The sequence below is a fragment of the Priestia sp. FSL W8-0001 genome, from assembly GCF_038050335.1.
Taxonomy (GTDB): domain Bacteria; phylum Bacillota; class Bacilli; order Bacillales; family Bacillaceae_H; genus Priestia; species Priestia flexa.
This window is the reverse complement of the sequence record NZ_JBBPAL010000001.1, coordinates 2,259,970-2,317,640: the sequence shown is the minus strand read 5'-3', so window position 1 is coordinate 2,317,640 and position 57,671 is coordinate 2,259,970. Positions and strand designations below refer to the sequence as shown.

The window sequence follows — 57,671 nt, the reverse complement described above, 5'->3', positions numbered from 1 at the left end:
CCTGTTTCCAACATTGTTTGCACAATCAACAAAAAACCTGAACGATTGAAAGTGAGGAGCTCTCAACCGTTCAGGTTTAACATTGGCTGAATTACTGATGTCCCAGCCTCTTTTAGATTTACCAACTATCCATAATAGATTTAAATAATTTAGCAGGGTCTTCGCCACCACCGCTTGTTAATTTCTTTCTTTTCTCATCAGTTTTCTGTTTTTCAAACCCTGTATGAATAGAGATGACAGCTTCGTCCGTATAGCCAACAAACCAAGCGTCTCCATAATCTTGGGTTGTACCAGTTTTACCAGCGGCATCCTTAGAAGAACGAGCGTTAGCTCCTGTACCATAGCTTTTTTCAATAACATCTTCAAGCATGGACGTCATTGTATCCGCGTTTTGTGGACTCATGACTTCTTCTGTTTCAATCTCTGGTTCTTGTTCTTCGCCACCGCGCATTTGAATCTTTTTAATCGCATAAGGCTTCGTCATTTTCCCTTCGTTTGCAAAGACTGAGTAGCCTTGCGCTAATTGAAGAGGAGAGAAAGTCGTTGTGGTTCCTCCTAAAGCTAGCGATAAGTTTCGATCTTTATCAGTTAAAGGAAGTCCAGCTTTTTCCATAAAGCCGAACGAATCTCTAAAGCCAATGTCGTTTAAAAGCGATACGGCTGTTGTATTGACTGAACGAGCAATGGCTTCTCGCATCGGTATTTCTCCAAGATAGCGACCGCTTGCGTTTTGAGGCTTATAGCCATTAAAGTCTACCGGCTCATCCACAAGAGTAGTTGTTGGGCTGTAGTCGCCAGTTTCAAGCGCAGGTCCATAAACAGCAAGTGGCTTAATAGCTGATCCAGGCTGGTAACCGATTGTAGCTCGGTTTAGTCCGTTTGTTTGATAATTTCGCCCACCGTAAATAGCTGATATACCGCCTGTTTTTGGATTGATAGCGGCGATTCCAACTTCTACTTTGTGTGATGCCGTATCGTCTGCAAACACGTGATTAGTTACGGAGCGATTAATGGATTCCTGTAGAAGTGGGTCGAAATCAGTATAAATTTCGTAGCCGCCTTTGTATAAATCTTCTGCCGTAACACCATACGTTTTCTCAGCTTCACGAACAACATAGTCTACGAAAGCTTGATGACTATTTCGTTGCTTAAACGTTACGTCAGGCTTGACAATTCGTTCATTGATAGCTTGATTATACTCATCTTGCGTAATGACTTCTTGGTCTAGCATAAGCTGGAGAACGACGTTTCGACGCTTGGTTGCTTCTTCTGTGCTACTAGCAGGTGAGTATGTGCTTGGCGCTTTTGGAAGTCCAGCTAGCAGTGCCGCTTCACCAACACTTAATTGGGATACGTCTTTGTTAAAGTAAAGCTGAGATGCGGCTCCAATACCATATACGCCGCTACCAAAATATATTTGATTCATATATAGTTCTAAAATTTGATCTTTTGAAAACTGCTTTTCAAGTCCGATTGATAAAAACATTTCGTCAAACTTGCGCTTAAACGTTTTATCGTTAGATAGATATAAGTTTCGTGCAAGTTGTTGGGTGATAGTACTTGCACCCTCAGCTTTGCTCATCGTGATGACATTTTTAAACACAGCACGCGCAATTCCCTGCATGTCAATTCCAAAATGGTCATAAAAGCGACGGTCTTCTGTTGCAACAAATGCCATTTTGACATGATCAGGCACTTCGTCAATGGACACATTTTGTCTTGGAACCGTCTTATATAATTCATCAAGTGGTCGATTATTTTTGTCGTAAATGACAGTGCTTTGTACAGCCTGCAGCTTGCTGTATGATAAGCTAGCTGTTTGTTCAAATTGCTTTAACACATAAGTGACACCAAGAAGGATCACTAGAATAACGGTTAAAACAGCGAGAATAAATTTTCTCATGGTTTCTCACTCCACACTAATTAATAATTCCGTGTTCAATAAGATAGAGCTTTAACTTCTATCCTTATGGTAAGTTAGCACATAGAGTGTAAGCATGAAGAGAAAGGGTTTTTGATAACCTTAATCATGGCATGTCCTTTATGTAGCTTATTGACAACGGTGGTTGTTTGTTTCACTAGAGATGGTTTAACTAGTTACTCTTTTTAATTGTTAAGGTTGGTTTACACTTGTACGCATACTTATTGAAGAGGTTGCCTATACTTATCGGCATAATCTTATTCAATAGTACAGTCTTCTACAACAAAAGAAGTTAAATTTTTCTTGTTTACAACAAACTTAAACAAGACGGATACATCTTGCATTTAGTGTACCCATAAATTTCGGTTTGTCAAATAAAGCAATATCTAACACGCTAGGTAATGCTTCTTCATGCGTTATTTTAAATAGTAAAAGTAATTGTTCAACACTAGGTCATTTACTACTATCGGTACAATATAGAAAATATTAACAAGAGAAAGGGGGTTTATTACAAAAAGCTGTGAAATGTTGAGCAACAGTAAAATTAAAAGATAAGAGAAAACCTTGTAATGAATAATTAGTCATGCGATGTATGGACTATTCAATGCGTAATTGATAAGAATTTGCCGTTTTAAGTGCTTGTTAGTATGTTCAATTTATTTAAGGTTATGTATTGAGCAACACCTTTACATTTATAAGAAGAGTTCGTATAATAATAAATATCTTTAATTCGAGATATTTATATGCAGAGGAGTGAAGAGAGAGATGAAACATATCTTTAAACAAGGAATAAATAGTAAAAAGCCAGTTTTGCTAATGCTTCACGGAACGGGTGGAACAGAAGAGGATTTGTTGCCAATTGCAGAAATGATTGACCCTGAAGCGTCTGTGTTATCGGTTAGAGGGAGCGTATTAGAACAAGGGATGCCGAGATTTTTTAAGCGTTTAAGAGAGGGTGTTTTTGATATAGAAGATTTAGCAGTTCGAACAAAAGAGCTAAATAATTTCTTAGACGAAGCAGCTGAAGAATATGCCTTTGATAGGAAGAATATTATAGCAATCGGTTATTCAAACGGTGCTAATATTGCGGGGAGCTTACTGTTTCACTATGAACAGTCATTAAAAGGTGCAGTGCTTTTCCACCCGATGGTACCAAGAAGAGATATTAAAGTACCTAATGCACAAGGTATTCCGATTTTTATTGGTGCAGGAGTAAACGACCCAATTTGTCCAGCGGACGAAACGAAAGAATTAACAACACTTCTTCAAGGTGCAGGAGCTACTGTCGACGTTCACTGGGAGTCTTTTGGTCATCAGCTTACGCGAACAGAAGTAGAAGCGGCAAAAGCATGGTATAGACGCACTTATGAAAGTAAATAAAAAGAAGCTGAGACGTAACTATTTCAGTTAATGATAAATCCGAACTAGTAAGAGTTAGCTCTTTTATGGTTCGGATTTTTTGTTGATTCGTCTTTAAGAAGAGCTCATTTAGTTATATCCCATCCTTTTTTTTGAGTTGCACAGTACTATCAAGCTTGTTAGGATGAAAATGTTAAAAAAATGAAACAAAAGACTTAGAAAAACGTTATAATGAAAGAATATTAAGGATGAGGTAATTTGGAATGATTGTAATAAAATGGTTTTTGGTTGTTTCATTAGTAATTGGATTTTGTTGGCTTTTGTATGCAGTATTCCCAACCTATTTATACCGGTGGTTTCACCCAAACGTATATATAAATGTAAAGAGAGCTCAATCATTTGCTTTAACATTTGATGATGGGCCTCACAGAGAATATACGGTTCAGATTTTAAATTTGCTAAAAGAACATGAAATGAAAGCAACTTTTTTTGTAGTAGGGTCAATTGCAGAAGAACAACCCGATCTACTTAAACGAATGGTCATGGAAGGGCATGAAATTGGTATCCATCATTATAATCATGTAAGTGCCTGGTTTTTAACACCAGGTCGATTAAAGAAAGAAATTCAAATGTGTAAAGATGTTATTATAGAAGCAGCTGGAGTAGAGCCCATATTTTATCGTCCGCCATGGGGGCACTTGAATTTATTTAGCATTTGGTGTGCAAGACCTTACCGTACAATTATTTGGTCTAATATATTTGGAGATTGGTCGCTTAAGAAAACAAAAAGAGCATTAGAAGCTGAGATGAAGAGTAAATTAAAACGTGGCGCAGTCTATGTGTTGCATGATAATGGAGAAACAAAAGGAGCAGATGAAAAAGCACCAGAGCATACAATTGGTGCTTTGAGAGAATTCATTCCATATGCCAAGCAGCACAAGATGAATAGTAAGACGCTCTCTGAATTACAAAAGGAAGGAACAAGCACGTGGAATTAACAATGGTGTCGCATTATATTAATGCATTTGGTTATACCACAATATTTTTAATTTTATTTTGCGGGATTGTTGGTATTCCAGCTCCTGAAGAGTCATTCTTAATTATTCTTGGAATGTTTATTGCAAAAGGCCAGCTGTTGTTGTATTCATCAACAATCTATGCCTGCCTAGGTGTTATCGTTGGTATGCTGGTAGCTTATGCGCTGGGTAGATATGCAGGAGTCCCATTCTTTAGTAAGTATGGAAAGTATGTTGGACTAACTGAACCAAAATTAAAAGCTGCTCGTGAGAAGTTTCATAAGCATGGAAAGTGGACAATTTTATTTGGCTTATTTGTTCCTGGTCTTCGGCAAATTAGCCCGTACCTTGCAGGAATTAGTCATTATCCTTTTTTATTATATGTTTGTTTTTCCGTAATAGGTGGAATTGTATGGGTACTATCTTTTTTATTACTAGGCTATTTTGTTGGAGATCAAGTTCATATTTCAATTATTGTCGGGGGAGCCATTTTATTTTTTGTTGTTTACGTTATACTACAGCTGCGAAAAAAGCGAAGCACCCGCTTTAAAGGGAGTGATCATTCATGAAAAAGATTTTATTTTTGCCCTTGTTTAAGATGGCATCTGGACATCATCAGGTAGCGGATGCTGTAATGGAAATAATCGTGGCAAATTATAAGCAAATTTCTGTGAAAAAGATTGATTGCCTAAGTTACTGGAGCAAACCTCTTGAACAGTTAATTTCATCTTTATATATGAAATGGATTTCTATGTTTCCAAAGCAGTTTGAGAAATTTTATCACGAACACGTCTATAAAGTGGAGAATCATACATGTGATGATTTTGTTGTTAAGAGCTGGCCGATTATTGAATACAATATGAAGCGGTTAGTTGAGTCTGAGAAGCCAGACGTTATTGTTTGCACTCACAGCTTTCCTTCGCGTGTCATTAGCGGATTGAAAGAAAAAGGAATCATTGATACACCCCTTGTTAATATCTATACTGACTTTTTAGTAAGCGATGTGTGGGGGAAAAATGGTGTAGATATTCATTGTGTACCTGATAAGGAAACAAAAAACTTTTTACAAAGTATTCACGATGTGCCTGCTCGTAACATTTATGTGACTGGAATTCCAGTTCATGCTGCTTTTACGAATAAACGAATAGACTTAAAATCTGAAAAGATGATTCTAATAGCTGGAGGGAATGCGGGGCTTGGTAATGTAAAACAAATGCTTAGCTCTGTTCCCTACGATAGTATTTATCAATATGTGGTACTATGCGGAAACAACAAAAAGCTATTTCAAGAGCTCGTAAAGTTAAATCATCCAAGCATTACACCCCTTCCGTATATTGCTTGCAGAAAAAGAATGAATTGCTTATATGAACAAGCTAGTGCAGTTGTGACAAAAGCGGGTGGTGTTACCATTAGTGAAGCTTTACGTAAACGCCTACCGATTTTTATTCATTCTTCACTTCCAGGACAAGAACAAGTTAATATTCAAACGTTAAAAAGAAAGGGTTTATTGATGCCTCTTAACAAAGCACAGCTGCTTGAAGATCAGTTGGTGGAAGTGCTTGAAAATGATGTGCAGCGCAACCGGCTACTACGAAGAATGGATGAATACATTGAAAGCATTGAGTACTCGGTTTCTGACGTATTGGCGAACCAGTTTCATCTATATGAATACGAAACAACAAAGAGTCGGTTATAAAGCAGAAAAATATTGAAAAAAGAAAATGTTCGTTATACTAAGAAGCGAATGAATTAAAATGAAAAAGGAGTTCTGAAAAATGAACGAAGTTATTGAAACAATTTTAAGTCATCGCTCTGTTAGAAAATACCAGGATAAACCTTTAACGAATGAGCAAATTCATAAGATCGTAGAAAGTGCTCAAGCAGCGTCCACATCAAGCTATATACAGGCATATTCAATTATTGGAGTTAAAAATCAACAAACCAAGAATCGCTTAGCTGAATTAGCGGGTAATCAACCGTATGTTGCTCAAAATGGTCACTTGCTTATTTTTTGTGCAGACCTGCATAGGCATGATGTTATTGCTCAAATAGAAGGTAAAGATTTATCTGAGTCCCTTGAAAGTGCCGAAAAATTCATGGTTGCTTTAATAGACGCAGCTTTAGCAGCTCAAAATGCTTCGGTTGCTGCGGAGTCAATGGGCCTTGGAATTTGTTATATTGGCGGCCTTCGAAATCAACTTCAAGACGTTCAAGAATTATTAAAGCTACCTGGTCGCGTACTGCCTCTATTCGGTTTAACGATTGGATATCCGGCTGCTGATACGGATAAAAAGCCTCGTTTACCTCAAGCTAATGTGTATCATGAAGAAGTATACGAGCAAGATCAAAATAAGTTTATTGAAGAATTAAAAGCCTATGATGAACAAATTTCTTCTTATTATAATGAGCGTACGAATGGAAAAAGAAACGATACGTGGACTGGTCAAATGGCCCATATGCTATCGAACCCAACGCGTATGTATATGAAAGAGTACGTAGAGAAGCAAGGCTTTAATAAAAAATAAATAACCAGTTATATGCAATTGATGAAGTGCACCCTAGTTGTTAGAGATTTCTAGCAATTAGGGTGCATTTTTTATGAATAAAAAGGAATAGGAGGGTTTGTTTGTAAAAAACAACAAATAAATAGAAATTGTTGAAGCATATGGACAAATTATCAGAAATATTACAGTTTCATGTTAAAAAAGCGTTATTTTTGTAATGGAAGTTGAATGTTCCTGTAATGGCTGTGCAATCTCTAGGTGATATCATTCAATCATTGAGTAAATAAGGAGGTATTCGTAAATGAAGAAATTTATATTTACTCTAGGAACAACAGCAATCCTTTCAGCAGGATTTGCAGGTGGAGCATCTGCAAGTGGAAACGACACGTATCAAGTCCAAAAAGGTGATACGTTATGGAGCATCGCTCAAAACCACGATGTGAGCGTTGACGAATTAAAAGATGCAAATAACTTAACATCAACGATTATTCATCCAGAACAAAATTTAAATGTATCAATCATAAAAGAAATTACACATAAAGTTGAGCGCGGCGATACATTATGGTCAATCAGCCAAAAGTATGGCGTAACAGTAGAGCAAATTAAAGCTTGGAACGGATTAGGAAATGATCTTATCATTCCAGGTCAGGTCTTTGCTATTGAAACAAGTGGAGGTTCACAAGCTGTAGCACAACCAGCTCCAGCACCAAAAGCTGAACCAGTGCAAGAAGCTGCGCCGGCGCCTAAAGAAGAACCAGCCGAACAACCGGCACCAGAAGCTGAACAAAAACAAGAGCCAGCTCAGGAAGCTGCTGCACCAGCCCCACAACCTGAGCCAGCTAAAGAAGAACAACCTGCTGAACAATCACAACAGAGCGGTAAGCAGTTAACAGTTGAAGCAACTGCGTATACAGCTAGCTGTGAAGGATGTAGCGGTGTAACTGCTACGGGAGTAGATTTGAAAGCAAATCCAAACCAAAAAGTAATTGCTGTAGATCCTAGCGTAATCCCATTAGGTTCAAAAGTATATGTTGAAGGCTATGGAGAAGCAATCGCTGCTGATACTGGCGGAGCGATTAAAGGTAATAAAATCGACGTATTTGTTCCTGCACAAGCTGATGCAGAGCAATGGGGTCGTAAAACAGTTAACATTACAGTATTAGATTAATAGTGTATAAGAAAAAAGAGATGTCTGATTTCAGGCATCTCTTTTTTTATGATTACATACAAAAAACGAATAATCTACAAAAAAACACCTTTAATGTTAGCGCTTTCTGGGAAAGGTTTCAAAAAATACCTTGATTTTGTCAGAAAATTTATTATAATTAGAAATATCATCGGATGTGAGGAAAAATAACATGATGATGTGAAGGGAGGTTTATACATAAAAAGCTTCTCATGGCGGTGAGAAGCTTGAATTGGGCATAACAAATTGGGGTATGTATGCCTAATTCTAATTATAACACAAATAATTAGAATGTGATAAGGAGTGGCACAATTGAAACCAATCAGTTGGAAAACAGTTTTATCAGCTATAGCAGTCTCAACGCTTGTTCTTGCAGGTTGCGGGAAAACAACTAGTACAGAAGGGCAAAAAGCGATGATAGATACATCTGGGGACACTGTGAAAGTGGGGGTTTTACATTCACTAAGTGGAACCATGTCTATTAGTGAAGTTTCATTGCGCGATGCAGAATTGATGGCCATTGATGAAATAAATGCATCAGGAGGAGTGCTTGGTAAAAAAATTGAGCCTGTAATTGAAGATGGAGCTTCTGATTGGCCTACGTTTGCTGAAAAGGCAAAAAAACTTTTGCAAAAAGATCAAGTAGCAACAATCTTTGGAGGATGGACGTCAGCGAGTCGTAAAGCGATGCTGCCTGTAGTTGAACAAAATAACGGCTTGTTATGGTACCCAGTCCAATATGAAGGAATGGAGTCATCACCTAACATATTCTATACGGGCGCCACAACTAACCAGCAAATTGTACCTGCTGTCACATGGTTGCTTGAAAATAAAGGAAAAAAAGTTTTTCTAATAGGTTCAGACTATGTGTTTCCACGAACAGCTAACAAAGTCATTAAATCTCAGTTGAAAGCAGAAGGAGGCGCGTTAGCTGGGGAAGAATATACACCTCTTGGGCACACAGATTATAGCACGCTAATTAGTAAAATTAAAGACGCGAAGCCTGATGTAATATTCAATACATTAAACGGTGACAGTAATGTTGCTTTCTTTAAACAATTAAAAGATGTTGGTATTACTTCTGCTGATATTCCGGTACTATCTGTAAGCGTAGCAGAAGAAGAGATAAGAGGAATTGGTGCCTCTGTATTAGAGGGGCATTATGCATCTTGGAATTACTATCAAACAACAGACACTCCCGAAAATGAAGAATTTGTAGCAAACTATAAAAAGAAATACGGAGATGACCGCGTAACTGGTGACCCAATAGAAGCTGCCTATACAGCAGTATATTTATGGGCCAAAGCGGTGGAGAAAGCAGGAAGCTTTGAGATTGATAAAGTGAAGAAAGCAGCTGATGGAATTGAATTTAATGCGCCGAGTGGAGTAGTGAAAATAGAAGGAGCTAATCAGCATATCTGGAAAACAGCTCGAATCGGTCAAGTGCAAGCTGACGGTCAGTTTAAAGAAGTATGGAAATCCGGTGAATCGATTAAGCCTGATCCATACCTTGAAAGCTATGAATGGGGAGCTTCACTCAGCAATAAAAAATAGTGATTACTAAGCTTTCAAAAGATAAGATGTGCTAAGTATACATCTTATCTTTTGAAGATGGAGAGGAGTCATTTTATTGTCCATTTTTATTACACAGCTCTTTAATGGATTAAGTTTAGGGTCAATCATGCTTCTTATTGCGTTAGGACTTGCGATTACGTTTGGACTAATGAATGTAATTAATATGGCGCATGGCGAATTAATTATGGTGGGTGCCTACACTACTTATGTGGTACAACAAATTGTTTCTTCATATTTACCTCAGCAAATGCTTGCTTATTATTTTATTCTAGCAATTCCTTTAGCATTTTTAATCAGCGCAGTATTAGGAATAATCATTGAAAAGACCGTCATTCGTTTTTTGTATGATCGTCCGTTAGATAGTTTGCTAGCCACGTGGGGAGTGAGTTTAATTTTACAACAAGCGGCTCGTTCTATATTTGGAGCGCCGAATGTAGCAGTTAAGACACCCGATTGGCTAGACGGTGGATTTAGTATTCTTGGGGCAACTCTTCCGTATAAAAGGCTTTTTATTTTAGCATTAGCTGTTTTTAGCATAGTTGGCCTTTCTTATTTCCTTTATAAAACAGCAATTGGTCGAAAAATGAAAGCCGTTATGCTTAATCGAGAAATGGCTTCTTGCTTAGGGGTTTCAACCAAGAAGGTAGATAGCTATGCCTTTGCGTTAGGTTCAGGTTTTGCGGGCCTTGCAGGTTGCGCACTCACAGTTATTGGACCAATTGGACCTTCAATTGGTACCAACTATATTATTGATGCGTTTATGATTGTAATATTAGGTGGGATTGGCAAGCTGACAGGAACAGTGATTGGCGCCTTAGGAATTGGGATTTTAAGTACAACGATTGAATATACAACGAGCGCCACCATTGCAAAAGTAATTGTGTTTGCACTAATTATTGCATTTTTACAATGGAAGCCGTCTGGCCTTGTAAGTATGCGAACACGCTCATTGGATTAAAGGAGGATTATCCATGAAATTTAATCGCACATATGCTATATATATCGTTGTACTTATTGGCTTTCTAGTAGCACCACTTTTCCTGCAAGAGTTTCGTTTGGGTTTATTAGCGAAGTTTTTATGCTATGCCATTGTGGCAATAGGAATTTCTTTAATATGGGGCTATACAGGTATTTTAAGCTTAGGGCATGGCGTGTTTTTTGGACTAGGAGCTTATTGCATGGGCATGTATCTAAAGCTAGAAGGTTCGACTACTGGTCTTCCAGATTTTATGGAGTGGAGTGGCGTTACGACTCTTCCTGCTTTTTGGAAGCCGTTTACGAACCCCGTATTTGCAATTGGTGCAGGGATCATAGTACCAATGCTGTTAGCAACAGTTCTTGGTTACTTTACGTTTAAAAATCGCATCCGTGGGGTTTATTTTTCGTTAATTTCTCAAGCAGTTGTTGTCGTTGTAGTCACTTTATTTATTGGAAAACAAGATTTAACAGGAGGAACAAATGGTCTTACCAGCTTTTATACATTTTTGGGGATGTCATTAGCGGATTCTTTTGTTCAACAAATTCTTTACTTTGTCACAGTAGGTGTATTGGCAATTGTTTTTGCACTTTCCATCTGGCTAACTAAAAGTAGAGCTGGGAAAGTATTAATGGCTATACGAGATGGTGAAAACCGCGTTCGTTTTCTAGGTTTTAATCCAACTTCTTATAAAGTGTTTGTATATTCTTTATCAGCTGCTTTTGCTGGTGTAGCAGGTATGTTGTTTGTTCTTCAGGTAGGGATTATTTCACCTGCAATGATGGGCATAACGCCATCTATCGAAATGGTTTTATGGGTAGCGATTGGAGGGCGACATTCTCTTCTTGGTGCTGTGTTTGGTGCTATCTTTACAAATGGTGCGAAAAGTTTATTTAGCGAGACATACCCAGATATTTGGCTAATCCTTTTAGGTTTATTGTTTATTGTAGTCGTGTTGTTCTTACCGAATGGTATGGCTGGACTTGTTCAATCAATACAGAACAAATTTAAAAAGCTTAAATCTAGAAAGGAGAAATCTCATGAGCCAGATACTATGGTGCGATAATGTTATGGTTGATTTTGATGGATTCAAAGCCTTGCAGGGTGTGGACTTAATGATTGAACCGAATGAAGTGAGGTTTTTAATTGGTCCTAACGGGGCTGGGAAGACAACAATTTTAGATGTCATCTGTGGGAAAACAAAAGCAACATCTGGAAGAGTTTTGTTTGAAGAGGTGGTTAACCTTGGAAGCCTTCAAGAACATAAAATTGTTCAAAAGGGAATTGCAAGAAAGTTTCAAAACCCTTCTATCTTCTCACAGTTAAGTGTGTTTGAAAATTTGGAACTATCAATCAGGCAAAAAAGAAATCTCACCTCTGTTTTATTTGCCAGAATGACTGGAGAGACAAAAAATCATATTGAAAAAGTACTTGAGCAAATTGGTTTGCAAGACTTCGTATACAAGCAAGCTGGAGAGTTATCACATGGGCAAAAGCAATGGCTAGAGATTGGAATGCAGCTTATGCAAAACCCAAGCTTGTTACTTCTAGATGAGCCCATTGCTGGAATGACTGGGAAAGAACGAGAAAAAACCGGTGAATTAATGCATGAGATCTCCGCGTCATGTTCTGTACTTGTAGTGGAGCACGATATGGATTTTGTCAGAAAGTATTCTAAGCAAGTTACGGTCATGCATGAAGGGAAAATACTTTGCGAAGGTAATATGACAGATGTTCAAGAAAATGAGCACGTTCAAGAAGTATACCTTGGGAGGAGGAAGCAAACATGCTAAATGTAGCAAATCTACAAGCGGGGTATGATGAAACCACGATCTTACGTGATGTTTCAATTAAAGTTGAAAAAGGAAAAATTATTGCAGTTCTTGGGCGTAATGGAGTTGGAAAAACAACGTTAATGAAAACACTAATGGGTTTACTGAAGCCGAGTGCAGGAGATGTTGTTTGGAGAAATCACTCCGTAAAAGGTCTTAGACCAGAGCAGCGAGCAAAAAAGGGATAGGTTATGTTCCTCAAGGAAGGGATATCTTTTCAACATTAACAGTAGAGGAAAATTTATTGTTAGGTCTTGAAGCGCTTCAAAAAAAACCAAAAAAAGACGTTATTCCATCACATGTGTTTGAGCTGTTTCCCGTTCTTCATGAAATGTTACAGAGGAAAGGAGGTGATTTAAGCGGTGGTCAACAGCAGCAGCTTGCGATTGCCCGTGCTTTAGTAGGAAATCCTGAACTTTTGTTGCTGGATGAACCAATGGAAGGAATACAACCCTCTATTGTTCAGCTTATTGAAAGGGTCATTATTAAAATTGCTAGAGAACAAGGTGTTGGCATCGTTTTAGTAGAGCATAACGTAGATTTAGCACTAGCTTGTTCGGACTTTTTTTACATTTTAGATCATGGTCGAATTGTTGCACAAGGAGATTCAAAAAATGTGAACTTAGAAGCTATTCAAAAGCATTTAGTAGTATAGAAAGGGAGGTTTAAATGAAACTCACACAACGAGAGCAAGAAAAACTTATGGTGGTTGTCGCTGCAGACCTTGCGAGGCGTAGGCAAAAGCGGGGGCTAAAACTGAACTATCCAGAAGCAGTTGCCGTTATTACATATGAAATAACAGAAGGCGCCAGAGATGGTCGAACTGTTGCCGAATTAATGCAGCTCGGAACACAAATCTTGTCACGAGATGATGTAATGGAAGGTATTCCTGAAATGATTCATGATATTCAAGTAGAAGCAACGTTTCCAGATGGAACAAAACTTGTGACGATACATGATCCAATTCGATAGGGGGGAGAAGAAGTGATTCCCGGAGAATACAAGTTACGTAAAGATGAAATTGTTTGTAACAAAGATAAGGGTATAGTCGAGATGTTAGTAACCAACCGAGGTGATCGTCCTATTCAAGTGGGATCTCATTTTCATTTCTATGAAGTTAATTACGGATTAGAGTTTAACCGCAAAGAAGCGTTTGGCTATCACTTGAATATTCCTGCTGGTACGGCCGTTCGCTTTGAACCAGGTGATCCTAAAAATGTACAGCTTGTACCCTTTTCAGGATCACAGCATGTATATGGATTAAATAATAAAACAAATGGACCCACGGGCCAGCTAAAAGAGGAGTAGGTCGAACATGAGCTTTAAAATGTCAAGAAAACAGTATGCAGATATGTTTGGGCCGACGGTTGGAGATGCTGTAAGGCTAGCGGATACCGACCTTTTTATTGAAATTGAACAGGACTTTACAACCTATGGTGATGAAGTGAAGTTTGGGGGAGGAAAAGTCATCCGTGATGGGATGGGACAGCATCCTCTTGCGACAAGAAGTGAAGCAGCAGATCTTGTTTTTACGAATGCCATCATCATGGATTATACGGGGATATACAAAGCAGATATTGGTGTAAAAGATGGCATGATTCAAACCATTGGAAAAGCGGGAAATCCATTATTAATGGATGATGTTGATCTTGTTATTGGGGCTAGTACAGAAATTATTGCTGCGGAAGGAAAAATTGTGACGGCTGGAGGAATTGATGCGCACATTCACTTTATCTGTCCACAACAAATTGAAACCGCCTTATCGTCTGGAGTAACAACAATGATTGGAGGAGGGACAGGTCCTGCAACGGGAACAAACGCGACGACGTGTACACCTGGAGCGTGGTATATCGAGCGGATGCTAGAAGCAGCTGAGGCTTTTTCCATGAATTTAGGCTTTTTAGGTAAAGGGAATGCATCAGCAAAAACGCCTCTTATCGAACAAATTGAGGCTGGAGCGATTGGCCTTAAGCTTCATGAAGATTGGGGTACCACCGCATCAGCAATCGATACAAGTCTGCAAGTTGCGGATGAATATGATGTACAGATTGCGATTCACACAGATACGCTAAATGAAGGTGGGTTTGTCGAAGATACGATGAGAGCAATTGGAAATCGTGTTATTCATACGTATCATACGGAAGGAGCAGGTGGTGGACATGCACCTGACATTATGAAGATGGCAAGCTTTAAGAACATTCTGCCGTCATCAACGAATCCAACTAGACCGTATACGATTAACACTCTAGAAGAACATTTAGATATGCTGATGGTTTGTCATCACCTAGATCCTTCTGTACCAGAAGATATTGCATTTGCAGATTCCCGTATTCGTAAAGAAACGATTGCAGCTGAAGATATTCTGCATGACCTTGGAGTTTTTAGCATGATCTCTTCTGATTCGCAAGCAATGGGTCGTGTTGGTGAAGTGATTACGAGAACGTGGCAAACAGCAGATAAGATGAAAAAGCAAAGAGGAAAACTAAAAGGTGATAACGGTATTGGTGATAATGAACGGATTAAGCGATATATCGCAAAATATACAATTAATCCAGCTATCACCCACGGCATTTCAGAATACGTAGGTTCAGTAGAAGTTGGTAAGCTTGCAGACTTAGTCGTTTGGGATCCAGCGTTTTTTGGTGTAAAGCCAGAGTTGATTATTAAAGGCGGAATGATTGCTCACAGTCAAATGGGTGATCCTAATGCCTCTATACCTACTCCTCAGCCGGTTCTATATCGCCCGATGTTTGCTTCTTTCGGGAAAGCACGCAGTAAAACGTCGATAACATTTATCTCGCAAGCTGCATATAACCGAGGAGTACATCGAACCTTGGGATTGGAGAAACGGATTAAGCCTGTAAAAGGGATTCGTTCACTAAGTAAAACGGACATGAAGCTAAATGGTGAAATGCCTAAAATTGATGTGGATCCACAAACGTACGAAGTGCGAGTGGATGATGAATTAATTACGTGTGAGCCAGCAGAAGTATTGCCTATGGCACAACGATACTTTTTATTTTGAGGTGAAAACAAACAATGTTAATCGAGCAAATTGTTGGAAATGTCGCTACGCTAGAAAAGAAAGCGCCACATATTGAAAAAGTGTATTTAGAAAGTGATCATCTATTAAAGCGCGTGCAGCGAGTTGTGACCGATCACGGTAAAGAACTAGGAATTCGTTTGAAAGACAATCGTGAGCTTGTAGATGGTGATGTGCTTTATATGGATGAGAAGAATATGATTGTTATTCAAGTAATAGCAGATGACTTATTAACGATTCAACCCACAAGTATTAAGCAGATGGGGGAGATTGCTCATCAGCTTGGAAACCGGCATCTGCCAGCTCAATTTGAAGAAAACGAAATGCTTGTTCAATATGATTATTTAGTCGAAGAGCTTCTTAACGAGCTAAGCATTCCGTATAAGCGTGAAAAAAGAACGGTTCAAAAAGCATTTAGACATATTGGACATAGTCATGACTAATCAACTGTTAGCGCTTGTACAGCTGTGTGATTCAAACTTTCCATCCGGCGCTTTTTCACATTCATTTGGCATGGAAACCTATATTCAAAAAGAGCGAATTATAAATGCTGTTACGTTTTCAGAAGCTCTTAGTACGTATGTTGAAACACAGCTTACTTATACAGATGGGTTAGCTTGCCGACTGGCATATGAATTTGCTTCAGAAGGGCACCTTCAGAAAATAAAGGAATTAGATCAAGAGCTGTATGCACTGGCGCTAGCAAAAGAAACAAGAGAAGGGACAAGGAGAATTGGTCAGAGAATGGTCAAGCTTTGCGTCGATCTGTTTGGTGGGAAGCTTTTAGAATGCTACGAACAAGAGATTCAGCGGAAGGAGTGTTTTGGTCATCCATCAATTGTTTTTGCCATTATAGCTGAGCAATTACAGGTGTGTAAACAAACAGCTGTTTCTACGCATTTGTACGCCACTGTGTCATCGCTTATTCAAAATGCAGTTCGTGGTATCCCAATTGGACAAACAGATGGTCAACGAATTTCGCTTGCTTTTCATGAGAAAATTGACCAGGCAGTAATGAATATTCTTCAAGCGGATTCAAGTGAGCTTGGTGCAATGATGCCCGGTCTTGAAATCGCTCAAATGCAGCATGAACGTCTGCACGTTCGCTTATTTATGTCTTAATACAAAACGATATAAGGGAGGGAAGCCTTTGTGGCGAAGGCGAAAAAATGAATGCAATGAGAATTGGTATTGGAGGTCCTGTAGGGGCGGGGAAAACGATGCTTGTAGAAAGACTAACGAGAGCACTGCAAAGTGAGCTAAGCATGGCCGTTATTACAAATGATATCTATACAAAAGAAGATGCTCAGTTTTTAGTGAAAAATAGCGTATTACCTCAAGAACGCATCATTGGTGTGGAAACAGGAGGTTGTCCGCATACCGCTATTCGAGAAGATGCTTCTATGAACTTTGCGGCAATCGACGAGTTGGTTGAAAGACATCCTGACGTTGAGCTGATCTTTGTGGAAAGCGGTGGAGATAATTTAGCAGCAACGTTTAGTCCAGAACTTGTCGATTTTTCTATTTATATTATTGACGTCGCTCAGGGTGAAAAGATTCCGCGTAAAGGTGGACAAGGAATGATTAAATCAGACTTGTTTATTATTAATAAGACGGATTTAGCTCCGTATGTTGGTGCAAGCTTAGATGTAATGAAAGAAGATACAATTGCAGCCCGAGGTAAGAAGCCTTTTGTATTTACAAATTTGAAAAAGGATCAAGGACTGGATGAAGTAATTCAGTGGATCAAAAAAGAAGTATTGCTTATCGGCATTAAATCATGAGCTATACAGGCTATTTAAAGCTTGAGTCGCACAAGGTGAAAGGTAAGACGGTTGTTTATAACACATATCATGACGGAGCTTTTAAGGTGGCTCGCCCAATTTACATGGAAGAGCATACCCCAACAATCTACCTTCTACATGTAGGAGGTGGATATGTTGGTGGAGACCGTTATAAAGCGTGTATTACGGCTGAAGAGGGTGCACATTTATGCTTGACGACACAGGCTGCAACAAAAGTATACCGAACGCCAAACGCACCTGTAGTTCAGGAAACAGAGCTGCTCTTAAAAAAAGGAGCAGTGATTGAATACCTTCCAGATCCGCTTATTTTATACGAAGATGCGCAGTTTATACAAGAAACAACTGTACATATGGAAGAGAAAGCAACGTTTTTTATCTCTGACGTTATTACGCCAGGCTGGTCACCTAATGGAGAGATATTTAAGTATGATTCACTGCGTTCGAAGCTCAAAGTTTATCAAAACAATCAGTTAATGGTGTTTGACCATTTGTTTTTATCGCCTCATGAAGACATCCATGCGATTATGAAAATGGAGGGCTACACACATTTCGGTTCTTTTTTAGCAGTGGCTGAAGGAATTATCGATTCGGTCATTGATGAATTGTATGATGAAGTATTAAGTGAAGAGCGGCATGGATATATAGGGATTTCAAAATTAGCGATTAATGGATGTGCCATTAGAATTTTGGGAAATGATACAAAAACGCTTGAAAGTATTATTAATAGATGTTTTCAGTTCCTGAGAAAGCGCCTGTTAGGCTTAGAGGTGGTTCATCTTCGTAAATATTAAGAGCTGCCTTTGAGTAATGGTGCTAAGTGAACTTACATAAAATTACATTTCGGGGTATAAATTTTTCTCCTTTACTAAAACTATTGGTAAATCAATGCGAGGTAGATAAGGATGAAAAAACAATTACCATGCCAAGTGCCCCCTGTATATATTCTAAATTGTGAGAACCAATTTTTTGACTAGGCTAGAAGCGATCTTGTGGAATATTGCCCTACCAGGGTTTAGTCAATTATTAAACAAGCAGTACGTAAAAGGGATTGTGTTTATAGTATTAGAATTTTTAATCAATATGGGCGCACATTTTAACTCTGCAATACAATTAAGTTTTTTAGGTGAAACTGAACAGGCGTTAGCAACTGTAGACATGCAGTGGATTATGTTTTACCCATGCTTGTATTTTTTTGCAATGTGGGATGGTTTTAAAGATGCAGAAGCAGATCCCCCTCCTCTTTACTCGTTTATACCGTTTGCATGCTGTGCTTACTTTGTAACAGTAGGCATCATGTATGCTTCAGTTGTGAAAATTAACGGAGTACTGCTTGGGCCGATTTGGCTACCGATGCTGTCTGTGTAATCAACGATTGTAAAATACCCAATAACAACGGTTTTAAATTCCCCAAAAATAACAGATAATCGTTTCGAAACAAACATCAAAGATGGAGTGAAGAAACGGTGCTGAAGATTGGGGAGTTTTTTATGATTAGAGAGTTATTTCAGAAAGGGTGGACGAAAACAGCCATTGCAGAAGCAACAGGCTTCGATCGTAAAACGATCAGCAAATATCTAAAAAGCAATCAGTTGCCGGAACGTAAGGCAAGCGAGCAGCAGAAAGAGAGTAAGCTCGAACCCTATAAGTCCTACATCCTTCAACGAGTCAAAGAAGGAACAACCAACTGTGTCGTACTGTTAGAGGAAATTCAAACGATGGGTTACGAGGGGAAGATGACAATTTTAAGAGACTTTGTTCGTCCTCTTCGTCAACAGCCAAAGAAACAGGCAACCTTACGGTTTGAAACACCACCAGGGAAACAAGCCCAAGTGGATTGGGCGTACGTGGGAAAATACTTAGTGAATGGCAATCTGCAAGACATTTATGCATTTGTGATGATATTAGGTTATTCCCGAATGAAGTACGTAGAGTTTACAACCAACATGAATCTCGAAACCCTCATGAAGTGTCATATGAATGCTTTTTCTTACTTTAATGGGGTACCAGAACAAATTCTCTATGATAATATGAAAACCGTTGTAATCAAGCATAGTCCTGTAGAGATTCGTTTCAATCGCAAGTTTGAGGATTTCTTAGCCTACTATGGGATTGTGCCAAAAGCCTGTCGTCCTAAACGTCCGCAAACAAAGGGGAAAGTAGAAAGAACCATTAAGTATTTGAAAGATAACTTCTTTCAGCGAAAACACGAACCAACTTTACATGCATTAAATGAAGCCGTACGTACATGGTTGGATCAGATAGCTAACAAGAAAACCAATCAGACTACTAATGAGTCACCATTTCAACGATTTGAGCAGGAACAGAAGTTCCTGCAGATATGGGGAGTGAAGCCTCTGTTTCCCACTTCACATTGGGAAACCAGAGAAGTCAGTCGGGACTGTGTGGTGTCGTACCGCGGAAAAAGGTATTCAGTTCCTTACCGTTACGCTGGACAAATGGTTAAGATTAAAGAAACACTCGATCATCATTTAGAGATTTACGATGAACGTGAATGTATCGCAAAGCATCCGGTTCTTACAGGAAAAGCAACTACTCATATCCGAATGGAACACTATGATGGGCTACATACAAAAGAAAAAGGGCAGAAAGCGAAGAACGTTGAAGATTTGGCGACCGACGGTCTTCACTCTCATACCCCATCTCCAAATGTGGAAAAACGCCCTCTCGCTGCTTACGCAGCACTGGAAGAAGGTGAGTCTGTATGATGAACGAACTCTTATTGGAGCGTTTAAAGAAGCTCGGCTGGCATCATACAGCCAACCAACTTGATAGTTTACTAGAAGACGCTTCTAAGGATAATGTATCATATTCTGAGTTTCTTCACACTATCGTTTTGCATGAAACGGAGCAACAAGATTCTGATCAACTAGAAAAGCGAATGAAACGGGCAAAGCTGCCTTACACCAAAACGATTCATGATTTTGACTTTACATTTCAACCAAGTCTGAGCGAGAAAAGGGTCAAGGAAACCTTAACATGTCGCTTTATTGCCAATGGGGAAAATCGCATATTACTGGGTCCTCCGGGTGTAGGAAAAACTCATTTAGCCGTCTCCTTTGCGATTGAAGCGATTACCCAAGGATATACAGCCCTATTTTTGTCGGCCGACGACTTAGTGGCTCAGTGCCGCAAGGCCAATGATAAAGGGACACTCCAGCGACTCGTAAATCGTTGGAGTCGTCCAGACGTGTTAATTGTAGATGAAGTAGGTTATTTTCCTTTTGATGAACTAACCGCCAATGTTTTCTTCCAGGTTGTTTCAAAGCGATACGAACAAGGAGCAATGATTTTAACATCTAATAAATCGTACCTTGAATGGGGAAAAGTTTTTGGTGACGATGTATTGGCAACGGCTATCTTGGATCGCCTCTTACATCATGCGATTACATTTAACATCAAGGGTGACTCCTACCGTTTGCGAGAAAAGAAAAAAGCAGGAATTTATCCTGCCCAAACAACGATTTAGCCGTTCATAATGGGGAATTTCATTTCGTTGAAATTGGGGAAATTTGAATCGTTGTTGACAGTCTGTGATTCCAGGACTGATAGTTGGATTGCCGATTCAGCTTTTACTAGCTAAAAAAGCAAATGCTACGCCATAGACATGAAATGAAAGTTGAATTCTTCAGCTTATCTTTCATGTCTATTTTTATGCCAAATATAGATATGGTTGTACATAACATAGTGAAGAATATATTGAAAATAGAGCATTTTCGGTTAATCAAGCCTCGCCAAAGCATATTATGAAATCGCTCCTGTATGCAAGGGAATTGTTAAGAGAAAAAAAGGGGTGTGGATTTTTCCACAGGGAAAGGAAGAACATTTAGAGAAGCGACCTCTGCAATTTTCGGACGGCCCATCTTTTATCATGTTAAAAGAAAAGGGTGTACAAGCTATTCCAATTGCATATTACTATAGTTTTCGTCATGATCAGCGTCCAGAGCTATTTATTAAAGTGGGTAAACGTATAGAAGTAAATACAGAAACAAGTCGAAGTGAATTAACTCATAAGCTAGAGCAGGCCGTAACTACTGAGTTAGATAGCATTAAAAGTAAGCTTGTTAGCGAGGACCTTTCAACATTTGACGTGTTTATGACGGGTAGAAAAACGTTGAGCGAGTGGCTAACTTGGTGGAAAGAGAAGGTGAGGCGATTGCACAAGATCGGTTCTTTTATCGAACGTTTTCATCGTGGAAAGATTATATGAACCCGTCTTTGTTTACGAGCCTTCTTAAAGTGAAGCCATTTGAAACAATTGATTCTTTTCACAGGCGTTTTTTTTTGAAAATGAAAAAGTGATTAACGCATTCAATCGTTACGCCACGTATATAGGCTCTTCACCATACGTTTCACCTGCTACCTTTTCATTAATTGGTCATTTAGAAATGAACGAAGAAGTTTACTATGTTCAGGGGGGGAACCCTAGAATTGCTGAAGGATTTGCTAAGGTGTTTCAAAAAGCAGGAGGAACTTTAGTGCTGAATGAACAAGTAGAAAAAGTGCAGGTGAAGAACAAGAAAGCAGTGGGAATTAAGCTTGAGAATGGTGAAAAACTGCCCGCAGACTCAATTATTGTTAATGGTGACCTACTGCAAGCCTACCCGTTTCTGGTAGATGAAGCGGACCGCCCGCATTTTACAAATAAGATGGTTAGTAAATTTGAACCCTCTATTACAGATAGAAGCGTAGCGCCTGGTGATAACTTATTTATTCTTGTCAACGCACCAGCAGGAATGAGTAATGATAATGGGTACGAACAAGTTATCTATGAAAAGCTAAAGAGGTTCGATATCGATATTACATCTACCTTATCATGTCAAAAAATCATTACACCAAGCTGGATTGAAAAGCAATTCGGAGCGTATAAAGGGGCTCTTTACGGTATTAGTGCTAATCGGAAAATGGATAGCTTTCTACGGCCCAGCAACGTGTCCAAAGACGTAAGAGGGCTTTATTTTGTTGGTGGAACAACTCATCCAGGAGGTGGGTCACCAATGGTTACAATCAGTGGTATAAACGTGGCCAACTTAATTTCCACATAATATTTTCATTGTAAATAACTTCATATATTTGATACTATAGGAAAAGGAAACCATTGATAAGGGGACTGACCCCATAAAGTGAGACAAATAAAAAACACCTTTAAGTTGAAAACTGGGTATGTAGTACCTAACAATCACTTGGAGGTGTTTTTTCTATGGGAACAAGAGTCAGTTATCCAGTCGAAATAAAGTTAAAAGCGATTGAAATGAGGTTAGCCGGTGTACCTGTAAAAGAAGTCTTATCACAACTAAACATTCGGAATCCTACCCAATTAAAAACATGGATGAAGTGGTATCAAAATGGGGATGTACACCGGTTGGAACAGCCAGTAGGCAAGCAATATGCCTATGGAAAAGGTCCTGATTTTGAAAACGAGACAGCTAAGTTAAAGACTGAGAACCGACAATTAAAGCAACAAATCGAGATTTTAAAAAAGTACAAGGAATTGGAAAGGAAGTGGTACCAGAAATCGCAGTGAACCTAGTGGAAGAGTTAAAAGAACAAATCCCTATTTATCAAATCTGTTTCCATCTTGGTATTCCTCGGTCCACTTACTACCGTTGGAAGCAGCATAGTCAACAGGATACACGAAAGAAATGGATGGAACAGCAAGTGGGTGAACAATGTCGTGCACACAAGTTTCGATATGGCTATCGGAAGATCACAGCTGTACTCAAGCGAACCATGAAGATTAACCACAAGTTTGTGCAGCGTACCATGCAGAAATACGGTTGGCAATGTCGCGTTAAACGGAAGAAACGGCAGCGAACAGGGCAACCTTATCAGGTTGCAGAGAATATATTAAATCGTGACTTTCGAGCTGAACGCCCTCTTCAAAAGCTTGTGACCGATATTACGTACTTGCCTTTTGGGCCGAAACCATTGTATCTTTCAAGTATTCAAGATTTATTTAACGGAGAAATTATTGCGTATTCCATTGGTGATTGTCAAAATGTCGCGTTTGTTTTAGACACGCTTAACCAACTCCCTTCTCTACCGGAAGGGTGCACGTTGCATAGTGATCAAGGCTCTGTGTACACATCGTATGCTTATCAACAAACAATTAAAGAGAAAGGCATTATCATGAGTATGTCCCGAAAAGGGACGCCTGCAGATAATGCCTCAATTGAATCGTTTCATTCCTCACTAAAGTCTGAAACGTTCTACCTTGACGAGTTGACATACACTACGACTACCATCATAGAGCAAACCGTCAAAAGCTATATTACGTATTATAACCATGCCCGTATTCAAACAAAATTAAACAACCAGTCTCCTGTACAATACAGAAAACGGGTTGTTTAAAAGGTGTTTTGATTCCTGTCTCAAAAACAGGGGTCAGTCCCAAGAACAGCAGCTTTTTTGTATAAGAAACCATACGGAAAGTTGATTACATAATGAAAAGTGAAAAGGTGATTAAAGCGGTTTATGATTGCATTTACTTGTTTAGTCGTGATCATCAGTGTTGTTCGTCCTTATTTTGAAAGTATTATGGTCAGACGAATAATATCTGAAGAGAAAAAAGTTCGATATTATAAAGAACAATCGTTTTTTTATGTTCTTATTTTACTTCTTTACGTAGTCATTATGCTGTACTATGCGCTACCAGTAGAGAAGTGGGGTCTTCAAACGGTATACTTGGATACCATACAGCAAAAGAACATGTTTCCAGCCTGGGTTGAGTACTTATTATTGCTTATCTTTTTAGGGTTTATTGTATTGTCAATTATGCTTCAATGGATGAAAGATCATGGAGAAACGGTATTTATGGAACAGGAGATGCCTACTTCAATTGAGGCAACGGTTCCAAAAACGAAACGAGAACGCAAGTGGTGGCTTACATACAGTGGAACTTCAAGCGTAGTAGAAACGCTGGTATATTTTCCAAGTCTTTATATCTATATTCATGATGTTCTACAAATTCAAAATAGCTGGGTATTAGCCGTTTTAATCGGTTTAGGTTATTTCATGTCACAGTTAGCGTTTCAAAAAGATCGTTTAAGCCTTCAGACATTAGTTGTTGGAGTTGGTTTGGGCGCTATGTATATCATGTCAGATTCGATTGCAATCATTGCATTTTACTACGCATTTAGTTTTTTAGTTTATGACATTTACCAACAAGACCGCAATATACCTATGAAAGCAGAATGAAGAAAAAGGCTGGGACATAAGTAATTCAGCCAATGATAAACCTGAACGATTGAGAGTTTCTCACTTTTAATCGTTCAGGTTTTTTGTTGATTGTGAAAACAATGTTGGAAACAGGGTGGAATGGAGCGTAGGACACTCGATTCCTGCGGGAAAGAGAGGGAAAACGTGAGATCCCGCAGCGCAGCGAGGAAGCTCAGGTTCCTCCCCGCGGAAAGCGAGTGACCGTAGCGCAATGGAACGAACGTGTTCAGACAAACCAAAAGGATTGGAACAGCTATTGTTCGTCTCTTAGAAGCAATCATTTTGATCAGCTAGCTCCTCATGAGATAGCTACATTTGATAAAAATAAGTCGCTGGAAATTTTACATATCTTCTTTAAAGGGATTTCTCCCAATTGATTTTAAAAAACGAACAAAGATGACTATTCTCATTTTTTTGTTCGTTTTTTAGTTTTTTGAGGGTTGACACGTGTCTTTATGGAGAATAAGATGGTAGTGTGATAAACGGAAAGTGTATAGTATGCAGTGAACAAAATATGTATAAATATGCAAAAAAAGGGGAGTTACTGCGTAGCAGTTAAGGCGATGGGATACAGCGGGAATATCATTATGAGGAGAGAACAACTATGAAAAAACCATCGTTACTAACGCAGGTTTTAGTAGCATTCGTCGTAGCTGTTGCGCTCGGACTCATCTTTGGAGACAAGATGTCTGTCGTGCAGCCGCTTGGCGATTTGTTTCTAAGGCTCATTAAGTTTATTATGGCGCCTTTGATTTTAACGACGCTCATTGTAGGCGTAACAAGTTTACAAGATACCAAGCAGCTTTTTAGTATGGGAGGGAGAACGATTGTTTTCTACCTCTTTACAACGTTGATTGCTGTGACGATTGGTATCGTATATGCTGTGATTTTATCACCTGGTACAGGAGCTAACGTGTCGTTACCGCAAGGAGCCACTGCGCCGAGTGGAGAAGCACCAACGCTTACGGAGACGTTGTTAAACATGATTCCGGAAAATCCATTTGCAGCGTTAATGGAAGGGAATATCCTACAAATTATCTTTATGGCAATTGCAATTGGTTTAGGGATTTTATTTGTAGGAGAGCCAGCAAAGCCAATTCAAAAGCTATTTGAATCTTTTTCCACAGTCATGTTTAAAATTACAAGTGGTATCATGGTCATTGCACCAATTGGTATCTTTGGAATGGTAGCACCAATTATTGGTGAGTATGGTTTAGCTGTTTTAGCACCTCTCGCTAAGGTGATTATTGCTGTAGCATTAGGTTGTTTAACGCAGCTTCTCGTTGTGTATTCTCTTGCGGTTAAAGGCTTTGCTGGGATGAGTCCACTTACATTTTTAAAAGGAATAGCACCAGCCGGCCTTGTAGCTTTTAGTACAGCAAGTAGTGGTGCAACGCTACCTGTTTCAATGAAAAACGTTCAGGAAAACCTTGGCGTTTCAAAGGAAACAGCAAGCTTTGTTTTACCGTTAGGTGCCACAATGAATATGGACGGTAGTGCGATTTACCAAGGTGTTGCTGCGCTATTTATTGCACAATTTTATGGAATTGATCTCGGTATGAGTGAAATTTTACTAATCATGTTTACAACTACCATTGCATCAATTGGTACTGCGGGCGTGCCAGGTGCAGGGATGATTATGTTAACAATGGTACTAGCAGCCGTCAACCTTCCAGTTGAAGGAATTGCTTTAATTGCAGCAATCGATCGTATTCTTGATATGTTCCGTACGTCGGTTAATATTGTCGGAGATGCTGCAGCTTCTGTTGTTGTAGACTCATATGAGAAGAAATCAAAAGAAAAAGCGAATCAGCAAGCATCGTGAATTTTTGTGCGTACATCCTTATGAAAGGTGAGGATGTACGCATTTTTTTCATTCCTTGCTATAATGGAAAAAGATTCACGCATACTAAAGTGAATGAGTAATTGATAACGATTTAAAGGAGTTTTTTGATGACAAAAGTAAAGTTAATTTCACATAATGATTTAGATGGGGTAAGCCCAGCTTTATTAGCTCGCTTAGCATTTGGTGATGAGAACCTTGATTACGACACGGTAGGAATCGGACGCATAAACGATACGGTGCTGCATTTTATAGAAGAAGATAATGATGGACAAGACTTATACATAACGGATATTAGCGTAAATGATGAAGTAGCAGCTAAGCTGGATGAACTTGTGAAAAATGGTCAAAAGGTTACGCTTATTGATCATCATATTTCTGCACTTCCTCTTTCTGAAAAATACGATTGGGTCCATGTGATACCAGAAGATAAGAATGGGACGAAAACAGCAGCTACATCGCTTTTTTATACATATCTACTAGAAAACAAGATGTTGGAACGTACGAAGATGCTGGATGAATACGTAGAGCTTGTACGTTTATTCGATACGTGGGATTGGTTTCACGAGAAAAATGAAAAAGCAAAAAGACTTAATCACCTTTACTACTTAATTTCTCATGAAGAGTTTAAAGATACGGTTCACGAAACGCTACAAGCATCTTATACTGGTGCCAATCAAAGCTTTGAATTTACAGAAAAGCACGCGATTTTACTTGAAGCTGAAGAGAAGCGAATTGAAAAATATATCTATGACAAACAAAAGCAAATGATGCAAGCAGAAGTAGAGATTGCAGAGCAAAAATACAAGGTAGGGATTGTGTTCGCAGATACATATCAGTCAGAGTTGGGAAATGCATTATGCCTAGAGCATGAAGAAATCGACTTTTCAGTAATGGTTGATATGGGAAGGAAAAAGCTAGGGTTTCGAGCGGTGAAAGATAAGATTAATTTAGCTGAAATCGTGGGTCACATTGGTGGTGGAGGCCATCCAAAAGCATCCGGCTGCAAATTAACGAGCGAAACCTTCAAGCTATTTGTAACCGACCACTTGTTTCAACCAGACGAAAAAAGTGAATAAACTAAGTGTAGAGGAGGGATGACTTTGACATTTGAACGTGAGGTTGTTGTGGTAACTGGTGGCGCAAATGGAATTGGAAAAGGTGTGGCAAGCGCCTATGCCAAAAAAGGTGCCAAAGTGATAATCGCAGATATTGATGAAGAACAAGGGGAGAAGCATGCTAAAACGCTGCGTGAAGCAGGTGCACAGGCAATGTTTATTCACACAGATGTAAGAAAAGAAGAGGATGTTATCAACCTCATGAAAGAAACTGTTTCAGCTTATGGTACGATTACCATTCTGGTTAATAATGCTGGAGTAACAAAGTGGAAGTCTCCGTATGAGTTAACGCTAGATGAATGGGATGATATCATAAATCTTAATTTACGAAGCGTATTTTTATGCTCAAGAGAAGCTGCAAAAGTGATGCGAAATAACAAAATAGGTGGTTCAATTGTAAACTTAGCTTCTACGCGTGCCGTTATGTCAGAGCCACACACCGAAGCATACGCTGCTACAAAAGGTGGCATTGTGGCGCTAACGCATGCTCTTGCCATTTCACTTGGACCAGACAAGATTACCGTCAACGCAATTTCTCCTGGCTGGATTGAAACTCAGCAATATGAGGAGCTTCGAGATGTTGATCATGCTCAGCATCCGTCTAACCGAGTTGGCACTCCAGCAGATATTGCAAAAGCGTGCCTTTACCTGACGCATCCAGACAATGATTTTGTAACGGGGACGAACGTAGTTGTCGATGGTGGAATGACGCGCAAGATGATTTATGAACATTAACTAAAGTAAGCAGGCTATAGGCTATACCTATAGCCTGCTATTTTTATTTTGTATAAAAACACAGTTATATGAAAGCGTATTCTTTTTAAAATTTAGAAAAATCAGACTTGATTTACTTATCGAAATCATGTATCGTTATGTTCAATTCCTAATTGAAAAGGAATTAGTGTATAAAGTGAATATGTTCATGCAAAAGGTGCTAAGACACTAGTTTTAGCTTAAAAGGGAAGATCGGTGAAAATCCGACGCGGTCGCGCCACTGTAAGGAGGAGCCTATTATCAGTAAACCACTGTTTATGAAACGGGAAGGTGATAATAGGTGATGATTCTAAGTCAGGAGACCTGCCTGTTGTTTGCACTCACAACCTACGCGTAATAGGGAGAGGTGATTAGCTTGGTATTGAAACAAAAGTATATGTTGTTCAATACTTCTTAAAGCTGTCGTCTAACTCTCTTTCCAGAGAGTTTTTTATTGCAGAAAAATAGACGAAACGAGGAGATTGAAATGACAGTGAATACAGCAACAATTGGGTATCCAAGAATCGGTAGAAACAGAGAATGGAAAAAAGCAATTGAATCTTATTGGAAGCAGGAAACAACGGAAGCAGAGCTGCACAACCAACTTCATGAGTTGTATGTTAATCAGCTTCGTATTCAAAAAGATAAGGGGATTGATTTTGTTTCAGTAGGTGACTTTAGTTATTACGATCACATGCTTGATACGGCGGTTATGTTTAATATTATTCCAGCTCGTTTCAAAAAGCAAAATCTATCCGCTCTTGATACATATTATGCAATGGCAAGGGGGAACAAAGAAGCAGAGGCATGTGAGATGACTAAGTGGTTTAATACCAACTATCACTACATTGTCCCAGAGTTTACTGACGTAACGCCAGCATTGAATGAAAACAGACCATTAGCATATTGGCAAAAAGCAAAGGACGAATTGGCACTTAACGGTAAGCCTCTTCTAATTGGGCCAGCAACCTTTATCTTATTAGGCAAAGGATTTAAACAAGAAGAAGTATCGAGCTTATTTGCTCAATTAACTCCGCTTTATATTCAAGTGATTAAGGAGTTACATGAAGCGGGAGCAGAGTGGATTCAAATTGATGAACCAATTTTTGTAACGAATAAAGCAGAAGGGTACTGGAAGGATGTTGAGGCATTTTATCAGCGTATTTCAGAGGAAGTACCTGGTGCTAAACTTATCATCCAAACGTATTTTGAAGCATTAGATAATTACCAATCTGTTGTGAACCTTCCTGTGAATGCTTTTGGGTTGGATTTTGTACATGATGAGAGAAAAAATAGTGAAGCGATAAAAGCACACGGTTTTCCAAAAGGGAAAAAGCTTTTTGCAGGCGTTATTGATGGTCGTAACGTGTGGAAAAGTAACTTAATTGAAAAAGCTGCACTTGTAAGTGAATTGCAAAAATTAGTGGGTAAAGAAGAGGTAATTGTTCAGCCATCTAGTACACTGCTTCATGTCCCTGTAACGGTAGAAACTGAACAAGAGCTACCAGCTGATATTCGAGCAGGCTTAAGTTTTGCTGAAGAAAAGCTGACTGAGCTAGAACTTTTAAAGGACCTTTTAAAAGGGGATAGCGAAGCAGTAAAAGCACATCAGCAAGAGATTGAGGCATTTTCGAAGGTTGCAAACCGCGTTCACGCGAAAACGAGAGCAGAGCTAGAACAGATTGATGATCAAGCCTTATCTCGTGCTTCTGTGGCTGAGCGCCAGCGTTTGCAAAAAGAAAAGTTTGATTTACCGCTTTTACCAACTACAACAATTGGAAGCTTGCCACAAACAGCAGAGGTTCGTTCGAAGCGCTTAAAATGGAAGCAAGGTCAGTTAACGAACGAACAGTATGAAGCGTTTATAAAAGAAGAAACAAAGCGCTGGATTGAGATTCAAGAAGAAATTGGTATTGATGTGCTGGTTCACGGTGAGTTTGAACGTACGGATATGGTTGAATTTTTTGGTGAGCGCTTAGGCGGAATGTTAACAACGAAAAACGGTTGGGTTCAATCATATGGTTCACGCTGCGTAAGACCACCTGTTGTATACGGAGATGTCTATTTAGTCGAGCCGATGACGGTTAAAGAAATTGTCTATGCTCAAAGTTTAACCGAAAAAGTCGTAAAAGGAATGCTGACGGGGCCAATTACCATCTTAAACTGGTCATTCCCACGTACAGACATCTCGAAGTATGAAAGCATGAATCAAATTGCATTAGCCATTCGAAAAGAAGTTAAAGCGCTTGAAGAAGCCGGTGTTCACATGATACAAGTAGATGAACCTGCGCTGCGAGAAGGATTGCCAATTCGAGCTGAAAAGCAAGCCGCGTATTTAAATGCTACTGTTGAAGCGTTCCGTCTAGCAACAACGGGTGTAGAAGATACAACGCAAATTCATACGCATATGTGCTATTCGAAATTTGATGACATGATTGACACAATCTCTGCACTAGACGCAGATGTCATTTCAATTGAAGCATCCAGAAGTCATGGCAATATTATTTCTTCATTCGAGCAGTATTCATACGATAAAGAAATCGGGCTTGGCATTTACGACATTCATAGCCCTCGTATTCCAAGCTTTGAAGAAATGACAAATAATCTTGACCGTGCTCTTCGCGTGTTAAACCCAGCACAATTTTGGGTTAATCCAGACTGCGGTTTGAAAACACGAAATGAAAAGCAGGTAATCGATGCTTTAACTCAAATGGTAAACGTTACGAAGAAGTATCGTGAAAAGTTAGCAGCAGTCGCACAATAAAATGAAACAAAGAAAACCCCCTTTTATACGGGGGTTCTTTGTTTACGTTATGACAAATTATCTTGTTCCAACCATTGCTGCGACCATTTTTCAATTTCTATCATAATAGGTTCAAGCGCTTTTCCTTTTTCCGTCAAGGAATACTCGATGCGTACAGGCGTTTCTGGAAAGACCTCACGCTTGACAATCCCTTGTTGTTCAAGGTCTTTCAAGCGTTCTGATAGTACGCGGCCGCTTACTGAAATGGATGATTCGATGGCACAAAAACGCTGGGGTCCAGACAGAAGCTTATAAATAATGAGCCCGGTCCAGCGCTGACTTAAAATCGTCATTGCTTTTTCAAAGCGTGGACATAAGGTTGATTGATTCATTTGTTTCACTCCTATAACACATATTATAGCACAAAGCATTAGGTGCTACACTTCTTAAAACTTCACGACCAAAGAGAAGAACCTTACATAAAGTAAGCGAAAGGAGTATTGAAGTAAAGCTGTTGAGAGAAACTAGTTAATAACCAATTACTTATCTATCTAAAAAACGAAATGGCTTATTCACGATCAAATAGCCAAGTTTTAATAATTGCCGCATACTCACGACCATATGATTGAAGCTTCACGACGTTTGGTGTTTCTGCACCTAATGGGTATACGTTATATCCTTGTCTTTTGGCAATCAGTGATGCGCGGTATAAATGAAACTGGTTGCTGACGAGTACAATATGTTTGTCATTGATATCAATAAGCTTTTTGGTATAGAGAAAGTTTTCATAAGTGGAAGTAGATTGATTTTCTTGTATAATGCGAGCAGAGTCAACGCCGTGATCTACTAAAAAAGTAGACATTGCTTCCGCTTCAGAGATGTCTTCATCATCACCTTGTCCACCTGAGACAATAGCAATAGTTGAAGGATTATCTTCTAAATAATGCAGCGCAGTAATCATGCGCTCTCGTAAACTTAAAGATAGCTCTTTTCCATTTACCTTAGCTCCAAGAATCATAATGTAGTCTGCGTTTTTTGGAGGAGGTGAACTAGCTGCAGAATAAATATGATATGACGCAAACAACACGTATCCAATTAGTAAAGAAGTAAGTACGTAGATAAATTTTCTTTTCATAAGCTACTCCCATCGTTTATTCCTATTTAGTATAATGCAGTAATTGGTATAAAAAGTAGTATTTATTTAATATTTAAGCGGTAAATAGGAAAAAATGTCATGAATTTAGCAAAAGGGATAGCTTCATATGTTTTGGAACGTTATAATCATAATGCACATCTTCTGCAACATTTCAAAGAAGGAGAGAACGAACATGAAGAAAAAAGCCGATTGGCGTTATCGAATCGCACATAAAGAAGCTTTAATCGGTATCGGCCTGGCTCTTTTCCACTTTGCATGGTGGTTTGGTTTTGCGTACGGACTTGGTTCAAAGCCCGTATCAGAGTATACATACATATTGGGGTTTCCGGCCTGGTTTTTTTATAGCTGCGTACTTGGAATCCCGCTCATTATTTTACTGGTCTGGATTATTGTTCGCTTTTTCTTTTCAGATCTTCCTTTAGAAGATGAAGAAAGAGGTGAGAGCGAATGAACTGGGCTGTTGTTGTTCCTCTTGTTGTGTTTGTTCTATTAATTTTTGCGATTGGCTTTATTACCGCTAAAAAAACAAGCACGGCAAGTTCATTTATTAATGATTATTTTCTAGGAAGCAGAGAGCTTGGAGGGTTTGTTCTTGCCATGACGATGGTCGCGACGTACGGAAGTGCGAGCAGCTTTATTGGTGGTCCTGGTACAGCATATCAAACCGGACTTGCTTGGGTACTATTGTCCGTGATTCAAGTTGTAACAGGTTACTTTGTTCTCACAACTCTTGGCAAAAAATTCGCCATTGTTTCGCGAAAGATGAATGCCGTTACGCTTGTTGATTTTTTGAAAAAGCGATATGAAAGCAATATTGTTGTGATTGTTTCTGCTGTAAGCATTGTCCTTTTTCTATTTGCTTCTTTAGCTGCTCAGTGGGTTGGAGGAGCTAGATTAATTGAAGGTTTTGTAGGCATTTCATACAAAAGTGCGCTTGTCATCTTTGCAGTCACCGTACTTGTTTATGTATCAATTGGTGGGTTTCGTGCTGTCGTACTAACCGATGCCCTGCAGGGAATTGTAATGCTTGTAGGGACGATTATTTTACTAATCGCTACTATTTATGCTGGCGGCGGTGTCGAAGCAATCATGAAAGACTTAGTGAATGAAAATCCAAATCTTGTGACCCCGTACGGAGCAGATCGTTCATTAACACCGCTTTATGTGTCATCATTTTGGATTTTAGTTGGAGTAGGAGTTGTGGGACTGCCACAGGTGGCCGTTCGAGCGATGTCTTATAAAAACTCGAAAGCGATGCATCAAGCCATGCTTATCGGTACGGTAGTAGTTGGTGTGATTATGTTAGGGATGCATCTTATTGGTGTGTTTGCTCGTGCTGTAATTCCAGGAATTGAAGTGGGAGACACTGTGATGCCGACGTTAACTCTTGAAGTATTACCACCTTGGTTAGCAGGAGTTGTACTTGCTGCGCCGATGGCAGCCATTATGTCGACGGTAGACTCTATTTTATTAATCATTAGCTCTGCTATTGTAAAAGATTTGTATTTAAACTACGTTAATCCGAAAGCAAAAGAGCAGCAGGTGAAAAGATGGAGCTTCTTAACAACAATGATTATTGGAATTTTAGTATTTTTGTTTGCTATTAACCCACCTGATTTACTCATTTGGTTTAACTTATTTTCATTTGGTGGACTTGAAGCAGTATTTATTTGGCCAATTGTGTTAGGATTATATTGGACAAAAGGAAATAAATATGGAGCAATTTCGGGAATGGTGACGGGGCTTTTAGTGTATATTTTAATTCACACATACGCTCCTAACCCATTTGGCATGCATACGGTTGTGCTTCCCGTTGTTCTGTCTTTATTGGTTTTTGTAACTGCAAGTATAATGACACAATCAAAAACAAAGAACCTACAAGAACAGCTTCGTAAAAAATATTTATAAACGATTATGTTTTAAAAGTGCCTTATGCGTTTAAGGATAATAGGGAAATCGGTGGAAATCCGATGCAGCCCCCGCTACTGTAAGTGTGGATGAACCTGCAACAAACCGCTAGCAATGAGCTAGGAAGGTGCAGAAGTAAAGTGAAGCACAAGCCAGGAGACCTGCTTTTAAACATTAACTCTTATTTTTCGGCGGGGAAAATAGGTGACGTGCACATCAAAAGAATAAAGATGTTGTCATGAAGCCTTGGTTTTTAGCCAAGGCTTTTTGCTATGAAAGGCGTGATACAGATGAAAAAAGCAATTCCTCTTATGATTCAAGGAACGCACTCGGACGCTGGAAAAAGTTTACTTACAACTGCTTTTTGCCGAATTTTTGCAGAAGATGGTTTCAAAACAGCGCCGTTTAAATCACAAAATATGGCACTTAACTCTTATATTACAAAGGATGGAAAAGAGATTGGACGTGCTCAAGGAATTCAAGCTGAAGCTGCTGGAGTGGAAGCAACGACCAATATGAATCCGGTTTTAATCAAACCGACAAGAGAGTATGAGGCGCAGGTCGTCGTTCATGGTGTTCCTTTGCAAAATATGTATGCGTACGAGTATAGGAAAGATTTCTTTGAAACCGGACGTGAGATTATCACCAAAGCGTATGAAGAGCTTGCTTCTGAGTACGAGCATATTGTCATTGAAGGAGCAGGGAGTCCTGCTGAAATTAACTTAAACGACCGTGAACTTGTGAATATGCGAGTAGCTGATATTGCACAGTCTCCCGTTATTTTAGTAGGAGATATCGATAAGGGAGGCGTTTTTGCTAGCTTAGTAGGAACAATTCAGCTGCTTCCAAAAGAGCATAAGTCAAAAGTGGTAGGTGTGATTATTAATAAATTTCGAGGTGACTTGTCGCTGTTGCAACCAGGGCTTGATTGGTTTGAAGAGTATACGGGACTTCCTGTTCTAGGCGTCGTTCCTTATCTGGATGATGTGGAGATTGATGCAGAAGATTCACTTGCTTTAACTACGTACCCTACTCTTCCAAATCCAGCTAAAGAACTTGATGTTGCCGTTATTTCTTATCCTCGCATGTCGAACTTTACAGATCTAGATCCTATTCGTTTTGAAGATGATTGCCACGTAAGGCTTGTGACAAAACCTTCTCAGCTTGGAACGCCTGATTTAATCATTTTACCTGGGAGCAAGAATACGTTAGAAGACGCAAAGTACTTGTATGAAACGGGCTTAGCAGAAGCTATTTTGACAAAGAAGAATAAGGTGGATATTGCTGGAATCTGCGGTGGGTATCAAATTTTAGGTGAAGTGATAAGTGACCCAAATGAAGTGGAATCAACCCAAAAATCTGTTAAAGGGCTAGGTCTTTTACCTATTGAAACTGTAATGAAAACAAAGAAGCGAACAGAACGGGTAACGGGAAGGGCTATTTTACACGATGAGTCCTATCAAATTGAAGGTTACGAAATTCATATGGGCGAAACAACGTCTACCAAGCCAACTGTACATTTTGCTGAGCTAAATGGTATAAAAGAAGGAGCAGTTTTTGGTCGCGTCATTGGTACATACATACATGATGTTTTTCATAATGATGGCTTTCGACGTGCATATTTAAACGATATTCGACAGCAAAAAGGATTAGTGCCGATTAAGAAAACGTTTAATAGTAGGGCGCGAAAGGAAGAGTCTTTTCAAAAGCTAGCTGCACATGTACGAAAAGCAATTGATATGAAACAAATTTATGAAATCATGAGTGAATATAAAAAGTAATTCACTATCAAACGGTTGGGGCGTGCTATCTGTAAAAGATTCTTTACAAAAAGGTTAAAATCCCGGCCCTCGGTTTCCGATAGAGGGAGTTGATGCAAGATGAAAAAAATCGCAAACAAAATTGTCTTATTTTATGTCTTTAGTATAATCCTTGTTTTAACTACAGTTATTACTGGTGTTTTTGTAGGTACCGTGTCTTTAACCGTTACAGACGTTATTAAAATTATTGTTCAAAACATGTCTGGATTATCTTTATATCATGGCCCCAGTAACATGGAGCTCATTATTTGGGAAATTCGATTTCCACGCGTAGTCGTTGCCTTTTTAGTTGGAGCAGCTCTTGCCATTGCGGGGGCAGCTTTTCAAGGCTTGCTTCGAAACTCATTAGCGGACCCGTATACCATCGGGGTGTCTTCTGGAGCCACTCTTGGCACGGTGCTTGCTATCTTTTTTAACTGGCAGCTATTTGGGATGCATACCTATACGCTACCGATTATTGGGATTGTATCTGGCTTTTTAACGCTTTTACTCGTATTTGGTATTACAAAGTTAGCGAGCGGGACATTAGCTAACGAAACTATTATTTTAGCAGGTATTATTTTGTCATCGTTCATGAGCGCTATGATTTCTCTTATGGTTGCATTATCATCAGAGCAAGGAGTGCGTGAAATTTTGTATTGGCTGATGGGAAGTGTGTCAATGAGAGGTTGGGGACATGTTCAGCTTTTACTCCCGTTTTTCATCATCGGTACGGTCGGCTTACTTGCGAATACCCGCGAGCTAAATGGCTTTGCGTTTGGCGATCAGTCTGCACAGTTTATGGGAATTAACGTAAAAAGCAGAAAGCGTATCATTTTGGTATCGGCAGCTATTTTGACAGGTGCATCCGTATCTGTCTCTGGAGCAATCGGCTTTGTTGGACTTGTCATTCCTCACTTAGTAAGGTTGGTGGTAGGTGCAAACCACAAGCATGTGCTTCCTCTTTCTATTCTGATTGGAGGAAGCTATCTTGTGTTGGCAGACCTTGTAGCACGAACCATTCTAAACCCACAGGAGCTTCCAATTGGTGTGGTAACTGCGCTCATCGGCTCACCTATTTTTACGCTGTTGCTTATTAAAGAAAGGATTAGGAAAAGAGGGATTGAATGATTGAGGTTTGTAACGTAACTGGTGGGTATAAAAAGCATAAGCCTACTGTAAAAAGCGTAGCTTTCACCGTGGAAAAAGGCTCATTTTGCACGCTTCTTGGACCAAACGGGAGCGGAAAGACCACGCTCATTCGCTTGATGATGGGCGTGCTACCGCTAACAGCAGGAGAAATTAAGTTAGAACAAAAGTCAATTTCCTCCTATTCAGCTACGCAGTTAGCGCAAAAAATAGCGGTTATGACGCAGGAAAACCAAATCGGTCTAGAGTTTACCGTTCGTGAAATTGTGGCGCTTGGTCGCTATCCTTTCCAAACGAAACGGTTTTTAAATAGTGAATCACCTTATGATAAAGAAGTGATTGAAAGAGTGATGAAAAGAACGGATGTGTGGCGATATCGTCATCACTCATTCAATGCTTTGAGCGGTGGGGAAAAACAGCGTGTTCTTTTAGCTAAATCTTTAGCGCAAGAACCTGAATATTTGTTGTTAGATGAACCGACAAATCATCTAGACGTAAAGCACGCAATGGAACTGCTGCATTTATTAAAAGAGCTGCAGCGAGAAGAAAACTTAACCATTGTGGCGATTTTACATGATTTAAACATTGCAGCACTATTTGCTGATGACGCCATCTTGTTAAAAGATGGAGAGGTTTATGCAAGAGGTATTGAAGAGATTTTTAGTGACCAGCAAACTCTTCAGCACGTCTATGGAGTTGATTTACACGTACTTTATCATCCTGGAGTCCATAAAAGGCAGCTTGCATATGTCCCCCGAAAGAAGAGAAGGTACTACAAGCTTTTTCCAACTTATATACGCTCATAGAAAATGAACGTTGTCTGTCAGTAAGCTTTGAACATTCCCTGCGCACCCTTTCTACGGGAGATAGCGGAAAGGGTATCCATTGGTGTAAGCAAATCGTTCAGTACACAGATGAAGAGAAAAGCAGCGATTTACTTTCGTGGTCTGGGATCGATCATCGCTTTACACGAATTTCATTTTACGAAGATGGAGTATATACGTGGCTATTCTTGTTTACAAAAAGTAAGGAACAGGTGAACGTCGTAGTTGTTACGGATATGCCTCTTAAAGATGAATCACTTTTAGAAACAGCAATGGAAGTAAGTGCTCAGCTTGGAGGGTTGGGAATCAATCGAGGGAATTTTGCAGCTTGTGCTGTTAGAAATACGGATACAAAAGCAGTAGATGCTAAAAAAATTAAAGCTATTATAAAACGAGAAGTTGATAAATATCAGCTTGTTACGCAATGAAAAATGCTCACCGTGTAAACAGCGAGCATTTTTAGTCGAAGCGATGAACATCAATTTCTGTTTCAGGTAAATTTGTATACTTTATGAGCTTGACTTCAAGAATGCCGTTTCTGCACGTAGCTTTACTTCCTTTTCGGCTGACCGTACAAGGGAGTTGACACTCTTCTGTGAAAGGTTCACCATCATACGTACCCGTAATCGTACATGAGTAAGGTGTATAGGCAACCTTGACTTCTTCAATTTTATTAGAGGTTGGAAAAGAAAGTTGGACGATACATTCATCGTGCGTTTGAAAGACGTTTGATGTTAATGAACTTCGCTGTTGCTCAGAAGAAAGCGGCTGATGGTACATTTGATGTGCTTGCTTAAAGAAGTCGTTTTCTTTCATATATTGTGGAAAAGACTGACCCATTGCGTTGGATAACACTTGCTGTACATATTGATCGATATCTTTCATATTCATCTTTCCAAATCCATTTTCTTTAAAAGGTGATTTTCCAAACGGAAACATAGCGAACCTCCTTTAGCGACAAATGCCGTTTATGTAGCTTATGAATGCAATAAAAATAGGTGCATATCACAAATGAAATCGCCTTTTCCATATTTGGAAAAAGCGATTGAGAGAGAGGATTAATTATACATATGTTACAAATGCCTAATAGGTGCTTATACTTCTTTTCGTAATAATGAGCATCCAAAGTGCATCATAGAAAATAGATGTGCTATGATAATAAGTATTAAACCGATGGGCGTAGTAGAGATTTAGTGAAAAAGGAGCGGTTGATAGTGCACAATTCATTTATCACGGATTCAAACAAAGAATCGTACCAAAAGCTTGCAGCTCTCATTCCAGCTTTTAAAGAGCGTGCTCAAGAAATTGATGAAAAAAGTAGCTTTCCTTTCCAAAACATTGAAGACTTAAAAAATGTTGGTTACACAACATGGTCATTAAGTGAAGCGAATGGAGGGGAAAACTTATCTCTGTATGACTTTCTATTGTATCAGGAGTTAATTGCTCAAGGTGATTCGTCCACGGCGTTAAGCATTGGCTGGCATATGGGCATTACGATGGATCTTCGTGATAAGCAGCCGTGGAAGCCAGAAACGCTTGAATTTTTATTTGGAAAAATTCAAAAAGGAGCGCTTGTTAACAGTGCGGCAACGGAACCGAAAACAGGGAGCCCTACGAGAGGAGGCCTTCCTGAAACCAAAGCAGAGCGTACAAAAGATGGCTGGGTGTTAAATGGCCGAAAAACGTTTACAACGATGTCACCTGTACTGGATTATTTTTTAGTTAAAGCTTTTGTGCCAGAAGCAAATCAGGTAGCACAGTTTATTATCCCAAGAGATACCCCCGGACTTTCGATTGAAGAAACATGGGATATGATTGCAATGAGAGGAACTGGAAGTCATGACTTAGTGCTGAAAGACGTTTGGATTCCCAAAGAATATTTAGCTGAATATATTGGTGGTAGTAAAAAGCCTGGCGCAAACGGATGGTTATTGCATATTCCAGCATGCTACATTGGCATTGCTATCGCAGCGAGAGACTACGCAGTAGAGTTTGCTAAAACCTACTCACCAAATAGTATAGAAGGAACAATCAGTGAACTTCCAAATGTGCAAATGCAAATGGGAGAAATTGAGCTTGAGCTTATGAAAGCACGTCACTTCATGTATAGCGTTGCGCGCAAATGGGATGAAGGACAAAAGCGTGAAGAATTGGCAGGAGAATTAGCTGCTGTAAAGCATGTGGTCACAAATAGTGCATTTCAGGTAGTAGACAAAGCAATGCGAATTGTTGGTGCACGCAGCTTGCAGCGACAAAATCCTCTTCAGCGCTATTATCGTGACGTGCGAGCGGGTCTTCATAACCCGCCGATGGACGATATGACGCTCATTAATTTAGCAAAACAAGCGTTTAAATAATCATACTAAGAAAACGGCAAGAGTGGAATTAAGTAAACATCCGCTCTTGCCGTTTTTTTACAAATATTTATTTTTATAGGTCAAGCATCTATGCATAACATGTTTAAGCTACATAGACTGTAGAGAATATTTAGTGAAAAAGCCAAGGTTTTTTGCTGAATATCAAGAGATGAAAGGAGACGATTTTTTATGAAAAGAGCAGTTGCACTTCGTGCTATTTGCTGTAATGGAGGAACAACTCCGGAGCCTGTTGAACCACCTACTTCCCCAACACCACTTTTAGGTACTTTATTAACGCTAGTAAATGAGCGCGTAACATTAGAAATTTCATCAGGTATCGAACCAACAATTACAGGTGTTTTATCATTTGTAGGTACAGACTATGTAGTTGTTGTTGAAGACGATTTATCCGTAACATTCGTTTTAGTTTCTCAAATTGAAACGGTAACACCACTTTAATTAAAAGGAGGAATAATGGTATGTTTGAAAGCTTATTACTTTCTCAATTGGCAAGATATGTTGGTCAGCGAGCTGAAATTGGATTAGATAACCGAATCATTGATGGAGTTATTACGCTTGTTGGTCCTGATCATGTCACGGTTGTTGAATCGATGGGGTATGGTGCTATGCCTGTATTTGTCCCCCTAACTTCTATTAACACAATTCGTTTCTTCACTGCCTAAATTAATCCAAGGTTTTAATGAAATCGCTCCAATTGGAGTGATTTTTTTTTGTGATGCTTTTCACGTGATCACGAACGTTGTATACAGTGAAATCTCGGTAGCATACCGAATAGCGCTTCATTAGCTCATTTAAGACGCTGACATCTTCGTACATACGCCCATCTAAAAAAGAAAGAACGGGAAATCCTCCAATTGCTTTTAGAAAAGACGTACGATAAATGCGTGGCCCCATAGGAAATGCGTAGCCTAAAAGCTCATTTTTTGAGCGAATGGACCGTCCGTGCACAACACCCATTGGCTTTAATCCATTGTGTGGTGTTTCTTTCCACCTTCGTAAATTTCCATACAAAATAGCAGCGTCTGAAGGAATAGAAGGTAAGTGATTTGAAATAACTGATAAAGCGTTGGGATCAAGCCAGTCGTCTGCATCAAGCTCTAGTACGAATTCTGTATCAACTAAAGGTAGAAGGGTGTTTAGAGCGCGTGCTTTTCCTCCATTTTCTTTTTGAATGAGCTGAAAGCCTAGCTGTGATTGAAGAAAAGCTAAGTCTTCAACAGTTCCATCCGTAGAGCCATCGTCAGCTACAAAAAGTTGTTTCTTTTGAAAAGAAACGCTTTGAATGAAGCATGAAGAAACGGCTGTATGAATAAATGGCTTTGCGTTATAAGCTGCTAGCATAATTGATAGAGGAGAGCTGGCTTTATGCTCAGTAGTAAACTGATAGAGTTGGCTAGTTTCTAAAAAAGCAGAAGCAAGGCGGGTTTCTTTTTGAATTCCCATCTTCACCGCTTTTTTTGTATCCACAGGTATGCATTGATCTGAAGGAAGGGTGCGTACCCAATATGCAAACATCGCTTCAACAAAAGGAAATGCGTGTATTTCAGGAAATGGAAATAATTTTAAATCGGCGCTTTTAAAAAACAGAGGTAGTTTTAACTCTTCATCTGTTAATGGATAAGTGTATAGCTTCATTTTATCTAGCGTTTGCTTTTTTAAAAGCGGAAGGTTTACGTCGTCTCCTTTAAATAAAAACAATACGTGCTCCTTATTTAAACGTTGAACTCTTTTGTTAAGCTCGCTTCCTATACAACTAGAAAGAGATATAGTATCCGCGTGGTACGGAATCAATTGCAGAACTTCTGACTTGGCAATGACGGTAACCGACGCACCGTCGCTCAGTTTGGCTAAAAGCTGCTGAATTATATGCGGACTTTCATGCCCAAAAAGAAAAATGTGCATATTTGTCATAATACTCTCCTTTTAACTTAGTCAATTATAGGCTGAACGCTAGTTTTTTTTAAAATTTCCATGCATACAAGGTATATATATTCTATGAGGTTTGGATTAATGTTGAGAGGTAGGTTAATAGCATAAAGATAATAATCTCGCCTATAGCAAGTCTTACTTCCCAGCATAGAGTAATAAGAGGATACAGCAAAGACGGAGTCTAAACTATGTATAGGATGTGTAGAGAATGAAAGTGATGACCATTTTAGGTACGAGGCCTGAAATTATACGTCTAAGTTTGATTATTGACAAATTAGACCGCTATGCAACTAAGCATATTTTAGTTCATACAGGTCAAAATTTTACCGCTTCCCTTAGCGACGTATTTTTTCAAGAGTTACAGGTTAGAAAGCCAAACTACGTGCTTGCTAATCAGCAAGCCACGTTAGGACAGCAACTTTCAACAATGTATGCTCAGTTAGAAGCAATTTTTTTGAAAGAAAAGCCTGATAAAGTTTTGGTGTTGGGTGATACAAATAGCGGACTAAGTGCAATTCTAGCAGAACGTATGGGAATTACAGTGATGCATATGGAAGCTGGAAATCGTTGCTTTGATCTCGAAGTACCCGAGGAAAAGAATAGAAAAGTAATTGACGCCATTTCAAGCATTAACCTTCCTTATACTCCTCAAAGTAAAGAAAATCTTATTCGAGAAGGTGTTCCAAAGAACCGAATTGTGGTTTCTGGAAATCCTATTTTTGAAGTGTTAAACCATTACGCTCCTCAAATTAACGCAAGTTCTATTTTAGAAGCACTAAGCATCAAAAAAAATGATTATTTCTTAGTCACGATACATCGTGCTGAAAATGTTGATTATGAAGACCGTTTAGTTGAAATTATGAATGGTCTTAATAAAGTGGCCGAATCATTTCAAAAACGTATTATTTGCAGCATTCATCCACGAACAAAATCACGCATTGATAAGCATCCTTCTCTTCAAATTCATCCACTTGTTGAGTTTCATGAACCATTCGGCTTTTTTGACTTTGTGAAGCTTGAAAAAAATGCGCTTTGTGTTTTAACAGATAGCGGTACCGTTCAGGAAGAATGTTGCTTGTTTCATGTTCCAACAGTAACGGTTCGAAAAACAACAGAACGTCCTGAAACGATTGATTGTGGAAGCAACATGCTATCAGGCTTAAACGGGGATCAAATTGTAAACTGCGTCAAAGTCATGGTAAATCAGTCAAATAGATGGTCTTACCCGGAAGGCTACGATCATCCGGATGTTTCAGATAAAGTAATAAAAGTAATTTTAGGAGGTCTTAACAGTGTTTAAAAACCAAACGATTTTAGTTACAGGTGGCACAGGCTCATGGGGATACGAATTAGTAAGGCAGTTATTAACGCTTGACCCAAAGGAAATTAGAATTATTTCACGCAATGAATCCAGTCAATTTACAATGAAGCAAGAGTTTGACAACGATCCAAAGCTTCAATTTTTAATAGGGGATATTAAAGAAAAAGATTCATTGATTGAAGCATGCCAAGGCGTGGATTATGTGTTTCATCTTGCAGCTTTAAAACATGTTCCCGTCTGTGAAGATCAGCCGTTAGAAGCATTAAAAACAAACGTACACGGTACGCAAAACGTTATTGACGCAGCCATCATTTGTAATGTGAAGCGCGTAATTTACATTTCAACTGATAAAGCGGCGAATCCATCGAATTTCTATGGACTTTCAAAGGCCATGGGCGAACGTTTAATTATTCATGCGAATACACTAAACACGAAGACAAAATTTGTATGCATTCGCGGTGGAAACGTACTTGGAACAAACGGAAGCGTTATTCACGTATTTAAAAAGCAAATTCAAGAAAAAGGAAAAGTAGGAATTACTGATTTAGACATGACGCGCTTTTTCTTAACGCTAGAAGATGCAATCAAGCTTGTCTTTAAAGCAACATTTGAAAGCCTTGGCGGTGAGATTTTCGTTATGAAAATGCCAACATGCAAAATCATTGACCTTGCTTATGTGTTAATCGATGCTTCAAACAAAGAAAATGTCGATATCGAAATACTAGGCATTCGTCCTGGTGAAAAAATTCACGAATTGCTTCTGTCGGAATACGAAAGCACAACAACGATTGCTTATGATGAAGAATATTTTGTCATCTTACCGCCAATTCATATTCCAGGTCTAAAAGAGCATTATGCAAACTTTAAGCCTGTGAACCTTGTGAACTATAATTCTAGCAAAGAGTTAATGACGAAGGAAGAAATTAAAGAGATGTTAGAGAAAGGACGGTTTATCTAAATGAAAATACTAATCCTTGGTGGAAAAGGAATGGCTGGTCACGTTATCACTTCTTATTTTAAGCAAAAACCTCAGTACGAAGTAGTCTATACATCAAGGGATTTAGATGACAAAGAAGGATTGTATGTTGATGTAACAAACGCAACTGATCTTGAAAAGTTAATGGAACAAGAAAAGCCGGATATTACGATTAACTGTATTGGTATTTTAAATCATCATGCGGAGCAGCATAGTAAACTTGCTTTCCACGTTAATAGCGTTCTTCCCCATCAGCTTGTAAAATTAACGGAGCGCTACCAAGGGAAGCTTATTCATATTAGTACAGATTGCGTCTTTTTAGGGGACAAAGGCAACTATACGGAAAGTGATGCTCCTGACGGGACATCCATTTATGCTCAATCCAAGCAGTTAGGTGAAATTATTAGCGATAAGCACCTAACGGTTCGAACTTCAATCATTGGACCTGAGTTAAAAACCGACGGAATTGGCCTATTTCTATGGTTTATGAAGCAAACTGGAAAAATCAAAGGCTATAAGCGAGCGCTATGGAACGGTGTCACAACAATAGAGCTTGCTAAGGCAATTGAAGTGTTTATTCAACAGGACGTGACGGGACTTTATCATCTTGCAACCGAGCCGAAAATTTCCAAATTCGACCTTCTTCAGCTCATGAAAGAAGTGTTTCAAAAAGATGATGTTACGATTGAAGAAGATGAAGTATTTGTGTTGGATCGCACCATTAAAAATACGCGAATAGACCATATTTACACGCCGCCTACTTACCGAGTCATGCTGGAAGAGATGAAAGATTGGATTCAAAAGCAATGAGAAAGCGCATCCTTATTACCGGAGCAAGCGGTTTTACAGGGAAGCACGCAATCGTGCATTTTATGAAAAAAGACTATGAAGTAACTGCTGCAATGCGCAAGGAAATGTCTTGTGAAGGTGCAAGCGTAGTTAGCTGTGATTTAGAAAACGAAGACCAGGTCATGAAGCTCGTTGAAGACGCAAATCCTCATTATATTCTCCACCTTGCTGGTCAAAATCATGTCGGTAGCTCATGGGAACAGCCTTTATCTTACGTTAACAGCAATGTAATTGGAACGCTTCATTTATTAGAAGCAGTGAGAAAAAAAGTGCCTACTGCTCGAATTGTAGTAGCCGGATCCGCGCTCCAATATAATCCTTCAGATAGTTCAACATTGACTCATCCATATAGCTTTTCAAAAACGATGCAGATTCTAGTCTCAGAGGCATGGGCAAAGCTCTATAATCTCGATGTGGTTATTGCAAAGCCTTCAAATTTAATTGGACCTGGGCATTCCAACGGTGTTTGTTCGATTTTTGCCAAAAAAATTGCTGCTATGGAAAAAGGCGATGAAAAGAAAGAGCTTCACATTAGCAATTTAGAAGCCAGGCGCAATTTTATTGATGTGAGAGACGCTGTTGCAGCATATGAACATTTATTCTTATTTGGTCAAAGGAAGGCAGTTTATGAAATCGCCTCCTCTGCCTGCTATTCATTAAAAGAAGTTGCCTCTATGCTGAGAACGCTTGCTCACGTAGATTTCCAGATTACGAATGATGAAGCGAACAGTGAACCTTTCTTAATACCAGATACGTCACCCCTTCAACTTATAGGCTGGAAACCAAACTATTCGCTTGAGAAATCGCTTTTAGATATTCTGACATTTCATCGACAAACCAAGGATTAAAGTAGTACACGTTTTCATATAAATCAATAAACAAAAGAAAGCTCTCTAAAAAGGCAGCTTTTCTTTTTATAAGGAGGGGAGTGTAAATAATCAATATTGAAAATAAAGTTTGGTTTTCCATAAAAATATGAAAAAGAGTAGTTGTCAAATGGTTGATTATAAGTATAATAGAGATTATAGATTGTGCAAACGTTTTCGCTATAAAATGAAAGCGTTCTATTTTTAGGGAGTTGTACAAGCGGTTGCACAAGTCAAACATAATAGGTCAACGGAGGGGTTAAAATGAAGAAAGCGTTATCAGTTTTCATGACTTCAGCGCTAACAGTAGGTATGTTAGCAGCATGTGGTCCAGAAGAAGGCGCAACAAGCACGACACCAGGATCTGGGAGTGGGGGAGAAAAACCAGAAAAGCTAGTTGTTTGGGAAGATAAAGATAAAGGACCAGCACTAGACTATGCAATTAAAAGTTTTGAAAAAGAACATGGTATTAAAATTGAGTATAAAGAAGTAGAAACAACAAAAATTCAGGAGCAGCTAGCATTGGACGGGCCTGCCGGAACAGCTCCAGACGTTGTAACAATTCCTCATGATAACATCGGTCCAGCTGTTACAAAAGGGTTGCTTGCAGAGTTGACAACTACTTCAGATGAGACAACATCTCGCTTTAGTGAATCATCAATTGATGCAATGACGTTTGACGGCAAGCTTTACGGTTTACCAAAAGCAACGGAAACGCCAGTACTTGTGTATAATAAAGCGTTTATGAAAGAGGCTCCAAAAACAATGGACGAACTTAAAGCCTTTTCAGAAGACTTCACAAAAGACGGGAAGTATGGCTTTTTAGCGCTACTGGATAACTATTACTTTGCACATGGTTTCCTAAGTGGTTACGGTGGTTACGTATTCGGTGAAAAAGACGGTTCATTTGATACAAAAGACTTGGGTGTCAACAATGCTGAAGCGGTTGAAGCAGTTGACTACATCAACACTTGGTACCAAGACAAGCTGTTACCGAATGGTATTATTGGAGAAAATGGTGGTAGCGCATTAGACGGTCTATTTAACGAAGGTAAAGTAGCTTCTGTTATGAATGGTGCATGGTCTTTCCAAGGCTATAAAGCAGCGGGAATTGATATTGGTGCCGCTCCAATGCCAAAGTTACCAAACGGTGAACCAGTTAAAACGTTTATGGGTGTAAAAGGTTGGAACGTTACATCATTCTCAACTAATAAAGAATGGGCTGAAAAATTTATTGACCATATCACAAACGACGAGAATGCAAAGAAACGCTTTGAGTTAACACAAGAAATTCCACCAAATACAGCATTGCTTGAAGATCCAATTATTAAAGACAATGAGTTAGCTTCTGCAGTTGCTATGCAATCTCAAGATGCAGTACCGATGCCGTCAATTCCTGAAATGTCAGAAGTTTGGCCTCCAATGCAAAGCGCAGTTCAAACCGTTATCACGGGTAAAGCAGATTCTAAAAAAGCTCTAGATGAAGCACGTAAAACAATTGAAGAAAACATCAAAGCAAACCACAGCGGTAAATAAATCAATCTGTTTAAGGAAAGAAGTACCTTTGATTCTTCAGGGGTACTCTTTCCTTACTAATAAGGCAAGCGTTTGCGCTATGAAAAGACTTACTATTTTGCTTATTTAGAATGAAAAGGAGAGGCCATACATGGAGCTAAAACATGCTGAAAATCAGCCCGAGCAAACATTTCAAGGTAGCAACCATCGTAAAATAGCGTTAGGATTATCAATCATCCCCGGGTTAGGTCAGCTATATAATCGTCAAATTCTAAAAGGAATGTTGTTTCTTTTACTTACTATTTCCTTCGTTGTTGTATTTAAAGATTTTTTGAACATTGGTTTATGGGGACTTGTGACACTTGGTGAAGTGCTGCCGCGAGACCATTCAATCTTTTTGCTAGTATACGGAATCTTGTCCGTTATTTTACTCGCGTTTGCACTCGGGTTTTATGTTTTTAACTTACGTGATGCCTATAAAAACGGAGAGAAGCGTGATTTAGGACTACGTATCAGTACGGTAAAAGAGCAATATCACAATTTACTAGATAACGGATTTCCGTATCTCATGATTTCACCAGGTTTTGTTCTTCTTGTTTTTGTTGTCATTTTTCCAATTTTGTTTGTTATTTTATTAGCATTTACAAACTATGATCTCTACCACTCACCGCCAGCAAAGCTTGTCGATTGGGTAGGATTTAAGAACTTTATTGATATGGCAACGGTGCCAATTTGGCGAGAAACGTTTATCAGCGTGTTTGCATGGACGTTAATTTGGACATTTGGCGCAACAACCCTTCAAGTAGCATTGGGCATCTTTTTAGCGATTCTAATTAATCAAAAAGATTTAAAAGGGAAAGCAATTATTCGTACTGTATTTATTTTACCTTGGGCAGTACCAGGCTTTGTTTCCATCCTAGTGTTTGCAGGAATGTTTAACGAGACCTTCGGAGCGATTAATAATGACATCCTCGCTTTTTTAGGAATTGAAGGAATAAATTGGATGACGGAACCGCTTTGGAGCCGAGTGGCTTTAATTATGATCCAGACATGGTTAGGATTTCCATTTATCTTCGCAATGACAACAGGTGTGCTTCAATCAATTCCAGAGGAGTTGTACGAAGCGGCAACTGTAGATGGGGCAACGGCTGTTCAAAAATTCATGAAAATTACGTTACCGCTTGTTCTTTTTGCAACGGCACCAATTTTAATTACCCAGTACACGTTTAACTTTAACAACTTTAACGTGATTTACTTATTTAATGCTGGTGGACCTGCGGTATCAGGTCAAACAGCTGGAAGTACAGATATTCTAATATCATGGATTTATAAGCTGACGATGACGACTCAGCAATATGGAAAAGCTGCAGCCATTACAATGTTATTGTCAGTGATTGTTATCACTGTGGCGCTATGGCAATTTAAGCGCACAAAATCATTCCAAGAAGAGGATATGATGTAACTATGAGTATAAAAACAAAAAAAACCATTCGTCTCACTTTATCATACGCAGTTGTACTAGTTATGTTTGCCATTATCTTATATCCAATTCTTTGGATTATTGGTTCGTCTTTAAATCCCGGAGATAGCCTGTCTGGTTCAAAAAATGTTTCCGGAAAATGCTACGTTCAAGCACTATGCAGCTCTATTTGATACGAGCCAAAGTAATTATTTAATTTGGTATGCGAACTCGTTGAAAATTAGTATCTCAACAATGATTTTATCTCTTATTTTAGTTAGCCTAACTGCCTATTCATTTTCTCGTTATCGATTTGTTGGAAGAAAAAATGGATTATTAACGTTTTTGGTGTTACAAATGATTCCAAACTTTGCAGCATTAATTGCTATTTTTGTGCTTGCGACGGTTACAAAGTTAATTGATACACACCTTGGGTTAATTTTAATCTATGTAGGTGGAGCTATTCCAATGAATACATGGTTAATGAAAGGGTATTTAGATACGATTCCAAAAGAGCTAGATGAGTCCGCAAAGATGGACGGAGCTGGGCATCTTCGTATCTTTTTCCAAATCGTTATGCCATTAGCCAAACCAATCATTGCTGTTATTGCATTATTTACGTTTACAGCTCCGTTTGGAGATTTCATTTTAGCAAAGGTATTGCTTCGTTCAGGCGAAAATTACACGCTGGCAGTTGGTTTATATGATATGATTTCAAGACAATTCGGAAATCAGTTTACAGCTTTTGCGGCAGGGTCTGTACTCATTGCCGTTCCGATTGCTCTTTTATTCCTAGTTTGTCAAAAGTACTTTATCTCAGGCTTAACAGCCGGAGGGACAAAGGGATAATTATATGAATCTTAATCGTATAGGAATGCACAGCTTCCTTATATAAACATCAACACAAATAAACAGGCACAGTGAAATGTGCCTGTTTATTTGTGTGCATCTTGTAAAAAGGAATAGCATGCTTTTTCAAACGCTGCGACGCTGTTTGAGAGCTGCCACTTTTCAGCTTCTTGCTGTCCGTTAACTTTTAACTTCGCAAGTAGGGCAGAATCTTGAATTAAGCGGCTAATATCTTTCCCAAGTCGATTTTCATAGCGATAAGACATTAAGCAGGTTTCTTCATGACGACCGTATTCGGTATTCCCACCTGCATAGACACATACGATTGCAGCACCACATTTCATTGCTTCAAGCCCCGGTAAAACAGCTGTTTCATAAATGGACGAAGTAACAAAAATATCTGCTCGGTTGTAATAAGCGCACAGTTCATAGTCATCTTTTGGAGAATAAAATAAAAAGCCTTCCTTATTTCGCAAGTCTTGTAGAGTAGGAGACTGAGCAAACTCATTTGGTGGACAAATCAGGTTAATTCGTACACTTGGAAACTGTTTTTTGACAACCTTTAGTTGCTCAATTAAATAATCCTGATCCCGCTGCCAAGAATATCCGCCTTCTGGTATTCTCACAATAGCAGAGATGGTGAACGGTTTTCTTTTATTAGAGAGTGAAAGCTTTGAAAAGTTAGGGTTGACATAAATAGGAATATGTTCACCTTTAATCCCATGAAGTAACGAGATTAATTCTTGCTGATACCGTGAGATGACAAGCAAATAGGGTGTTGTATTGTAAGACTGAAAAGAAACGCTTTGTTTAGGAAGAAACACGGGCTCGTAGCTCAAGCTAAAGCGCGCGTGAACGCCTTTTCCTTGAGCGCTTGCAGCTGCAGCAGACGGAACGGTTGAGTAGAAGTTTGAGATAATTAAGTCACTGTTGGGATAGTCTTGCTCCGTTATCACAGCACCAAGAGTCCTTGTAATCTTTGCTTTTACGTCATACTCTATGTCACCTTGTGGAGGCATTAAAATGGTTACATTATGCCCTAAATCAACAAGGCCGTTACTAATATCAGCAAGCATGCGCTGAGCGCCACCTTTGCACAGCGTTAAAATAGGAAACGTAATGTTTAAAGGCGTATTTAAAGATTGAGTTGTTAAAGAGTTAGCCTGAGCAGATGAATTCTTTTCAAGATTTACCATGTTGGCTAACACGGGACGATGAGCTTCTTGAACTGCTTTTACTTCAAGATCAATTTCCGACGTATGTTTTTTTGTTCCCATCTCATCATGCACGCGGTAGTGAACAAGCGGTTCATTAAGGTAATAAAACTCATAAGCAGGAACGCAGCGCAGCCAGTAATCATAATCTTGGGTAAATCGAAGAGCTTCATTAAATAAGCCAAGCGTAGTGAATACCTCCATTTTCATCATGATTGTACAGCCGTTAATGCTACATCCAATTTGAAGATGTTCAATAAAATCTAGCTTGCGGTCAAAATAAACACCGGCTAAAGGCACAGTTACTTCACTGTTGTTATTAATAAGTGCATAGTTTGAATGACTAATATAAGCGTTATGTGCTTTCATAAAGTTTAGCTGCTTTTCTACTTTATCATGAACAAACAAATCATCCGAGCTAAGCCATGCAAAATATTCGCCCGTTGCGTGCTGAATACCCATGTTTAAAGCGCTGGCAGTTCCTCCGTTTTGCTTTTCTACATAGCGAATTTGATTTAAATAAGGCGTGATTTTTTCAGTATGCATCGTTGATCCGTCATTTACCACAACCACTTCGATGTTTGGGTACGTTTGTCCAAGTGCGCTTTCAATTGCCTGATTAACATAGGAACAATTATAAAAAGGAATAATAATTGATACTTTTTCCATTTTAAATCCCTTCTTTCTTTCATGCTTAAAATGAAAGGCTTGTTATAAAATTTGAAAGAATAAAACAGTTGAAAAATAGTTTTATTGTCCAAGCACTTTTAGACAAAATTCATATAATAAAATGTAAGTATATTTTAATTTAGGGGGAGAATAAATTGAGACCTATTGATGACTTTAGTGCAAGCGTGCCAAGTAACTTTAATAATAGTTTAGATCGAGTCATTCCGACTAGAGGAACTGTTGTTTTAGCTGAATTCGGACTAGCTGTTCCTCGTTCTGGTTCCAATGTTTTGTTAGAAGGGACCGTTGGTATTCGCTCTTTCTTAGGGTTACCAAACATCTTAGTTAATGTGTTACGTGACGGTGGTATTATCGGATCTGTTCAAGTAAGCACGCTGGCAGTAAATGAAATTCGACTTGCTACATTTCAAATTGTAGATGCAAATGCTCCTGTTGGCTATCATGCGTACACGATTACTGCTGAGTCGTTAAATCCGCTCCTAACACAAGCTCGTGTTACCGGTCCTCTAACGTTTACTGGAACTACAATTGGCCCTGTTTCATAATATGAACGCTTTCTATTCGTTAACATTTGGCGGATAGAAGGGGTTTTTTAAAGCTGAGAGAGCATTTGTTTAAAGTGAACCGCATATTCCTGCGGTGAAAAATGCTGAATAATATGCGTAATACCTTGATTTCGGATAGTTTCACGCAAAGCTTTATCTGTAAGAAGCTCGATGCCTTCTCTGATTGCTTCCTCAATATTACCTAGGGTGAAAAATTTTCCTGTTTGATTATGAATAATAAAGCTTTTGACACCGTCAGAATCCGTTGATAAAACGGGGCATCTACATACCATGGCTTCTAATACAGCATAGCCGAAACCTTCTACTTTAGAAGTTGAGCATAAAAATCCTCCAGAATCCCCAATGGTTGAAAAATACTCTGCCATTTTGGCATGAGGTTGATTGGCGTAAATAGTTAAATGACTTCTAAGGTTGAGCTGGTCAAGCAAACGCTCAAACGCTTCACGTTCAGCTGGAGTTGAAAGCGTATTGTCTTCGAACATCCAAAGCTTGATATCAGAAGAATGTTTTATAATATCAGCTCCAATGCGAAGGAAATCACGCCAGTTTTTATTATCCTCAAGCCTTCCTACCCATCCGATAATTGGTGTAGGATGCTTTGGTAGCGGTTGATAATGAAATTGCTTTGTATCAAAACAGTTATGAAAGCAAAACTGTGATTTTGAAGAGAAGTATTGCTGAAAAGCATTGATAAGATGAGGGGTGTTAGGATATAGAATGGCATCGCTATAGTTTTTAATATAAGAATGCGCATCCCCTTTCAAATAAGCATTTGTGTACTCTTTATCCGTTCCTAATCCTTGCACTTCATAAATCAAATGCCCCTTATAACCTAAATGTCTCAACCTTTTTAAAAGAAGATAATCTGTATTAACAATAATAGCGTCATAGCGTCCTTTTGAAATAATTTCTTTTATTTTTACATCTTCATTTGTCACAAAGACAGAAGCGTTTACTTTGTTTTGCAGACCAGTTCCAGACTGCGTATATAAAAAATCACATTGGATATCTGATTCAGACAAAGCGTAAAAGCGCTGTCGATTTAGCGTTTCAACGCCACCGCTTGGAATATAAAACGTAAATAATAGTTTTTTTCTATCTGAGTCTACGGGTGTTACTGTAGTAGGAAAGGATGCTTTAATGACAGGCTGAGCAGTTGTTTCTTTACAAAGTGGCCAGTACCTAATCATATGATCTTCTACATGTTCAATCGTTTTTTTGAAAAAGGCTTGGATAAACGGTTCTGTTCGTACGATGTTCCAAAGCTTAACCTCTTGTAAATCACCTTGGAAGTAGCCATATGAAGGATGGCCACCGAAACAAAAATGTGGAACGATTTTTCTTCGACGGCTTAAAATTCCTTTTTTGACAAATTTTCCATTAATATACAGAGAAGGAATACGATTGTGATAAACGAGTGCAAGGTGCGTCCATTCTTCCACTACACAAGGAAAGACAAGCGTTGGTGTAAAATGATTTTTCCCCACTTCATAAATAGAGATGCCGTTCGTTCCAACGGAAATGGCAACGGACGCTTCAGTATTGTTGAGAACTTGGTCATCATCAGGCGCAATGACAAACGGCTGGTTTTTAAAGGTAGATATACCTGAGCGAGCCTCGTTTTCAAGAAACTGTTCCTTTGAAGGGCGTACCCAAAATTCAATCGTAAATGTATTCGAAATAGGAACAGAAGTCGGTGGGTCTGCTTTAAGTTGTTCACTACCTGAAAATGATGCGTAAGAAGAGTGAAGCATTGGAAAGGACCTCCTCTTTTTTAAATTTTACATATAAGCATATGTTTCCATTTCATTCATGCTATTTTATACATATATGTTAGAGGGGGAGTTTATGTTCATTTGACATAAAAACTCTCAATAAGCACGGATTTAGTATTGGTTCATACGTTAATGGAAAGGAGGAGTTTAGATAGTGAAAAAAGTATCGATTATTGTACCTTTTTATAACTGTGTCTATATCGATCAAGCACTTGATAGTGTGTTTAAGCAAACGTATCCACACATTGAAGTTATTGTAATCAACGATGGGTCCACTGAACACTATGAGAAAATTACCCCTTACTTAGATCGAATCATTTACATTGAAAAGGGAAACGGAGGGACGGCTAGCGCATTAAACATGGGGCTGAGTCGTGCGACCGGAGATTATATTTGTTGGTTAAGTTCAGATGATATGTACTCCACAAATAAAATTGAAAATCAGCTGGCATACATGCTTAAAACTAACGCGTCTTTTTCCTATACAAATTATCATTTAATTAATAAGGTAGGGGCAATTACGTCTAGAGGAATCGGTATTTACTACCCTACTCGACTTCAGATACTAAAAGAGATGAGCAAAGGTAATTTTATTAACGGCTGTAGCGTTATGATTAAAAAAGAAGTATTCGACCGGGTAGGGATATTTGATGAAACCTTACCGTATACGCATGATTATGATATGTGGCTGAGAATTATCGAACAGTTTTCTGTTTACTATATTGATGAGCCGCTTCTATACTATAGAATTCATGAGAAGATGGGAACTATGCAGCATGCGCGAACTATTAAAAAGGAAGTAAAACGTGTGAAAGCTGCTCATAAAGATTCCATACAGCAAGTGATTGCACAAGAACAAGCTAAATAAAAAGAGCACTGTTTCAGAGTACGAAACAGTGCTTTTAATTATGTTAATAGTGGCTATGTTTACAATGACTGGATTGAAGTTCTTCTCTTGGATGAATGTAAGCACCTTCGAGTTGGATGGTTTTACTGCAACCACTTGTTACGTTTTGACAAATGCTTACTTCTACGCGAAGCTCTTGCTCACGGTTTATGCATGAAGGAGTTACGGTAAACTCGACGCTTGTCACGTCACTTTGAACAGTTGTACCTGTCGGTGCATAAAGGTATACGGTTTCTTGAATGGTAAAGGGAATGGGGTTAGATCGACAAATTTGACCAGTTGTTTGATCAACTAGCTTAAGCACATAACGTCCTTGTTTTTGCATGACTGCCCGATAAAGAGAGGAGCAATTATCTTCGTCATTTACTTTCTTTTTCGTACGCATCATTGAGTTGGTTAGTTCAGTCGTAGTAATGCCTCGTTCTGGTGAGGTTGGACATCCATTTTCATCTACAATCATAGCTTCAATAAAAAAGCGATTGCGCTGTAACAGAAGTTCGCATAAATTAATGCCGTTAATAATTTCATCGGTTCCATCGCTTTTGAAGACGTCTAGCTCACCCTCGTACTTTTTTTGTACCCAATCATAAAGGTGAAATGCATTTACACAATGAGTTTGGTGAGAGGATGACACTGTTATATTCATTCCTTTCTAGTAGAATCTATGAGTTAGTATACTCAAGTTCCTATAGAAAGTGTGTTAGGTAAACGTCTTAGTTTTTTATGCATTTTAGGAACGTTTTGTAAAAAGGGGTTATATACTTTTAAGTGTATTTAAAAAACGAGGTGAACATACTGTGCCATATATTAATCGGTTTTTAGGGAATGCAAACGGGGCTATTACATTTACGGGAAATACCTTTGGCCTCAGTAAGCAAAACAATGCAAATACCCCCGGTACTGCCCATTCTATTGGAACCTTTTTTAGCGCAAATGCAAGCTCAGTGGATGGATCTTATCCGATTGGTACAACGGCTGACTGGCGGCAAAATGCTTCAAGTACCATATTGCGGTTGCCATCTACAACAACTAGAATTTTATACGCTGAACTAATTTGGGGTGGTTTGTATACATCCACAGATGAAAACGTCAGCGCCTTTATTAATAATTCAATTACGTTTCGCACACCTTCAGGAAGCTTTACTATTGCACCTGACACCGCTACGCGCTCAACGCTAACCGTATCTCCGAATCTCTTTTATGTACGAAGTGCCAACGTAACGAACTTAATCACAACTCCAGGAACATATACAGCTCTTGGAGTTCCAGGTACACAAGGAAACTTAGACAATACGCTAAACTCAGCGGGATGGACACTTGCTGTTGTATACGAAGACCCACTGCAAAGATCTCGGAATCTATCCCTTTTTGTTGGAGCTGAGCTAACGAGTAGTGCCGGGACTTCAACGGCGACGGTATCTGGTTTTGGTACACCTGTAACTGGAGCTGTCAACGGACGTCTACTAATTAGTTCAATTGAAGGGGATTCAGTCATAGTTGGAGACCAATTTTTATTTGGTCCAACTCCAACAACGCTTCAAGCAGTATCAGGTCCTAATAATCCACTTACGAACTTTTTTGCATCTCAAATTAATAATGATGCCGGTACCCTCGATACGTCAGGTACGTTTGGGAACGTCAACCATCCTATTGGAACCAATATTTCAGGTGCTCGTCAAGGGTGGGATATTACAAACATTGATGTATCACCGTGGTTACAAAACAATCAATCGACTGCGGCAGTCCGAGGAGCCACTAGTGGAGACACGTATGTCGTCAATACTTTGGGGCTTCAAATTGATATTAATGCACCTGTCTTTACAATTAATAAAACAGCTAACGTGTCATCAGCAAGAACTGGAGACGTTATTACGTATACCGTTACGATTCAAAATACAGGAACAGCAGTAGCAAACCTGGTGGTTGCGACGGATGCGCTGTCCAATGCGACTACCTTTGTACCGAATAGCTTATTTGTGAATGGAGTGCAACAGCCTAATAAGAATATTCAAAGTGGAATTTCTCTTGGTACAGTAGGCATTAATCAAACCATTACTTTAACCTATCAAGTTCAAGTAGCTGGGCCGTTAACAAATGTTCCGCAGCTGTCCAATCAGGTCTTTATTGAATATCGATTTGAAAGTACACCTGGAAACACGTTGACAGGTGCATCATCTTCAACAATTAATAATGTAACAGCTGTCAATAGGCCTCCAACAGTTCCCAATTATACCGTGACAAATCCAGAAGATACGCCAGCAATTGGCCAAATAGTAGGAACTGATGTAGACGGGAATCCACTGATATACCAATTGGGAACAGCACCCGTAAACGGAATTGTAACGGTCAATCCGAATGGTCAATTTGTCTATACGCCCAATTTGAATTTTAACGGAACAGATAGCTTTACTGTTGTTGTAAGCGACGGTCAAGGAGGAACAGCCGTTTCAACGGTTACTCTTATTATTACACCGGTCAACGATGCGCCAGTTACGCAAAATTATTTTGTTCAAACGCTAGAGGACACCCCGCTTACGGGGCAAATTTTTGCGACGGATGCAGATGGGAATCCGCTGACGTTCAGTTTGCAAACAGCACCAGCAAATGGCGTAGTTACGCTCAATGCTGACG

Annotated in this window: 54 protein-coding genes, 2 pseudogenes and 2 riboswitches (1 of these 58 running past the window's edge); of the genes and pseudogenes, 48 read left to right on the top strand and 8 right to left on the bottom strand. The window is 39.1% G+C overall.

Going from position 1 to position 57,671, the window contains the following annotated elements; genetic code table 11:
* Nucleotides 1-118: 118 nt before the first annotated feature.
* On the bottom strand, nt 119-1,903 hold the full coding sequence (locus MKZ18_RS12290) for a transglycosylase domain-containing protein (RefSeq protein WP_061785844.1): 1,785 nt from the start codon (nt 1,901-1,903) through the stop codon (nt 119-121).
* 783 nt (nt 1,904-2,686) lie between these two features.
* Between MKZ18_RS12290 and MKZ18_RS12285 the strand changes: the two genes are divergently transcribed.
* The 29 genes and pseudogenes from MKZ18_RS12285 (at nt 2,687) to metE (ending at nt 30,931) form a co-directional block, all read left to right on the top strand.
* Complete coding sequence (locus MKZ18_RS12285; protein ID WP_061785843.1) at nt 2,687-3,301, top strand: alpha/beta hydrolase; 615 nt, start codon at nt 2,687-2,689, stop codon at nt 3,299-3,301.
* A gap of 242 nt (nt 3,302-3,543) precedes the next feature.
* Nucleotides 3,544-4,278 (top strand): polysaccharide deacetylase family protein, encoded by a 735-nt coding sequence (locus MKZ18_RS12280; RefSeq protein WP_061785842.1) that lies wholly within the window; start codon nt 3,544-3,546, stop codon nt 4,276-4,278.
* Nucleotides 4,269-4,865 (top strand): DedA family protein, encoded by a 597-nt coding sequence (locus MKZ18_RS12275; RefSeq protein ID WP_025910048.1) that lies wholly within the window; start codon nt 4,269-4,271, stop codon nt 4,863-4,865. Before MKZ18_RS12280 ends, MKZ18_RS12275 begins: the two co-directional genes overlap by 10 nt.
* Complete coding sequence (locus MKZ18_RS12270) at nt 4,862-5,992, top strand: MGDG synthase family glycosyltransferase (protein ID WP_061785841.1); 1,131 nt, start codon at nt 4,862-4,864, stop codon at nt 5,990-5,992. Before MKZ18_RS12275 ends, MKZ18_RS12270 begins: the two co-directional genes overlap by 4 nt.
* A gap of 79 nt (nt 5,993-6,071) precedes the next feature.
* Nucleotides 6,072-6,821: an oxygen-insensitive NADPH nitroreductase gene (nfsA, locus tag MKZ18_RS12265; RefSeq protein WP_025910051.1), complete on the top strand. Its 750-nt coding sequence runs from the start codon at nt 6,072-6,074 to the stop codon at nt 6,819-6,821.
* Nucleotides 6,822-7,101: 280 nt separating this feature from the next.
* Nucleotides 7,102-7,968, top strand: coding sequence for a 3D domain-containing protein (locus MKZ18_RS12260; protein WP_025910052.1), 867 nt, complete (start codon nt 7,102-7,104; stop codon nt 7,966-7,968).
* 330 nt (nt 7,969-8,298) lie between these two features.
* Entirely contained in the window at nt 8,299-9,540 is a 1,242-nt protein-coding gene (gene urtA, locus MKZ18_RS12255; protein ID WP_025910053.1) for an urea ABC transporter substrate-binding protein, read from the top strand.
* A 76-nt stretch (nt 9,541-9,616) separates the two neighbouring features.
* On the top strand, nt 9,617-10,519 hold the full coding sequence (gene urtB, locus MKZ18_RS12250; RefSeq protein ID WP_025910054.1) for an urea ABC transporter permease subunit UrtB: 903 nt from the start codon (nt 9,617-9,619) through the stop codon (nt 10,517-10,519).
* Nucleotides 10,520-10,532: 13 nt separating this feature from the next.
* On the top strand, nt 10,533-11,603 hold the full coding sequence (urtC, locus tag MKZ18_RS12245) for an urea ABC transporter permease subunit UrtC (RefSeq protein WP_061785839.1): 1,071 nt from the start codon (nt 10,533-10,535) through the stop codon (nt 11,601-11,603).
* The gene (urtD, locus tag MKZ18_RS12240; RefSeq protein WP_025910057.1) at nt 11,578-12,330 is read left to right on the top strand and encodes an urea ABC transporter ATP-binding protein UrtD; all 753 of its coding nucleotides are present in this window, start codon (nt 11,578-11,580) and stop codon (nt 12,328-12,330) included. The genes urtC and urtD overlap by 26 nt, the downstream gene beginning before the upstream one ends.
* Nucleotides 12,324-13,024 (top strand): annotated as a pseudogene (gene urtE / locus MKZ18_RS12235) (urea ABC transporter ATP-binding subunit UrtE). Before urtD ends, urtE begins: the two are co-directional and overlap by 7 nt.
* Before the next feature lie 14 nt (nt 13,025-13,038).
* On the top strand, nt 13,039-13,341 hold the full coding sequence (locus MKZ18_RS12230; protein WP_025910059.1) for an urease subunit gamma: 303 nt from the start codon (nt 13,039-13,041) through the stop codon (nt 13,339-13,341).
* Between the two features lie 12 nt (nt 13,342-13,353).
* Nucleotides 13,354-13,677: an urease subunit beta gene (locus MKZ18_RS12225; RefSeq protein WP_025910060.1), complete on the top strand. Its 324-nt coding sequence runs from the start codon at nt 13,354-13,356 to the stop codon at nt 13,675-13,677.
* 7 nt (nt 13,678-13,684) lie between these two features.
* Nucleotides 13,685-15,394 (top strand): urease subunit alpha, encoded by a 1,710-nt coding sequence (gene ureC / locus MKZ18_RS12220; protein ID WP_025910061.1) that lies wholly within the window; start codon nt 13,685-13,687, stop codon nt 15,392-15,394.
* A gap of 14 nt (nt 15,395-15,408) precedes the next feature.
* Nucleotides 15,409-15,855 (top strand): urease accessory protein UreE, encoded by a 447-nt coding sequence (ureE, locus tag MKZ18_RS12215; RefSeq protein WP_025910062.1) that lies wholly within the window; start codon nt 15,409-15,411, stop codon nt 15,853-15,855.
* A complete protein-coding gene (locus MKZ18_RS12210) occupies nt 15,848-16,534 on the top strand; it encodes an urease accessory protein UreF (RefSeq protein WP_025910063.1) in 687 nt (228 codons plus the stop codon). Before ureE ends, MKZ18_RS12210 begins: the two co-directional genes overlap by 8 nt.
* A gap of 47 nt (nt 16,535-16,581) precedes the next feature.
* On the top strand, nt 16,582-17,196 hold the full coding sequence (gene ureG / locus MKZ18_RS12205; protein ID WP_025910064.1) for an urease accessory protein UreG: 615 nt from the start codon (nt 16,582-16,584) through the stop codon (nt 17,194-17,196).
* Nucleotides 17,197-17,282: 86 nt separating this feature from the next.
* Nucleotides 17,283-18,008, top strand: a complete 726-nt coding sequence (locus tag MKZ18_RS12200; RefSeq protein WP_237072016.1) for an urease accessory protein UreD — start codon at nt 17,283-17,285, stop codon at nt 18,006-18,008.
* 175 nt (nt 18,009-18,183) lie between these two features.
* Nucleotides 18,184-18,582 (top strand): hypothetical protein, encoded by a 399-nt coding sequence (locus tag MKZ18_RS12195; RefSeq protein WP_340842515.1) that lies wholly within the window; start codon nt 18,184-18,186, stop codon nt 18,580-18,582.
* Between the two features lie 98 nt (nt 18,583-18,680).
* A complete protein-coding gene (gene istA, locus MKZ18_RS12190; protein ID WP_251385950.1) occupies nt 18,681-19,943 on the top strand; it encodes an IS21 family transposase in 1,263 nt (420 codons plus the stop codon).
* The gene (istB, locus tag MKZ18_RS12185; RefSeq protein WP_000980839.1) at nt 19,940-20,704 is read left to right on the top strand and encodes an IS21-like element helper ATPase IstB; all 765 of its coding nucleotides are present in this window, start codon (nt 19,940-19,942) and stop codon (nt 20,702-20,704) included. Before istA ends, istB begins: the two co-directional genes overlap by 4 nt.
* Nucleotides 20,705-21,028: 324 nt before the next feature.
* The gene (locus MKZ18_RS12180; RefSeq protein WP_061785837.1) at nt 21,029-21,445 is read left to right on the top strand and encodes a hypothetical protein; all 417 of its coding nucleotides are present in this window, start codon (nt 21,029-21,031) and stop codon (nt 21,443-21,445) included.
* An 88-nt stretch (nt 21,446-21,533) separates the two neighbouring features.
* Entirely contained in the window at nt 21,534-22,280 is a 747-nt protein-coding gene (locus MKZ18_RS12175; RefSeq protein WP_061785836.1) for a phytoene desaturase family protein, read from the top strand.
* A 155-nt stretch (nt 22,281-22,435) separates the two neighbouring features.
* A protein-coding gene (locus MKZ18_RS12170) for an IS3 family transposase (protein ID WP_144594449.1) occupies nt 22,436-23,586 on the top strand; the annotation gives its coding sequence in 2 pieces (ribosomal slippage) (nt 22,436-22,709 and nt 22,709-23,586; 1,152 coding nt in all).
* A 123-nt stretch (nt 23,587-23,709) separates the two neighbouring features.
* Nucleotides 23,710-24,432 (top strand): hypothetical protein, encoded by a 723-nt coding sequence (locus MKZ18_RS12165; RefSeq protein ID WP_144594165.1) that lies wholly within the window; start codon nt 23,710-23,712, stop codon nt 24,430-24,432.
* A 625-nt stretch (nt 24,433-25,057) separates the two neighbouring features.
* On the top strand, nt 25,058-26,278 hold the full coding sequence (locus tag MKZ18_RS12160; RefSeq protein ID WP_119543506.1) for a dicarboxylate/amino acid:cation symporter: 1,221 nt from the start codon (nt 25,058-25,060) through the stop codon (nt 26,276-26,278).
* A gap of 128 nt (nt 26,279-26,406) precedes the next feature.
* The gene (locus tag MKZ18_RS12155; RefSeq protein WP_061784841.1) at nt 26,407-27,375 is read left to right on the top strand and encodes a DHH family phosphoesterase; all 969 of its coding nucleotides are present in this window, start codon (nt 26,407-26,409) and stop codon (nt 27,373-27,375) included.
* A gap of 24 nt (nt 27,376-27,399) precedes the next feature.
* Nucleotides 27,400-28,149, top strand: coding sequence for a glucose 1-dehydrogenase (locus MKZ18_RS12150; protein ID WP_076512386.1), 750 nt, complete (start codon nt 27,400-27,402; stop codon nt 28,147-28,149).
* 177 nt (nt 28,150-28,326) lie between these two features.
* A riboswitch (cobalamin riboswitch) is annotated at nt 28,327-28,513 on the top strand.
* Between the two features lie 141 nt (nt 28,514-28,654).
* The gene (gene metE, locus MKZ18_RS12145; protein WP_144593811.1) at nt 28,655-30,931 is read left to right on the top strand and encodes a 5-methyltetrahydropteroyltriglutamate--homocysteine S-methyltransferase; all 2,277 of its coding nucleotides are present in this window, start codon (nt 28,655-28,657) and stop codon (nt 30,929-30,931) included.
* 47 nt (nt 30,932-30,978) lie between these two features.
* Here metE and MKZ18_RS12140 read toward each other — a convergent pair whose 3' ends face one another.
* Both MKZ18_RS12140 and MKZ18_RS12135 read right to left on the bottom strand, forming a co-directional pair.
* On the bottom strand, nt 30,979-31,302 hold the full coding sequence (locus MKZ18_RS12140; RefSeq protein WP_025910077.1) for a winged helix-turn-helix transcriptional regulator: 324 nt from the start codon (nt 31,300-31,302) through the stop codon (nt 30,979-30,981).
* A gap of 176 nt (nt 31,303-31,478) precedes the next feature.
* The gene (locus MKZ18_RS12135; RefSeq protein WP_144593810.1) at nt 31,479-32,045 is read right to left on the bottom strand and encodes a YdcF family protein; all 567 of its coding nucleotides are present in this window, start codon (nt 32,043-32,045) and stop codon (nt 31,479-31,481) included.
* Between the two features lie 193 nt (nt 32,046-32,238).
* Between MKZ18_RS12135 and MKZ18_RS12130 the strand changes: the two genes are divergently transcribed.
* The 6 genes from MKZ18_RS12130 to MKZ18_RS12105 all read left to right on the top strand — a co-directional run bounded on the left by MKZ18_RS12130 (nt 32,239) and on the right by MKZ18_RS12105 (nt 38,174).
* Nucleotides 32,239-32,517 carry a YhdT family protein gene (locus tag MKZ18_RS12130; protein WP_078989612.1) on the top strand — a complete coding sequence of 93 codons (279 nt, stop codon included), beginning with the start codon at nt 32,239-32,241 and terminating at the stop codon, nt 32,515-32,517.
* Nucleotides 32,514-33,974, top strand: coding sequence for a sodium/pantothenate symporter (gene panF / locus MKZ18_RS12125; protein ID WP_144593809.1), 1,461 nt, complete (start codon nt 32,514-32,516; stop codon nt 33,972-33,974). Before MKZ18_RS12130 ends, panF begins: the two co-directional genes overlap by 4 nt.
* Nucleotides 33,973-34,157: riboswitch (cobalamin riboswitch) on the top strand. It overlaps the preceding gene by 2 nt.
* Nucleotides 34,158-34,264: 107 nt before the next feature.
* Complete coding sequence (locus MKZ18_RS12120; protein WP_025910084.1) at nt 34,265-35,755, top strand: cobyric acid synthase; 1,491 nt, start codon at nt 34,265-34,267, stop codon at nt 35,753-35,755.
* A 99-nt stretch (nt 35,756-35,854) separates the two neighbouring features.
* Nucleotides 35,855-36,904 carry a FecCD family ABC transporter permease gene (locus tag MKZ18_RS12115; RefSeq protein ID WP_025910086.1) on the top strand — a complete coding sequence of 350 codons (1,050 nt, stop codon included), beginning with the start codon at nt 35,855-35,857 and terminating at the stop codon, nt 36,902-36,904.
* Complete coding sequence (locus MKZ18_RS12110) at nt 36,901-37,728, top strand: ABC transporter ATP-binding protein (protein ID WP_341344550.1); 828 nt, start codon at nt 36,901-36,903, stop codon at nt 37,726-37,728. Before MKZ18_RS12115 ends, MKZ18_RS12110 begins: the two co-directional genes overlap by 4 nt.
* 206 nt (nt 37,729-37,934) lie before the next feature.
* Nucleotides 37,935-38,174, top strand: coding sequence for a hypothetical protein (locus MKZ18_RS12105; RefSeq protein ID WP_341344549.1), 240 nt, complete (start codon nt 37,935-37,937; stop codon nt 38,172-38,174).
* Between the two features lie 31 nt (nt 38,175-38,205).
* Here MKZ18_RS12105 and MKZ18_RS12100 read toward each other — a convergent pair whose 3' ends face one another.
* Nucleotides 38,206-38,685, bottom strand: a complete 480-nt coding sequence (locus tag MKZ18_RS12100; protein WP_138116868.1) for an Hsp20/alpha crystallin family protein — start codon at nt 38,683-38,685, stop codon at nt 38,206-38,208.
* A gap of 275 nt (nt 38,686-38,960) precedes the next feature.
* Between MKZ18_RS12100 and MKZ18_RS12095 the strand changes: the two genes are divergently transcribed.
* The 3 genes from MKZ18_RS12095 to MKZ18_RS12085 all read left to right on the top strand — a co-directional run bounded on the left by MKZ18_RS12095 (nt 38,961) and on the right by MKZ18_RS12085 (nt 40,786).
* Nucleotides 38,961-40,103: an acyl-CoA dehydrogenase family protein gene (locus MKZ18_RS12095; RefSeq protein WP_062686353.1), complete on the top strand. Its 1,143-nt coding sequence runs from the start codon at nt 38,961-38,963 to the stop codon at nt 40,101-40,103.
* Between the two features lie 189 nt (nt 40,104-40,292).
* Complete coding sequence (locus tag MKZ18_RS12090; protein ID WP_076512379.1) at nt 40,293-40,562, top strand: hypothetical protein; 270 nt, start codon at nt 40,293-40,295, stop codon at nt 40,560-40,562.
* A 20-nt stretch (nt 40,563-40,582) separates the two neighbouring features.
* Nucleotides 40,583-40,786: a hypothetical protein gene (locus MKZ18_RS12085; RefSeq protein ID WP_061784849.1), complete on the top strand. Its 204-nt coding sequence runs from the start codon at nt 40,583-40,585 to the stop codon at nt 40,784-40,786.
* Between the two features lies 1 nt (nt 40,787).
* On the opposite strand, the gene MKZ18_RS12080 is transcribed toward MKZ18_RS12085, so the two are convergent.
* Nucleotides 40,788-42,035, bottom strand: coding sequence for a glycosyltransferase family 2 protein (locus MKZ18_RS12080; RefSeq protein WP_341344548.1), 1,248 nt, complete (start codon nt 42,033-42,035; stop codon nt 40,788-40,790).
* 226 nt (nt 42,036-42,261) lie between these two features.
* Here MKZ18_RS12080 and wecB point away from each other — a divergent pair, with 226 nt between their 5' ends.
* The 7 genes and pseudogenes from wecB to MKZ18_RS12045 all read left to right on the top strand — a co-directional run bounded on the left by wecB (nt 42,262) and on the right by MKZ18_RS12045 (nt 49,888).
* Nucleotides 42,262-43,353 (top strand): non-hydrolyzing UDP-N-acetylglucosamine 2-epimerase, encoded by a 1,092-nt coding sequence (wecB, locus tag MKZ18_RS12075; protein WP_144593806.1) that lies wholly within the window; start codon nt 42,262-42,264, stop codon nt 43,351-43,353.
* Nucleotides 43,346-44,332 carry a polysaccharide biosynthesis protein gene (locus MKZ18_RS12070; protein ID WP_062686344.1) on the top strand — a complete coding sequence of 329 codons (987 nt, stop codon included), beginning with the start codon at nt 43,346-43,348 and terminating at the stop codon, nt 44,330-44,332. Before wecB ends, MKZ18_RS12070 begins: the two co-directional genes overlap by 8 nt.
* Complete coding sequence (locus MKZ18_RS12065) at nt 44,333-45,160, top strand: dTDP-4-dehydrorhamnose reductase family protein (RefSeq protein WP_025910098.1); 828 nt, start codon at nt 44,333-44,335, stop codon at nt 45,158-45,160.
* Nucleotides 45,142-46,047, top strand: coding sequence for an NAD-dependent epimerase/dehydratase family protein (locus tag MKZ18_RS12060; protein WP_144593805.1), 906 nt, complete (start codon nt 45,142-45,144; stop codon nt 46,045-46,047). Before MKZ18_RS12065 ends, MKZ18_RS12060 begins: the two co-directional genes overlap by 19 nt.
* Before the next feature lie 282 nt (nt 46,048-46,329).
* Complete coding sequence (locus MKZ18_RS12055) at nt 46,330-47,601, top strand: sugar ABC transporter substrate-binding protein (protein WP_025910242.1); 1,272 nt, start codon at nt 46,330-46,332, stop codon at nt 47,599-47,601.
* Between the two features lie 130 nt (nt 47,602-47,731).
* Nucleotides 47,732-49,042, top strand: coding sequence for a carbohydrate ABC transporter permease (locus MKZ18_RS12050; RefSeq protein WP_251385551.1), 1,311 nt, complete (start codon nt 47,732-47,734; stop codon nt 49,040-49,042).
* A gap of 2 nt (nt 49,043-49,044) precedes the next feature.
* Nucleotides 49,045-49,888, top strand: a pseudogene (locus MKZ18_RS12045) (sugar ABC transporter permease).
* Nucleotides 49,889-49,974: 86 nt separating this feature from the next.
* On the opposite strand, the gene MKZ18_RS12040 reads toward MKZ18_RS12045, so the two are convergent.
* The gene (locus MKZ18_RS12040) at nt 49,975-51,771 is read right to left on the bottom strand and encodes a glycosyltransferase (RefSeq protein ID WP_235859194.1); all 1,797 of its coding nucleotides are present in this window, start codon (nt 51,769-51,771) and stop codon (nt 49,975-49,977) included.
* Nucleotides 51,772-51,926: 155 nt separating this feature from the next.
* Here MKZ18_RS12040 and MKZ18_RS12035 point away from each other — a divergent pair, with 155 nt between their 5' ends.
* Complete coding sequence (locus MKZ18_RS12035; RefSeq protein ID WP_061784853.1) at nt 51,927-52,337, top strand: hypothetical protein; 411 nt, start codon at nt 51,927-51,929, stop codon at nt 52,335-52,337.
* 47 nt (nt 52,338-52,384) lie between these two features.
* On the opposite strand, the gene MKZ18_RS12030 is transcribed toward MKZ18_RS12035, so the two are convergent.
* Nucleotides 52,385-54,112 (bottom strand): glycosyltransferase, encoded by a 1,728-nt coding sequence (locus MKZ18_RS12030; RefSeq protein WP_144593803.1) that lies wholly within the window; start codon nt 54,110-54,112, stop codon nt 52,385-52,387.
* A 175-nt stretch (nt 54,113-54,287) separates the two neighbouring features.
* Between MKZ18_RS12030 and MKZ18_RS12025 the strand changes: the two genes are divergently transcribed.
* Nucleotides 54,288-55,001, top strand: a complete 714-nt coding sequence (locus MKZ18_RS12025) for a glycosyltransferase (RefSeq protein ID WP_144593802.1) — start codon at nt 54,288-54,290, stop codon at nt 54,999-55,001.
* A 43-nt stretch (nt 55,002-55,044) separates the two neighbouring features.
* On the opposite strand, the gene MKZ18_RS12020 is transcribed toward MKZ18_RS12025, so the two are convergent.
* On the bottom strand, nt 55,045-55,686 hold the full coding sequence (locus MKZ18_RS12020; protein ID WP_138116876.1) for a hypothetical protein: 642 nt from the start codon (nt 55,684-55,686) through the stop codon (nt 55,045-55,047).
* A 151-nt stretch (nt 55,687-55,837) separates the two neighbouring features.
* Between MKZ18_RS12020 and MKZ18_RS12015 the strand changes: the two genes are divergently transcribed.
* On the top strand, nt 55,838-57,671 hold the beginning of the coding sequence (locus MKZ18_RS12015) for a tandem-95 repeat protein (protein WP_340842516.1). 8,096 nt of this gene lie beyond the right edge of the window; the window shows 1,834 of its 9,930 coding nt (coding positions 1-1,834); it begins with the start codon at nt 55,838-55,840; its stop codon lies off the right edge, out of view.

Bases quoted from the DNA above. Each gene is read 5' to 3' on its own strand.
- ureE (WP_025910062.1), top strand. From the start codon at position 15,409: ATGTTAATCGAGCAAATTGTTGGAAATGTCGCTACGCTAGAAAAGAAA.
- MKZ18_RS12080 (WP_341344548.1), bottom strand. From the start codon at position 42,035: ATGACAAATATGCACATTTTTCTTTTTGGGCATGAAAGTCCGCATATA.
- ureG (WP_025910064.1), top strand. From the start codon at position 16,582: ATGAATGCAATGAGAATTGGTATTGGAGGTCCTGTAGGGGCGGGGAAA.
- MKZ18_RS12210 (WP_025910063.1), top strand. From the start codon at position 15,848: ATGACTAATCAACTGTTAGCGCTTGTACAGCTGTGTGATTCAAACTTT.
- metE (WP_144593811.1), top strand. From the start codon at position 28,655: ATGACAGTGAATACAGCAACAATTGGGTATCCAAGAATCGGTAGAAAC.
- MKZ18_RS12085 (WP_061784849.1), top strand. From the start codon at position 40,583: ATGTTTGAAAGCTTATTACTTTCTCAATTGGCAAGATATGTTGGTCAG.
- MKZ18_RS12030 (WP_144593803.1), bottom strand. From the start codon at position 54,112: ATGCTTCACTCTTCTTACGCATCATTTTCAGGTAGTGAACAACTTAAA.
- MKZ18_RS12055 (WP_025910242.1), top strand. From the start codon at position 46,330: ATGAAGAAAGCGTTATCAGTTTTCATGACTTCAGCGCTAACAGTAGGT.
- MKZ18_RS12140 (WP_025910077.1), bottom strand. From the start codon at position 31,302: ATGAATCAATCAACCTTATGTCCACGCTTTGAAAAAGCAATGACGATT.
- MKZ18_RS12135 (WP_144593810.1), bottom strand. From the start codon at position 32,045: ATGAAAAGAAAATTTATCTACGTACTTACTTCTTTACTAATTGGATAC.
- MKZ18_RS12290 (WP_061785844.1), bottom strand. From the start codon at position 1,903: ATGAGAAAATTTATTCTCGCTGTTTTAACCGTTATTCTAGTGATCCTT.
- MKZ18_RS12020 (WP_138116876.1), bottom strand. From the start codon at position 55,686: ATGAATATAACAGTGTCATCCTCTCACCAAACTCATTGTGTAAATGCA.
- MKZ18_RS12050 (WP_251385551.1), top strand. From the start codon at position 47,732: ATGGAGCTAAAACATGCTGAAAATCAGCCCGAGCAAACATTTCAAGGT.
- MKZ18_RS12155 (WP_061784841.1), top strand. From the start codon at position 26,407: ATGACAAAAGTAAAGTTAATTTCACATAATGATTTAGATGGGGTAAGC.
- MKZ18_RS12260 (WP_025910052.1), top strand. From the start codon at position 7,102: ATGAAGAAATTTATATTTACTCTAGGAACAACAGCAATCCTTTCAGCA.
- MKZ18_RS12160 (WP_119543506.1), top strand. From the start codon at position 25,058: ATGAAAAAACCATCGTTACTAACGCAGGTTTTAGTAGCATTCGTCGTA.
- MKZ18_RS12100 (WP_138116868.1), bottom strand. From the start codon at position 38,685: ATGTTTCCGTTTGGAAAATCACCTTTTAAAGAAAATGGATTTGGAAAG.
- wecB (WP_144593806.1), top strand. From the start codon at position 42,262: ATGAAAGTGATGACCATTTTAGGTACGAGGCCTGAAATTATACGTCTA.
- MKZ18_RS12110 (WP_341344550.1), top strand. From the start codon at position 36,901: ATGATTGAGGTTTGTAACGTAACTGGTGGGTATAAAAAGCATAAGCCT.
- MKZ18_RS12065 (WP_025910098.1), top strand. From the start codon at position 44,333: ATGAAAATACTAATCCTTGGTGGAAAAGGAATGGCTGGTCACGTTATC.
- ureC (WP_025910061.1), top strand. From the start codon at position 13,685: ATGAGCTTTAAAATGTCAAGAAAACAGTATGCAGATATGTTTGGGCCG.
- MKZ18_RS12270 (WP_061785841.1), top strand. From the start codon at position 4,862: ATGAAAAAGATTTTATTTTTGCCCTTGTTTAAGATGGCATCTGGACAT.
- MKZ18_RS12280 (WP_061785842.1), top strand. From the start codon at position 3,544: ATGATTGTAATAAAATGGTTTTTGGTTGTTTCATTAGTAATTGGATTT.
- nfsA (WP_025910051.1), top strand. From the start codon at position 6,072: ATGAACGAAGTTATTGAAACAATTTTAAGTCATCGCTCTGTTAGAAAA.
- MKZ18_RS12130 (WP_078989612.1), top strand. From the start codon at position 32,239: ATGAAGAAAAAAGCCGATTGGCGTTATCGAATCGCACATAAAGAAGCT.
- urtC (WP_061785839.1), top strand. From the start codon at position 10,533: ATGAAATTTAATCGCACATATGCTATATATATCGTTGTACTTATTGGC.
- MKZ18_RS12285 (WP_061785843.1), top strand. From the start codon at position 2,687: ATGAAACATATCTTTAAACAAGGAATAAATAGTAAAAAGCCAGTTTTG.
- MKZ18_RS12090 (WP_076512379.1), top strand. From the start codon at position 40,293: ATGAAAAGAGCAGTTGCACTTCGTGCTATTTGCTGTAATGGAGGAACA.
- MKZ18_RS12165 (WP_144594165.1), top strand. From the start codon at position 23,710: ATGATTGCATTTACTTGTTTAGTCGTGATCATCAGTGTTGTTCGTCCT.
- MKZ18_RS12040 (WP_235859194.1), bottom strand. From the start codon at position 51,771: ATGGAAAAAGTATCAATTATTATTCCTTTTTATAATTGTTCCTATGTT.
- MKZ18_RS12115 (WP_025910086.1), top strand. From the start codon at position 35,855: ATGAAAAAAATCGCAAACAAAATTGTCTTATTTTATGTCTTTAGTATA.
- MKZ18_RS12120 (WP_025910084.1), top strand. From the start codon at position 34,265: ATGAAAAAAGCAATTCCTCTTATGATTCAAGGAACGCACTCGGACGCT.
- panF (WP_144593809.1), top strand. From the start codon at position 32,514: ATGAACTGGGCTGTTGTTGTTCCTCTTGTTGTGTTTGTTCTATTAATT.
- MKZ18_RS12230 (WP_025910059.1), top strand. From the start codon at position 13,039: ATGAAACTCACACAACGAGAGCAAGAAAAACTTATGGTGGTTGTCGCT.
- urtD (WP_025910057.1), top strand. From the start codon at position 11,578: ATGAGCCAGATACTATGGTGCGATAATGTTATGGTTGATTTTGATGGA.
- istB (WP_000980839.1), top strand. From the start codon at position 19,940: ATGATGAACGAACTCTTATTGGAGCGTTTAAAGAAGCTCGGCTGGCAT.